The sequence below is a fragment of the Neorhizobium sp. SHOUNA12A genome (genome assembly GCF_023006505.1).
GTDB lineage: Bacteria > Pseudomonadota > Alphaproteobacteria > Rhizobiales > Rhizobiaceae > Neorhizobium.
This window is the reverse complement of the sequence record NZ_JALBGV010000054.1, coordinates 1-42,570: the sequence shown is the minus strand read 5'-3', so window position 1 is coordinate 42,570 and position 42,570 is coordinate 1. Positions and strand designations below refer to the sequence as shown.

Annotated in this window: 42 protein-coding genes and 1 tRNA gene; 7 read left to right on the top strand and 36 right to left on the bottom strand. The window is 60.2% G+C overall.

Features of this window, described 5'->3' with window-relative positions; translation table 11 throughout:
- Positions 1-187: 187 nt before the first annotated feature.
- Entirely contained in the window at positions 188-865 is a 678-nt protein-coding gene (locus MOV63_RS21700) for an aspartate/glutamate racemase family protein (protein ID WP_247036719.1), read from the top strand.
- A gap of 104 nt (positions 866-969) precedes the next feature.
- The gene (locus MOV63_RS21695; protein WP_040124587.1) at positions 970-1,809 is read left to right on the top strand and encodes a MurR/RpiR family transcriptional regulator; all 840 of its coding nucleotides are present in this window, start codon (positions 970-972) and stop codon (positions 1,807-1,809) included.
- Positions 1,810-1,851: 42 nt separating this feature from the next.
- Here the strand turns inward: MOV63_RS21695 and MOV63_RS21690 are convergent, their stop codons facing one another.
- The 4 genes from MOV63_RS21690 to MOV63_RS21675 all read right to left on the bottom strand — a co-directional run bounded on the left by MOV63_RS21690 (position 1,852) and on the right by MOV63_RS21675 (position 6,279).
- Positions 1,852-2,910: an ABC transporter ATP-binding protein gene (locus MOV63_RS21690; RefSeq protein WP_247036718.1), complete on the bottom strand. Its 1,059-nt coding sequence runs from the start codon at positions 2,908-2,910 to the stop codon at positions 1,852-1,854.
- A 91-nt stretch (positions 2,911-3,001) separates the two neighbouring features.
- On the bottom strand, positions 3,002-3,892 hold the full coding sequence (locus tag MOV63_RS21685) for a carbohydrate ABC transporter permease (protein ID WP_247036716.1): 891 nt from the start codon (positions 3,890-3,892) through the stop codon (positions 3,002-3,004).
- A gap of 2 nt (positions 3,893-3,894) precedes the next feature.
- Positions 3,895-4,863 carry a carbohydrate ABC transporter permease gene (locus MOV63_RS21680; RefSeq protein WP_247036713.1) on the bottom strand — a complete coding sequence of 323 codons (969 nt, stop codon included), beginning with the start codon at positions 4,861-4,863 and terminating at the stop codon, positions 3,895-3,897.
- 60 nt (positions 4,864-4,923) lie between these two features.
- A complete protein-coding gene (locus tag MOV63_RS21675) occupies positions 4,924-6,279 on the bottom strand; it encodes an ABC transporter substrate-binding protein (protein ID WP_247036712.1) in 1,356 nt (451 codons plus the stop codon).
- A 404-nt stretch (positions 6,280-6,683) separates the two neighbouring features.
- Here MOV63_RS21675 and MOV63_RS21670 point away from each other — a divergent pair, with 404 nt between their 5' ends.
- From MOV63_RS21670 to MOV63_RS21655, 4 genes are all read left to right on the top strand, one after another.
- Positions 6,684-7,616: a LysR family transcriptional regulator gene (locus MOV63_RS21670; protein WP_247036711.1), complete on the top strand. Its 933-nt coding sequence runs from the start codon at positions 6,684-6,686 to the stop codon at positions 7,614-7,616.
- Between the two features lie 226 nt (positions 7,617-7,842).
- On the top strand, positions 7,843-8,754 hold the full coding sequence (locus MOV63_RS21665; RefSeq protein WP_247036710.1) for a sugar phosphate isomerase/epimerase: 912 nt from the start codon (positions 7,843-7,845) through the stop codon (positions 8,752-8,754).
- Positions 8,755-8,859: 105 nt separating this feature from the next.
- Complete coding sequence (locus MOV63_RS21660) at positions 8,860-10,533, top strand: GMC oxidoreductase (protein WP_247036709.1); 1,674 nt, start codon at positions 8,860-8,862, stop codon at positions 10,531-10,533.
- A 167-nt stretch (positions 10,534-10,700) separates the two neighbouring features.
- Positions 10,701-11,552, top strand: coding sequence for an NADPH-dependent oxidoreductase (locus MOV63_RS21655; protein ID WP_247036708.1), 852 nt, complete (start codon positions 10,701-10,703; stop codon positions 11,550-11,552).
- Between the two features lie 184 nt (positions 11,553-11,736).
- Here MOV63_RS21655 and MOV63_RS21650 read toward each other — a convergent pair whose 3' ends face one another.
- The 20 genes from MOV63_RS21650 to MOV63_RS21555 all read right to left on the bottom strand — a co-directional run bounded on the left by MOV63_RS21650 (position 11,737) and on the right by MOV63_RS21555 (position 32,666).
- On the bottom strand, positions 11,737-12,003 hold the full coding sequence (locus tag MOV63_RS21650) for a hypothetical protein (protein ID WP_247036707.1): 267 nt from the start codon (positions 12,001-12,003) through the stop codon (positions 11,737-11,739).
- Between the two features lie 92 nt (positions 12,004-12,095).
- Positions 12,096-12,332: a hypothetical protein gene (locus MOV63_RS21645; RefSeq protein ID WP_247036704.1), complete on the bottom strand. Its 237-nt coding sequence runs from the start codon at positions 12,330-12,332 to the stop codon at positions 12,096-12,098.
- A gap of 660 nt (positions 12,333-12,992) precedes the next feature.
- A complete protein-coding gene (locus MOV63_RS21640) occupies positions 12,993-13,904 on the bottom strand; it encodes a bifunctional 2-polyprenyl-6-hydroxyphenol methylase/3-demethylubiquinol 3-O-methyltransferase UbiG (RefSeq protein WP_247036701.1) in 912 nt (303 codons plus the stop codon).
- A complete protein-coding gene (locus MOV63_RS21635) occupies positions 13,901-14,617 on the bottom strand; it encodes a ThiF family adenylyltransferase (RefSeq protein ID WP_247036699.1) in 717 nt (238 codons plus the stop codon). The genes MOV63_RS21640 and MOV63_RS21635 overlap by 4 nt, the downstream gene beginning before the upstream one ends.
- Before the next feature lie 60 nt (positions 14,618-14,677).
- A complete protein-coding gene (locus MOV63_RS21630; protein ID WP_247036697.1) occupies positions 14,678-16,042 on the bottom strand; it encodes an aKG-HExxH-type peptide beta-hydroxylase in 1,365 nt (454 codons plus the stop codon).
- A gap of 354 nt (positions 16,043-16,396) precedes the next feature.
- A complete protein-coding gene (locus MOV63_RS21625) occupies positions 16,397-18,094 on the bottom strand; it encodes a S8 family serine peptidase (protein WP_247036695.1) in 1,698 nt (565 codons plus the stop codon).
- 34 nt (positions 18,095-18,128) lie between these two features.
- Positions 18,129-19,139, bottom strand: a complete 1,011-nt coding sequence (locus MOV63_RS21620; protein ID WP_247036693.1) for a phosphatase PAP2 family protein — start codon at positions 19,137-19,139, stop codon at positions 18,129-18,131.
- Positions 19,140-19,178: 39 nt separating this feature from the next.
- Entirely contained in the window at positions 19,179-20,969 is a 1,791-nt protein-coding gene (locus MOV63_RS21615) for an SARP family transcriptional regulator (RefSeq protein ID WP_405029363.1), read from the bottom strand.
- Positions 20,970-21,571: 602 nt separating this feature from the next.
- Positions 21,572-22,486, bottom strand: coding sequence for a DUF6282 family protein (locus MOV63_RS21610; RefSeq protein ID WP_247036691.1), 915 nt, complete (start codon positions 22,484-22,486; stop codon positions 21,572-21,574).
- Positions 22,487-22,518: 32 nt separating this feature from the next.
- A complete protein-coding gene (locus MOV63_RS21605; protein ID WP_247036689.1) occupies positions 22,519-23,433 on the bottom strand; it encodes a hypothetical protein in 915 nt (304 codons plus the stop codon).
- Positions 23,434-23,456: 23 nt separating this feature from the next.
- The gene (locus MOV63_RS21600) at positions 23,457-24,224 is read right to left on the bottom strand and encodes an HpcH/HpaI aldolase/citrate lyase family protein (RefSeq protein ID WP_247036687.1); all 768 of its coding nucleotides are present in this window, start codon (positions 24,222-24,224) and stop codon (positions 23,457-23,459) included.
- Positions 24,225-24,337: 113 nt separating this feature from the next.
- Complete coding sequence (locus MOV63_RS21595; RefSeq protein WP_247036685.1) at positions 24,338-24,802, bottom strand: PaaI family thioesterase; 465 nt, start codon at positions 24,800-24,802, stop codon at positions 24,338-24,340.
- On the bottom strand, positions 24,802-25,683 hold the full coding sequence (locus MOV63_RS21590) for a 3-keto-5-aminohexanoate cleavage protein (protein ID WP_247036683.1): 882 nt from the start codon (positions 25,681-25,683) through the stop codon (positions 24,802-24,804). Before MOV63_RS21590 ends, MOV63_RS21595 begins: the two co-directional genes overlap by 1 nt.
- A gap of 86 nt (positions 25,684-25,769) precedes the next feature.
- Positions 25,770-26,654, bottom strand: coding sequence for a helix-turn-helix domain-containing protein (locus MOV63_RS21585; RefSeq protein ID WP_080719327.1), 885 nt, complete (start codon positions 26,652-26,654; stop codon positions 25,770-25,772).
- A gap of 126 nt (positions 26,655-26,780) precedes the next feature.
- The gene (locus MOV63_RS21580) at positions 26,781-28,004 is read right to left on the bottom strand and encodes an MFS transporter (RefSeq protein ID WP_258719260.1); all 1,224 of its coding nucleotides are present in this window, start codon (positions 28,002-28,004) and stop codon (positions 26,781-26,783) included.
- A gap of 226 nt (positions 28,005-28,230) precedes the next feature.
- Positions 28,231-29,742 carry a tripartite tricarboxylate transporter permease gene (locus MOV63_RS21575; RefSeq protein WP_247036678.1) on the bottom strand — a complete coding sequence of 504 codons (1,512 nt, stop codon included), beginning with the start codon at positions 29,740-29,742 and terminating at the stop codon, positions 28,231-28,233.
- A gap of 7 nt (positions 29,743-29,749) precedes the next feature.
- On the bottom strand, positions 29,750-30,229 hold the full coding sequence (locus MOV63_RS21570) for a tripartite tricarboxylate transporter TctB family protein (RefSeq protein ID WP_247036676.1): 480 nt from the start codon (positions 30,227-30,229) through the stop codon (positions 29,750-29,752).
- Between the two features lie 44 nt (positions 30,230-30,273).
- Positions 30,274-30,771: a nuclear transport factor 2 family protein gene (locus tag MOV63_RS21565; protein WP_247036674.1), complete on the bottom strand. Its 498-nt coding sequence runs from the start codon at positions 30,769-30,771 to the stop codon at positions 30,274-30,276.
- 15 nt (positions 30,772-30,786) lie between these two features.
- Entirely contained in the window at positions 30,787-31,620 is an 834-nt protein-coding gene (locus MOV63_RS21560; protein WP_247036671.1) for an amidohydrolase, read from the bottom strand.
- A 65-nt stretch (positions 31,621-31,685) separates the two neighbouring features.
- Positions 31,686-32,666 carry a tripartite tricarboxylate transporter substrate binding protein gene (locus tag MOV63_RS21555; RefSeq protein ID WP_040124553.1) on the bottom strand — a complete coding sequence of 327 codons (981 nt, stop codon included), beginning with the start codon at positions 32,664-32,666 and terminating at the stop codon, positions 31,686-31,688.
- 33 nt (positions 32,667-32,699) lie between these two features.
- Between MOV63_RS21555 and MOV63_RS21550 the strand changes: the two genes are divergently transcribed.
- The gene (locus tag MOV63_RS21550; protein ID WP_247036669.1) at positions 32,700-33,092 is read left to right on the top strand and encodes a hypothetical protein; all 393 of its coding nucleotides are present in this window, start codon (positions 32,700-32,702) and stop codon (positions 33,090-33,092) included.
- Between the two features lie 525 nt (positions 33,093-33,617).
- On the opposite strand, the gene MOV63_RS21545 is transcribed toward MOV63_RS21550, so the two are convergent.
- The 12 genes from MOV63_RS21545 to MOV63_RS21490 form a co-directional block, all read right to left on the bottom strand.
- Entirely contained in the window at positions 33,618-33,758 is a 141-nt protein-coding gene (locus MOV63_RS21545) for a hypothetical protein (RefSeq protein WP_247036667.1), read from the bottom strand.
- Positions 33,759-33,987: 229 nt separating this feature from the next.
- Positions 33,988-34,938, bottom strand: a complete 951-nt coding sequence (locus MOV63_RS21540; protein WP_247036665.1) for a methyltransferase domain-containing protein — start codon at positions 34,936-34,938, stop codon at positions 33,988-33,990.
- Positions 34,939-34,961: 23 nt separating this feature from the next.
- Entirely contained in the window at positions 34,962-35,570 is a 609-nt protein-coding gene (locus MOV63_RS21535; protein ID WP_247036662.1) for a class I SAM-dependent methyltransferase, read from the bottom strand.
- Complete coding sequence (locus MOV63_RS21530) at positions 35,563-36,540, bottom strand: lysylphosphatidylglycerol synthase transmembrane domain-containing protein (RefSeq protein ID WP_247036660.1); 978 nt, start codon at positions 36,538-36,540, stop codon at positions 35,563-35,565. The genes MOV63_RS21535 and MOV63_RS21530 overlap by 8 nt, the downstream gene beginning before the upstream one ends.
- A gap of 548 nt (positions 36,541-37,088) precedes the next feature.
- Positions 37,089-39,140: a thiol-disulfide oxidoreductase DCC family protein gene (locus tag MOV63_RS21525; protein ID WP_247036658.1), complete on the bottom strand. Its 2,052-nt coding sequence runs from the start codon at positions 39,138-39,140 to the stop codon at positions 37,089-37,091.
- Positions 39,141-39,531: 391 nt separating this feature from the next.
- Positions 39,532-39,607: transfer RNA gene (locus tag MOV63_RS21520), tRNA-Phe, on the bottom strand.
- A gap of 165 nt (positions 39,608-39,772) precedes the next feature.
- Positions 39,773-39,982 carry a DNA gyrase inhibitor YacG gene (yacG, locus tag MOV63_RS21515; RefSeq protein WP_046607348.1) on the bottom strand — a complete coding sequence of 70 codons (210 nt, stop codon included), beginning with the start codon at positions 39,980-39,982 and terminating at the stop codon, positions 39,773-39,775.
- 129 nt (positions 39,983-40,111) lie between these two features.
- Positions 40,112-40,732, bottom strand: a complete 621-nt coding sequence (locus MOV63_RS21510; protein ID WP_247036656.1) for a Maf-like protein — start codon at positions 40,730-40,732, stop codon at positions 40,112-40,114.
- Between the two features lie 25 nt (positions 40,733-40,757).
- Positions 40,758-40,976 (bottom strand): translation initiation factor IF-1, encoded by a 219-nt coding sequence (infA, locus tag MOV63_RS21505; RefSeq protein WP_004435948.1) that lies wholly within the window; start codon positions 40,974-40,976, stop codon positions 40,758-40,760.
- A 152-nt stretch (positions 40,977-41,128) separates the two neighbouring features.
- A complete protein-coding gene (locus MOV63_RS21500; protein ID WP_040124542.1) occupies positions 41,129-41,608 on the bottom strand; it encodes a low molecular weight phosphatase family protein in 480 nt (159 codons plus the stop codon).
- 2 nt (positions 41,609-41,610) lie between these two features.
- A complete protein-coding gene (locus MOV63_RS21495; RefSeq protein WP_040124541.1) occupies positions 41,611-42,084 on the bottom strand; it encodes a UPF0262 family protein in 474 nt (157 codons plus the stop codon).
- A gap of 3 nt (positions 42,085-42,087) precedes the next feature.
- On the bottom strand, positions 42,088-42,570 hold a 483-nt coding region (locus MOV63_RS21490; protein WP_247036654.1), incomplete at its 5' end, for a histidinol dehydrogenase.

The window sequence follows — 42,570 nt, the reverse complement described above, 5'->3', positions numbered from 1 at the left end:
GCCCGGTTGCGCCTTCGCGCCGCGCTGCGCCCAGGTTTCCGATCTCTGCCGCGCGGAGGTACCGGCCTTGATGCCGATCGGCGGGGCCGGCAGCGTCGCTTGTGTGCAATATGCCTGAACACCAAAGATGACGAGAGACGATAACAAGGCAGGGAGGGCGTCCGTGCAATCGCGCGCGGAACGGGACATGACGCATATCACATTGATCAATCCGAACACGTCCCAGGCGACGACGGTTATGATGACCGAGATCGCCCGGAAATACCTGCCGGAAAAATTCTCGGTGGAGGGGGTCACCGCCACGAGAGGAGTATCGATGATCCTGAATGGCGAGGAGCTTGCTGCAGCGGCCGGCGGCGTCGTCGAAATGGGATTGGCCGCGGCGGGAATGAGCGACGGGTTGATCGTCAGTGCATTCGGTGATCCGGGACTCGAACGCCTGAAAGCCCTGTCCGGCCTGCCGGTCGTCGGCATCTGCGAGGCGAGCATGCACGAGGCCTCCGCCGGAGGCCGGCGTTTCGGCATCGCGACCGTCACTCCCGACCTCGTGGCGAGTTTCGCCGCCAAGGCTGAAACGCTGGGCCTTGCCCACCTCTTTGCCGGGACACGGCTGACCAGCGGCGATCCGCTGGTTCTTGCATCCGACCCCGCGCGTTTACACGCGGCTCTTGAGATCGCGGTTCGGGAATGTTTCGAAAGGGACGGCGCTGAAGCCGTCATTATCGGCGGCGGCCCGCTGGGCCAGGCGGCGGACGATCTTCAGCAGGCTCTCTCGTCACCGGTGATTGCGCCGATCCGCTCCGCTGTCGAACTGTTGCTTTCCCGGATCGCCCATCCTCCCGAAGCCGGAGCGAGGGCGAAATGATCAGGGCGTCTCCTGAACAACGCCATGGAGGTGCCGTTTTTTCTGTTGCAAGTCGCGGCGCCCCGCCGGAAGGTCCGCCCGCTGATGTCTTGGCGGAGTTTCCTATGCCGAAGGATAAATCATTCCTGTATCGGGTCAGGCAAGCCCTGCCCGAACTGCGGCCCGCCGAAAAGCGCGTGGGAGAATTCGTCTGTGATTTTCCCGGCGAGCTTGCCAGCTATTCGGCGCAGGAGCTTGCAGCGCTGGCGCATGTCTCCAAGGCCACGGTGACACGTTTCATCCAGCGCCTCGGTTACGAAAACTACGAGGAAGCCCGCCGGCATGCCCGGGCCGAAAAACAGACCGGCTCCCGGCTCTTCCTGACGACCGCTGCCGACGCCGCGGCGGCCCAATCGATGCAGGCGCATGTCGCCCAGGGGGTCGCCAATCTTGAAGCAACGTTCCTTTCCATTTCCGAGGGCCAGATCGAGGCTGTGACGGACGCAATGATTGCGGCCAGGAAGGTCTGGGTGCTTGGTTTCCGGAGCAGCCACCCCTTTGCCTCCTACCTGCAATGGCAGTTGACGCAGGTCATCGAGGATATCGTCGCAATCCCCGGCGCGGGGCAGACGCTTGGAGAACACCTTGTCAGTTTGCGCGAAGACGACGTCGTGGTGTTCTTTGCCATGCGCCGGAGGATCGCGCAGGTGGACGCCATTCTGGCCCAGCTTCGGCGGTCTAAAGCGAAGCTCCTCTATATCACCGACGAGGGCGCCGCGTTCGAGACGTCGGCAACCTGGCATTTCCAATGCCAAACCCTGGCGCCCGGCCCGCTCTTCAACCATACGGCAGTCATGGCCCTCTGCCATCTGCTCATCACCCGGTGCCTGGAAAAGGCAGGCGTCGAGGGAAGAAAGCGCCTCCGCCACATCGAGACGCTGAATGAAGGGCTCGACGAACTCTGACGGGATCGACGCCGACGCTATTGGGCGCCGGCCGACCCACCGTCAGTTTATGCGCTGCTCGCTCTGCGGGTCGAAGAGATGCACCTTTCGGGAATCAAACTCCACGCGAAGAACATCCCCCGGCCGCGTCGTGACCCGCTCGCGGAATACCCCGATGACCCGCTGGCCGGCGACCTGGCCGACGACATGCGTTTCGGCGCCGGTTGGCTCGACGACCTCGACGATGAGGGGCTGGCCAGCTTCGCCGCCCATGCTCAGATTCTCCGGACGGATGCCGTAGACCACATGGCGCCCCTCGTTTTCCGACGACGGAGGCCCGGCGACCGGAAGCGCAATATCGCCGATCCAGACCCTCCCCTGCGCATAACGGCCGGACAGGAAATTCATGCCAGGCGAACCGATGAAGCCTGCCACGAAGAGGTTGGCGGGACGATCGTAGAGAGCCAGAGGCGAGCCGACCTGCTCGACGAAACCATCCCGCATAACGACGATCTTGTCGGCCATGGTCATGGCTTCGATCTGGTCATGTGTCACATAGATCATTGTGCTTCCGAGCCGCTGGTGCAGCGCCTTGATCTCGCCGCGCATGGTGACGCGCAACTTGGCATCCAGGTTGGACAAAGGCTCGTCGAACAGGAACACCTGCGGGTTACGCACGATTGCCCGTCCCATCGCGACACGCTGCCGCTGGCCGCCCGACAACTGCCGCGGATAACGCTCCAGCAGGGCCTCGAGATTAAGGATCTTTGCCGCCTTTTCGACCTTGGCGCGAATTTCCGGCTTTGCATCGCCGCGCAGCTGCAGGGAAAAGCCCATGTTCTGGGCGACCGTCATGTGCGGGTAAAGCGCATAACTCTGAAAGACCATGGCGATATCCCGGTCCTTCGGAGACATTTCGTTGACGACGGTCGAGCCGATATGGACCTGGCCGTCGCTGATTTCCTCCAGCCCGGCGATCATGCGCAGCAAAGTCGATTTCCCGCATCCGGACGGCCCGACCAGAACCACGAACTCGCCGTCGTCGATATCGACATTCACGCCGTGGATGACCTGGGTCTGGTTATAGACTTTTCTGACATCGCGCAGATTTACGTTTGCCATGTTTCCATTCCTCGTCTTGGGCGCCGGACCTTCCGGTCGAACGCTCCGATATTCGTCTTGCGCACCGGGCGGATCGCAAGACCATTGACGGTCATCCTTTGACGGCGCCGCCGAGCACGCCGCGCACGAAATATTTCTGCAGGCTGACGATCAGCACCAGCGGTACGATCACCGAGATGAAGGTCGCCGCGGTGAGCGTATTGAGGCCGCCCGCATTGGTCTGGGCAAGGCTCGCGACCTGCACCGTGAGTGGCGAGAGCGAACCGGATCCCAGGAAGATCAGCGGGATCAGCAGGTGGTTCCAGGCGATCATGAATTGCAGGATTGCCAGCGACGCGAGAACGGCACCCGACAGCGGCAGGATGATCTGGAAGAAGATACGCGGTTCGGAGGCGCCGTCGATGCGCGCCGCCTCCACGAGATCCGAGGGGATGCTGGAGAAGAAGCCGTAGAGGAGAAAGATCCCGAACGGCACCGTCAGGCCCATTTCGATGACCCAGACCGGTATGAACGTCCCCGTAAGGCCAACCGCGAGGAAGAACTTCAGCATCGGCACCAGGACGAGTTGGGGCGGCAATACCTGGAAACCGACCATGGCAAGAAACAGCGCGATACGCCCGCGAAACCGCATGCGCGCCAGGGCAAAAGCGCCAATTGCCGAGAAGAGCACGGTCCCGAGCACGGTCGGAACCGTCAAGACGATCGAATTGACGACGCTGCGACCGACGCCGGTCAGGTACATCGCCTCGACATAGTTCGACAGCACCGGCCGCCATTCGACGAAGGCGTGCCACCAGCCCGTCTGGGAGGAGTCGCTTTCCGAGCGGAATGTCGTCACGAAGAGCGACAGGACGGGCGTGAACCAGACCACACAGAGAAGAAGGACAGCGCCATGGAGCGCGATCCGCTTCAACCGGCTTGCGAGCTTGGAGGTCGGCCGCACGGAAACGAGCGTGGCCCTGCGGCTTTCGATTGCGGACATCGTCACTCTCCTCCCTCCGACCTGATCTGCTTGATGTTCATGAAGATCACGGGAGACGCGAGGATGAGGAGCAGGATGGCGATGGCGCTGGCCGTTCCGAGATTCTGCTTCACGAAGAGCTCCGAATACATCTTGTTGGCGATCACGTCGGTACCGAAGGACCCGTTGGTCATGACGTAGACGATGTCGAAGACCTTGAGGGAGAAGATCGCCTGGGTTGTCAGGACCACGAGGATCGTCGGCCAGAGCGAGGGAAGCGTCACGAAGCGGAAGACCGCCCACTCCCCAGCCCCGTCGATCTTGGCGGCCTCGACCAGTTCGCGCGGGATGTTCTTGACGCCCGCCGACAGAATGAGCGTCGCAACACCGATGCTCATCCACACGGCGACGAAGATCAGCGCATAGTTGTTGACGTTGCGGTCGATCAGCCAGGCGATCGGCATATTACCCGTGACAGCCGTCCAGATGGCGTTGAGCGTACCCGTCTGCGGCTGCATCGGCGGCTCATAAGTATACATCATCTTCCAGATGACGGCGCCGGCGACGAAGGACATCGCAGTTGGCAGGATCAGGAAGGTTCTCGCGACCCGCTCGTACTTGACCCGGTCCAGCATGATTGCGGCGGTCAGGGCAAGCACCGCCGTCAGCAGAGGAAAGACAACGATCCAGAGGACATTGTTGAACAGAACTGGGCGCATGGCGGTCCCGAATGCCCAGACGAAGTTTCTAAATCCGACCCAGTTGCTGCCGGTCGCGTCACGGAAACTGTAAACGATCGAAGCGACGAGGGGATAGGCTATGACCAGACCCACCAGAGCCAGGACCGGCGAGAGCCAAATCCACGGGCGGATGCTGCTCTGCGTCTTTTGCGGAAACCTCCTGATAGCCAGTTCGCCCGGCAGAATGATGACCAGAGCCACTGCGGGCAAGGAAAGGAGCCCCAGGATAAGTTGCAGAATCTGACTACTCATGGCGTTTATTCCATCCTGTGCCAGGAGCAGCCCGGCTGCTCCTGGAAATGATCGTCCGGCTTATCTCGCAGCGTCGATCGCCTGCAGCACGTTATCCAGGCTGTCGGGATCGAGCACGTATTGCACGACACCCTTCCACAACGCCTGGATTACCGGCGGATCGACAACCTGGGTCGGCTGGGCAACAAGCGTGACACCCGGCTTGAGCAGCGTCTCGCGAGCCCGCTTGAGCACGGGATTGGAATAGTCGCTCGGCTGAACCGCCTGGCTGGCAACGGTCCAGTTGCCGGCGGACGCCACGAGCTTCTGGGCTTCGTCCGATACGAGGTAAGACAAGAATGCCTTGACCTGCGGCGTGTCCCTGAATGCCAGGTAAAGCGTTCCGCCGAACGTCTCATAGGCCGCATTTTCCGGTTTGCCCGGCACCGGCATGAAATCCATATCTTCGATCGGCTTGACCTTGGGATAGATCAGATTGGTGAGGCTGCCGGCATATGTTCCCCAGAGAAGAACCGAACACTGCGGGGGATCGTAGAAAAGCCCCGCCCCGACTTTGACCGCAGGCGTCGACATGGCCGCGACCGGGCCACCGGGAACCATCTTGGGATCGTGGGCAATTTTACCGAACGCCTCGAACGCGGCCTTCACTTCCGGAGCGGTCCAGGAAATCGAGCCATCGCCAAGACCCTTGAGGGTTTTCTGGCCGGAGTTCTTCAGGATGTAGGCCTGGATCCAATTGCCGGCAAGCGCCCCCGAGGAAGCGCCCCGTTCGTCGGTATAGCACCAGGGCGTCTTGCCGGCGTTGGCGCGCTTGACGGCCCAGGCATCGAACTGCTCCCAGGTGGGGGCATCTTTCGGGCCGTCGTAGGTGTGGACATTGTACCAGACCATGAAGTTGTTGAGTTCGGTCCAAACCCCGTAGATCTTGCCGTTCAGGCTCGCGGCGTCGACGAGCCCGGGATCGAACTTCCCCTTGATGGCAGTTTCGCCGACCATCGCGCCGACATCCTTCAGAGCACCTTGCTTCGCATGGCGCACGAGGTTGTTGATGTTGGTAGACCCCGCGAGATCCGGTGGGTCACCTGCCTGGACGCGGGTCTGCAGCACTGCGGCAAAGTCGGTCGTTCCCGTATAATCGACGGCAATCCCGGTCGCCGCCTGGAAGGGAGCCCAGGCTGCCTTCAGCATCTCGAGTTCGCGACCGCCATTGACGCCGAGGATGGAGACCTTCCCTCCGATCTTCTGCCCACCCGTCAGTTTGGATGCATAGGCCTGGGCCGCGTCGATCAGAGGTTTGGGAAGTTCAACCGCCTGGGCATGCGCCAGTCTGTCGGGGGATGCCAGCGCCAGCGCCGTCACGAGACACGTGGACAGCAGTGTCGGCGCGCGCGCCTTTTCGATTTTTCGGGACACCATAATTCGTTTACCTCCTGTTTGAACGGTCCGTTCGTGGATTCTTACGTCTGGGCGCACGGCTGCTCTCCGCATCATTCCGGATGCTGAGAGAATTCGGTGGCGTGTTCAAATCTCCAGGGTGGCTCCAGCCGCCGTCTCACGTCTTCCGTGACTATGACGCTGCGCCTCTTGGCCTTGGAATATTCAGCGTAATCATCCTGTTCCCCTGTCGTGACCGCCACTTCCACCATGCGTATCGCCCCAGCAGGTTGATCCCGCTGCGAGATGCAAAGGCAATGTTCGGCCCGGCATTTATGACACCACACTCTGTTCAGCGGGGGCTCGAAGTCAAACAACTAACATTGCCCGAGGTATAACCTTTGGTCATACTGGGACCATAGCTGCCTCTCCCGCGACCGGACACGATGAACAAAAATCTGCACCGACTGGACCTTCGACAGCTCCGGCACTTCATAGCCGTCGTGCACACGGGTAGCTTCAGCATGGCGGCCGAGAACCTGCGGCTCACCCAGCCCGCCCTCAGCAAAAGCATTCGCAGCCTGGAGCAGGCGCTCGGCGTCCGGTTGCTCGACCGAGGCCCGACGGGAGTTCAGGTTACGCTGTTCGGGCAGCGACTTATCGGCTACAGCGAATTGCTGCTGTCTTTGGCCAACGAGGCCGTCGACGAAATAGACGCACTGCGGGGCGCACGTCGAGGTTCGCTTCGGATCGGAAGCATGGCGGCGGCTCTCAGACAAGTTATTCCCGATGCGTTGATCCGCTTTTCGGCCGCCCGTCCTGATGTTGCCCTCATGGTGCACGAAGGCACCAACGAAGTCCTCCTCCCCCAACTCTTCGCGGCCAAACTCGACGTCGTGTTGACGGTCAAGCCGAGTGATATCCTGAACGAGGATTTCGAGTGGAAGCTGGTTGCGAGGGAGCCGGTAAAAATCGTTGCGCATCAATCGCATCCGCTTGCACAACGCAAGAACCTGTCGGTCTCCGATCTTGCGGAATACAGCTGGGTTCTACCACCGTTGCCCGAGACCGACCGGCTACTGCTCGAATCGCTTTTTCGCAGCTCCGGCCTGCCGAAGCCTGTCGTGGCCGTGGAAACGACGTCGATCAATTTTCTGACGTCGATGATCTCTCGCACCCATCATCTGGCGTATTTGACGCGAGCGAACCTTCAGGGAAGCGGATTGGGATTGGTCGCTCTCGACTTCAACGAGATTTCCCTCACACGCGATATCTACGCGGTCTTTCGCCGCAAAGGGGAAGTCCGCCCGACCGTTTCGGTGCTTCTGAGAGAAATTGAACGGGCCAGCGGCATCGGTGAAACCCCTCCTGTGGCATAGCTGCCCTATGAAGATCAGTTATACCTACGCCAGCCGAAGTTATTTTATTCGTTGAACGCGCTCATGTACCTCTTGGGATGCTCGCCGCCAGCACATCTTGAGCGGCGAACCAACACCAAACATGCCGCAGGGCATCTCGCGTCGTTCGGGCAACCGTTCGGCCGCGGCGATGGCATGCCCCAAACCGAGCGGCGTGCGGCGCGTTCAAACGGAGCGACCCCTATCCATGACCGATTTTCTCTCCACGCCCGGCGGCTACAGATTTGCTCTCAATCCTATCCAGTGGTTCGCCACGGCGGACGGCTGGCTCGATCCGACCAAGGGACCGACACCACAGGAGCTGCTGAAGGAAATCTCGCGGTCCGGCTTTGATGCAGTGCATGCGCAGGTTCCAGCCGGATGGACGATCGGGGAATACAGGAGCGCCTTGCAGAATGCAGGCCTGAAGCCGGCCCCGGGTTACCTGTCGATGGCGCTGCCGGAACACGGCGTCGAGATAGAAGCGGCGCTGGAGACGGCCCGCACGAGCGCCGCTCAACAGGCCGAGCTCGGCCTGACCGACATGTTCATCGCTACCCGGATGACCAAGGATGCGCCGCGGGTCATGCGTCCCGGCGTCGGTGCGGAATTCGACGAAGCCAGGTTCGCGATGATATTCGATCTCGTCGATCGGGCCTCGGCTATCCTGAGCGAAGAAGGCGTCAAGGCGGCGCTCCACCCGCATATCGGCACCTGGATCGAGACAGAAACCGAAACCCGCCGCCTCCTCGACAATATCAGCGCGAAGCAGCTCGGCTTCGGTCCCGATACGGGCCATCTCTCATGGGCAGGCGCCGATGTCATCGGCCTTATCAGGGATTATCGGGACCGGACCCGGGTTATGCACGTCAAGGACTGCCGGCTGCAGGTGCGTGATGCTGCCAAGGCCGCCGGCAAGACCTATCAGGAGACGGTGGTTTCCGGTCTCTGGGCTGAACCCGGTTCGGGTGAACTCGATCTTGGCGGCATGCTTGCAGCCCTTGGCAGTGACTTCGACGGCTGGCTGATCGCCGAGGTCGATTTCCCGACACTGCCGCCCTTCGAATGCGCGAAGGCGAGCGCCGAATGGCTCTCGAAATTGCGGCGGCCCTCGCATTAGGGACCACGCCCGGCGGCAAACGAAGCTTTCGAGACCCATCAGGGCCCGAACACCTTAACGCCGCCTTCCAGGACACTTATTTGCCGCGCAGGATACCGAGAAGCGATGTCTCAAGCCACTTATGATGCACTGGTCGTCGGGTCCGGCGCGGCCGGGTCTTTTGCGGCCAAAGAACTCACCGCCCAAGGCCTGTCCGTCCTTATTCTCGAGGCGGGGCCCGCGGTCGGCCCAAAGGACTTCGACCCGGCGCGCAAGACGGCGGTTCAAAAGGACATCAAAATCTGGGATCGGGCAATGGCCACCGCCAACGGGCAGGCCGTCCAGGCGCGGGCCGTCTTCTTCAAGGAGTGGATGAGCCACCTCTTTGTCAACGATCGCAAAAACCCCTACACGACGCCGGCGGATGCGCCGTTCCTGTGGATCCGAGGGCGCCAGGCCGGCGGCAGGCTGCACACGTTCGGCCGGGTTCTGGTGCGCTGGAGCGACGATGATTTCAGGCTGCACACCCGCACCGGCGAAGGCGTCGACTGGCCCCTGTCATACGATGAGATCGCCCCCTTTTATTCCGAGGTCGAATCCTATCTCGGTCTCTATGGCCAGGAGGATCGTGTTTCGACGATGCCCGATGGCGTCTATGCCAATCGCTCCAACCTGACGCCGGCGGAAGAAGCGTTCAAGGCCTCCGTCGAAGGACGCTGGCCCAAGCGGCGCATCGTCTCCTGGCGTTATGTCGCTCCGGAAGCGAAGCGTGTTCCCCGCGCCCTTCGGGATGCGCAGGCAAGCGGCCGGCTGACCATTCGCTACAACGCGGTAGTTCGCCGTATCACCACGGACGACAAAACCGGCTTGGCGACCGGCGCGGAGGTGACGGACGGCGTGACCGGCAAAACCGAGAAGGTGCACGCCTCCAACGTCATCGTCTGCGCCTCGCCGATCGAAAGCATCAGGCTGCTCTTGAATTCCGCGTCAGCCGGACATCCCGCCGGTCTCGGCAACAGTTCGGGGACGTTGGGCCGCTACTTCATGGATCAACTGCCGTGTTTGGCTGTCGGAGCCTTCCCCCCGGTTCCAGGCTGGACGAAGGACGAGTCTGCTCCGCCGGATCCATTCTATGCCGCATCCGGCGGCATCTTCATCCCGCGCTTCGAAGGCTTCGACAGCGGCGAGAAGAGAAGCGACTTCGCCTATCAGGGGACCGTCGGCAGAGGACCTGTCGCCGGCGGTATTCCCGGCCGCATGGCGTTCTTCGGCTATGGGCAGATGCTGCCGCATGCCGACAATCGCGTTACACTTGCCCCGAACAAGACGGACGCGTGGAAAATACCGGTTCCCCATATCCGATGCGTCATGGGTTCAGGGGAGCGTGACCTGCTCAGGCGGCAGGAACACACACTGATCGAGATCGTCGAGCAGGCCGGTGGCGAGCTGGAATTCATCGGCTCCCCCCTCGGCCTCAAGGAAATGGGCAAAGGCGCCTATCCCAACGCCGATGCCCTTAGCCGCTTTCTCTTCCGAAGGATGTTCCACAGAAGCATGTCGATGGGCGCCGCCATCCATGAAAGCGGCGGCGTGCGTATGGGAACATCAGCTGAAACATCGGTTCTGAATTCCTGGAACCAGAGCTGGGACGTTCCCAACCTGTTCGTCACCGATGCCAGCGCCTTCCCCACGAGCGGGGTCGCCGGTACGACGCTGACGGTGATGGCGCTGTCGGTCCGCGCCTGCCGACGACTTGCACAACAGGCTTCGGTCCGGCCTCCGCGAAAATCGCCGGGATGAGAGGAGACCTTCCACAGAGCTGTCTGCGCGTTGCGCTGTGGTCCACCGAGACGAAATAAAATCCCATTTTCCGCAGGTTATTTAAGATGCGGCCGGCATGCCGCGTCCAGGACAAAGTGCTAGGCTGGCGACGACCGAAGTTCCAAACCCATGAACAAGGACACGCTATGTCGGCCGACCCCCTCGCCACTCCTCCACAGCGCAAAACAGCAACCGATTTCCTGCGCCGCCGTTACGGGAAAGACCAGCCGGCAAAGACTGTGGAATGGAACGACGCTCTTGAGGCTATTCTTTCGCACCGCTCCGTCCGCAACTACCTGCCAAAGCCTGTGCCGGAAGGCATTCTGCAATTGGCTGTCGCCGCAGCGCAATCGGCCCCGACATCCTCCAGTTTGCAAGCGTGGAGTGTTGTCGCGGTCGAGGAGCCGGAACGCCGGGCAAGGCTTGCCGAACTTGCTTCCCCCAACCCGCAGATTCTCTCCGCGCCGCTTTTCCTCGTCTGGTTAGCCGACCTGTCTCGGCTCCGGAAAATCGCCGCCGAGCACGGCAAGACTGGCGAAGGCCTCGACTATATGGAAAGTTTCCTGCTGGGCGCGATTGACGCGTCGCTCGCCGCTCAGAATGCACTCACGGCGCTGGAATCGCTCGGTCTTGGGACCTGCTATATTGGCGGCATCCGCAATCACCCCGCCGAAGTGGGTGAAGTCCTTGGTCTTCCGCCGGAGGTCTTTGCGGTATTTGGCATGACGGTCGGATACCCCGATCCCGCCGTCCAGACCGACGTTAAGCCGCGTCTGCCGCAATCACTGGTCCTGCACCGCGAGCATTATCAGGCGAGACCTTCCGACGCGGATCTCACTGCCTATGACGATACGATGCGCACCTTCCAAACCAGGCAAGCCATGGCTGTCCGAGGCTGGACGACTGTCATCGCCAACCGCATCGCCGACGCCGCGGCGCTGAAGGGTCGGCATGCGCTTCTCGACGTCGTGCGGCACATGGGGTTCAAGGTGAAGTAACAAAAAGGCGGCAGGCGCGATATAAAATGCCGCTTGTCATTTGCGCCACTGGTTGAAACACTGGTCATCAGCCTCTTGGTTCCAAGAAGGATGATCGTTCAGGTTTCGACTATCTTGGACGAGCCATCGGCTACAGAAGGAGAGCGCCGGAAAATCCCGGCGCTCGAGTTTCAATCCTGGCTGTTTATCGACCGCGCACCGCGCCATCGTAATAGTCGCCGCTGTCGATCATGGGAGACGCAGGATCATTGAGACGCTGATCACGCTTCAACAGCGGGTAGCCGTAACGGGTGACCGAGGGGATGCCCGGTGAATCCGTCGTGACCGCCAGATTGTCGCGGTCGCGAGAGGCGCCCTCGTAATAATCGCCTTCCTGCGCAAAGGCATTGCCGCCTGCAAAAGTGGATACCACCAGGGTGGCGAGGACGGTGGAGATGACAGAGTTTTTCATGATCGTTGTTCCTTGTTTAGCCTGATCGGCTTCTGGTGCGACCCAGCCGATCGATGTCTTGAATGAACTGTCTGGATGCTTGCTTCCGGAGTCTACTGCCGTTCGTCGCCGGCAAGCCGGTTGTCGCGACGGGTTGGGGCGCGGACCTGCGCCACGTCGCGTGCGACATCGGCTTTTGTCTCGGCTTTGGCGGCATCCACCGGAGTGGCGAACGAAACCTCGTTTCCGGAAGCGGACTGATGGCCGTCATAGGCCAGGACATGTCCGGCAAACGAAGCCATGCAGGCCGCGGCGACGAGGAAGGCAATCTTCTCTATAGGCACAGTCATTTCTCACTCCATTATTTGGCGAAACCCGCTTCTGCGGACGTCGTGTTTGATTTTAAGTCTGGCGAGACAGCAGTCGCCGTCATCGATTTTCCGAATGACTGGAGGATCTCCTCTCGGCCCGCTGAACGGTATTGCCGAAGCTCTCCTTGAGCTCTTCATCCTTCGGAAACGAAAGCAGGCATGAGGATCTGCCCACCGGCTTGAAGCGTTTGTGAGCGTGGGCCTCTGCCTATCGGTCGAGTGCTGCCGGGAACGGGCAATCTCGGCCAGCCGGACTGTGTCTCCACCGTCTTTCGTGATGAGACTTTCTCTCGAACCCGTCATCGCCTCGCCAGCGCGGCGTTAAATTTCCGTAAAAAATCGCGGTGAACAGGAAAACAATGAAGAGAATCTCAATACTTCGAATCTCTCGCCCTAACGAAGGTACAAAAGCCAACAGAATCGAATATCGCGACGAGCAAACAGCCAGCCTTGCGAAGACTGACCGGGGAAATCTCAACATCTGAGCGTTTGGGGGAGAATCTGATCTGGCTGAAATCGCGAATTTCATCGCAGCATTCAGGCCCGTAAAAGCCTGGCTCGGCAGCAAACGTTTATCTGAACGAGGCCTGCGGTTTTGATTAATCCACGAGACAATCTGAGTTGATGTCGGTCCCGGTTTTACGGATATGCGCTATGCAGGCTAATCGCCCTTGCTGCCTCCCGCCAAAAGCTGCGCCGGACGACAATCGGGCGGCGCGCGGAAACATGACGATTGGACGTGATCGCGTCGAACGCCATCGGGACTTCCGTGCGTTCGCGTTGCGTCACGCCTTCGGCAACGGTCTGTTCGCCGGTGCGCGCTATCAGCAGATAGGGATGTCGGTGATGCGCCAGCTTGCTGATCAGCCGCCGGCGTTTCGCCATCGCCTCCGCCAATTCCTGCATCTTCGGAACCGTGTGCAGGATATGGCGCGCCACCCGGGCTGCAGCACTGTCTTCAAAATGGAACCGAGGCAGCCGCTTGATCTTTCCGACGCTGAATCCTGCGTCTTCGTGGACGGACACGATGTCGTTCAGTCCGTCAGGCATCCACCCCAGGCCGAACATTTCCTTCTCCTCCTGGCGAAGAAAAGGAGGCACGTCGGCGTCGTAGACATAGTGGCAATCCATCAGGAGTCCGCCGGGCCTCAGGCATCGCGCCACCATCCGGTAGAGATCCAGCGGCCGGTCGAAAAAGGCGGCGCTTCCTCCGCATATGATGACGTCCGCCTCCGAGATGAGGTCGGGAAGCGCGACCGTGTCGGTGCGGGAAAATACCGCTGTCGAATCCTCCAGCCGCGCCACCTCGCGCGCGACCTCGATTATCGCCGGATTTTCGTCCACGCCGATCACTTCGACTTGCGGAAAAGCCAGTGCAACCCTCCGGCTGATCCAGCCGGTATTGCAGCCGAAGTCGACGATCTTGCGCGAACCGCTGGGGATGGCGGCAAGTATCGCCTCCATCATTGCTTCGCCGCCAGGCGGCACGTTCTTCTGCTTCAGCGCTGCGACGATCGAGAAATAGTAGTCCTGGGAAGAGAGGGTCTTCATGGTTGACACACCTTGCAATCGTGGCTCTTGGAAACGGGATGCAGCGAGGCGTGGCCCGTGGCTGGAGCAAAGAGCCAGCGATGGCCGCGCAATGAACTGCGGTGGGTAAGGCGTTCGATGGCGATCTGCGAAACCGCAAAGCAGGCAATCAGCGCGTTGTCGGCCGGCGACGGCGGCGCTACGACCCCCGTGTCGACCGATGCCGGCAATGTCGAGCAACAGAAGGGGCAGGCGTCATCCGGCAGCGCCACCAGCGGCCCGGCGACACAAAACGGGCCGAGTTGGCCGACATGCAGGTAAGGTGGAGGCACTGGCGCCGTCGCGTGATATTCCGCCAGGAACTGGCGGGCCAGGGAAACATCGTCCTCTGCAAGTATCAGGAACGGTTTACGCGTACGGGCCAAGGTAAGCCGGGCAGCTTCCGCTCCATCGGCGAACTGGGTCATGATCGCGACGGCGGCAGAAAAGCGGGAGGCGAGATAGGTTGCCAACCGGTCGCTCTTTAGTCGACCGGTATCCTCCGCTGTCGCCCGGCTTCTTCGGTTTTGGCTGCTCTCTTCGATGCGGTCGCCATCCACGAGGAAGAAATTGCGAGCCCCGAGTGCCGCAAGCTGGGAGGCGATCTGGGAGCCGAGGCCTCCACATCCGACAATTACGAAATCCGTGTCGTGAATGACAACAAAGAGATCGGCATGATATTCGAAGGCTTTCATGATCGTTTACCTTTGATCCAGTCGAGGACTGCTGCGAATTCACAGAACGGCGCTCACCCGTCACGCATGCGCCATCACGGTCGAACCTGACGTTCCCGCCAGCACGACATCTTTAATGGAAAGCGCATCGGGGGGTCGGATGGTGGCTTTGCGGATCGTATGGAGCCGGCCATCATACCAGAGGCTGAGACCATCGCCGCTGCTCTGCAGCATCGGCCGGCCCATCCTTGGGTCGATCGGCTGCTCTCCCCGCAGAATCACCTGCCCGAGATCCCAGGCCTGACGATCCACGACGCACCGGCGCTGGGCGTAATAAGCCTGGCGCCGGGCCACCGGCTCCCGTTCCAGGAGCCGGTCGACGAGCGCCAAGATTGCGGCGCCCCAGGAAGGAATGACGGCGATGTCCCGGAGGTCGAGAAGAACATCGCCGCCCAGACGCTCGATCCCCTCGCGGGCGATATCGATGAGCGGTATCAGGCGGGCAGCATACGCAATAACAAAAGCTGCTTCCCGCGCGCGGTGCTCAGGCGGTGCTCTGAAAGGCAAGCATGCGATGCGAACGGCACACTCCCAGGGAATGGCGTAGGCCATATGCAGGATGCTTTCGAGCGTCTGTAAACTATGTGTGCATGGCGAGACGTAGTGGAGCTCGGCGGGCAGCGATAACGGCGCAGCCGCAGTGTATAGCCGCAGCAGGACATGCCCCGCTTCGCGCAGAAGCTCCGCGGCGGTGGCGGGATAGTCTTCGGCGTCCAGTCTTTCCTGCGACAGGACCACGACGGCACTCCCCGGCAGATCCCCGGAGCTGGAGACCGAGCTTATCGCACCGCGCCGGGTGCCGATATAAAGGGTATGAAGGCCTGCAGTCAGCCGTTGGTAGCTGCCGGGATCGACGGTCGAGATCAAGGTAATGGCCTCGGCGAGATGATCGGCGATCCGGTCGATATCGCGGTCGCTCGTCTGGGCATGTTCGAGGCCGGAATCGGCCGGCAGGCAACGGGCGATGCGCTTGCCCAGGGTGCGGCTCGCTTCCTGACTGTCGATCAGAACAAGACCGATACCGCAGGCAAGTCGGCGCACCGGATGGCGCTCGAGCGCAAGGTCCTCGGCCACAAGACGAGGCTGCAGGTTGTCGTCCACAACCTCGGAACTGGCGCCATCAACGTAGCTTTCCAGCGCCCGCTGAAGCTCATCCATCCAGGCAGCCAGAGCCGGAGACCGGTAAGGATCGCTTCGCACAGGCAGGAAGGCTGGAGTGGGTAGGAAAGCGTCGGCATCATGATATCCGCCATCGGACAGGCCCGGGAAATAGGCGGCCAGGGCCTCTACTCTTTCAACGCTCTCCGGCAGTTCGGAAGCGGCCGCAAGAATTCGGGCATAACGAGGTCGCTGTTTCAGCATATTGCCCGTTGCAGCCGCATTCACGAAACCGGACCTCGAAAAGAGCGGATTACGCTGGAGCAAGGCTCTGGCCTGATCCGCCAACTGCTCGATTTGATAAGCAGACATCTTAAGCTCTCCTCACCCCGGACGCTTTCAAACCTCGTCATGAGGCGCGCCACTCCAGGGAAGATCAGTTGCCGCCGGAACCGGCCGCATCGACGGCCATCCGGCTTGAAACCACGATCTCGTCTGGTCTTTCGATAAGAGGAGCTTCTTGCCGACCCGTCATCGGCACGCCAGCACTGCGTTAAACTTCCGTTAAAAGGACGTTTCGCCGACAAAAAAGCCCCCATTTCAGGGGGCTTCAATTCTGGTGATCCTTGCCGAGAGCCGGTGTCAGGGAGCCAAGACGGCGGCGATCGCTGCGGGTACGTCGGGCAGGCCGAACCCGAAGAAGTAGCTCATCTCGAGAGTATCTTCGCCATCGGCGTTCATGCAATCGGGAGTAAGAGCGCGCATTCCGGGCGCTACGGTCGCATCCAGGCGGGAAGTGGCCTGAAGGATCGACTTGACTGCGGGGCCTGAGAGCCGCGCATCGCCATCATTCTGGCTTTTATGTGCCCGCTGGATCAAGGCGCAGATGCCCCCCACCTGTGCGGAGGCTCCGGACGTGCCGCCGAACGTCGTGTAATAGCCTCCGCCAATTCCGGGATTGGCTCCGAATGGCACAATCGACGACCATGGATCGGCGCCCCGGTTGTAGCCGAATGCGCCGGCAAGATCGGTCGTCAGCAACGAGAAGTGCGAATACTGATATTCCCGCAGTCCGAATGCCTGATAGTCATGCTGCGCGGCGAAAGGAGAGAGACGATCGATACGCAACTGATGACGATTGAAAACTTCGCCGTCATCGGATGGCGAGACGACTGTAAGCCCCTCGCCGTAATTGCTGTATCCTGAACGGTAGCCCTCGACCGTCACCGCGCCGACTGCGATGACCCCGTTGTCATCGGCAGCCAGACTGGCAGGATAGATCAACTGGCTTTCACCGCTGTTTCCCGCCGCGCAAACGATCGGAATATGGTGGCTGATAGCGACGATGAGCCTCTTGAGGATGTGCCACGCCCGATCAGGGTTTGATCCCTTTTGCGCAGCTTTCGGCTCCAGTTCGGCACCACCATGTTCGGCCAGCGAAATACGGGCGAACAGATCGGCAGCGACCTGATTTTTCCAGCGTTCGAGATCGGCCTTCAATTCGTTCTTCGGAATAACCCGGCTGCGTTTCGGGTCCGGCAGGCCGCGTGGCATGACGATGACGTCGACGCGCTGATGGTACGCGTAGAGAAACGCGGCGATGAACTGCAGGACATCGTCCTCGAAAGACGTCCTGATCGAGATCACCCGCGAGAAGGGATCGACACCGAAATAGGGAAGAACATTGCGATTGGCGCTCGGGCATGGCGTGCCGCCATCACCGTAGAATATGCCTTCGGGGAGAGCCGGCGGGACCTCGTCCTGCGTCGCCGCGGCCGGTTCGCCGACGATCAGCCCGGCGCAGCAGGTGCCATGGGAAGCAAAAAGCGACTCCGGCCGGAACAGCCGGCGGACGACGCCCTGCGACGCCGCATATTCCGCGACGATATCGTCGATATATTCCCGATCATCGTTGGACAGGCCGAGATTTCCGAGCGGAGTGATATCAAGCCCGGCGAAGAACGACTGCTTTTCTTCACGATCGAAGGAGGTGGTCGTATCGAGGATTTCGGCAACGCGCGAGCCGTAACGATGGGTCGTGAGGTCGATCGAGGCCTCCCGGTCAAGCCGCGTCGCCAAATTCGGATGATCGGGCGCTATTCCGACATCGATCAGCGCGACGCGGGCGGGATGGATAGGACCGGCAGCCGCAATCGTATCCCAGACACTTCCCGCGATCTCCGGGTCAGGGACTGGGGACGCGGCGGTCTCGTTTTCGGCCGGCGGTACGATCGGCGGCGAACCGTAATCGGCATCGATGACGCCCAAGGCCGTCAGATGCCAGAGATAGTAGTAGTCCATCGGTACAGCTTGCAGCGCTTCCATGTCGGCGGACGTCATGACCTTCGTTCTCCCCAAAGAATAAAAACCGGCCTCAAACCCATTCGTCGTGGACCGCCTGGAAAAGCGACCCGAACGCATCATGAAGGTATGGGGCGAAGCGACGCGCCAGATCCCGGCCAGCTTGCGTATCGCTCGGATAATGCAATCCGGCCCATTCGCGATTTTCAGCGACGTTCTGCGCGATACGGGCAAGGTCGTCCGTTGCAGGATGTTCAGGCAGGATCGTCGAGAAAGCGAATACGATCGAAAAGCACTGGAAGGCATGGTTGCTGGGATAGGACTCGTGCACCGGCACGGGCAGAAGCGGCCGCAACAGGGATTCGAACTGGTTCGGCCGAAGCCTGTTGAACTGGCTTTTGTAGAGAAGCCCGACATATTCGCAGGCGGTCAGGATCGCCTGAAACAATCCCTCGGTCTGTTCGAACCCGCCGATGTCCTCGATATGCAAGGCGCGGGTGAATTCCGACACGGAAATTGTCGCCTCAGCCTGGATGTCGGGCAATCGCCTCGCTCGCTCACGATCGCGCCGCTGCATGGAAAGCAGCACCGCTGCTTCCAGTCTGGTGTAGTCCGGGCCGGGTGGCGGCAGGATGTCGAGCATTTCCCAGGTAAAGCGCCGCGCGGCCGTAAACGCGTTGCGCGACGGCTGTTGGTGCAATCGACGCAATTCAAACGCCGGAATGAGCTGCGATACGCCGAGGCTTGCGCCATCCATCGTCGACTTGTTTTTGTTCTTATTTTTGTTTTTATTCTTGTTCTTATTGAGCGCGGCCTTGTTGAGCACCGACTTGTTCGCAACGCTCTTGTTGAGGACCGAGGCAGCTGCCATTGTCGCCATCATCAACGGAGGTTCGTCTATGGGGGGACCTTCCTCAGGCAAAGGAGCCGGCGCAGCGGGCGGCGGTGCTAGCGCCTCCGGAAGGGGGGCAGCGACAGGCCTCGGCTCGCATGGGAGAACCGTGTCCGGTTCAACTTTAAATTTATATGAATTCATAAACTGCGCAATCTTTGATTGCGCATCGAAAATTGCTTCCCCTACCATGCCCCAGCCCCCTCAAATAAGACCATCATGAACGTTGCCTTAGCGAATTCTGGCGCCGGCCTTGATCAAGCCGTCGAGCAGCAGCTTTCCGCCGCCGGTGCTGAGCAATGGATAGCCCGTGCCGCGAAACGACGTTATGGAAAACCCGTTTTCAACCTTATCGAGCCGTTCCACATATTGGTTCGCGACCTCCAAATTGCCCGCGTGGGCATGGCTGGAGGCGAGATAGCGCAACAGGCTATTGAAGTTCGGCCGGGAATGCAGCGCATCCTCGCCTGCCGCGATCGCTGCCGCGTGGTCTCCTGCCAACCCGGCGCTGATGCATTTCGTGGTATCGAAGTAATATTTATGGGCGCTGTAGACGCCAAGCTCCTGAACCCACCGTGCCATTGCACTGGCCTTCTCCGGCTGCCCCGCATAGCAGTGCAGCATGGCATAGAGATCCCATCCCAGTGGCAAGGCCGGGTTGAGGCGGATCGACTTCTCGAACAGACCGGCGGCGTAGTCGTATTCCCGGAATAGGAACGAATGAACGTGTCCGACCAGCGCCAAAGAGACGGAATTGTTCGGATCGAGTTCAAGGGCCTTTCGCGCATAGGCCTGGGCCTCTTCGATCAGATGCGCATCCAGCACGCTGAAGCGCTGGCCGACCTGGAATGTGCGGATGAAGGACAACCAGGCGAAGGCAGAGGCTCGCGGCTGATATTGAATCTGCTCCTGCAGCTGCCTTTCCGCTTTTTCGAGATCGCCTCTCGAAAGCCGAAAAATCGCGTTGACCGCATCGATGAAGAGACCATCGCGGCCGAGGCGACCGTCGCCGGCGCTCAGCTCCTGAAACAGCGACAGCTGGTCGACCGCCTGGCTGATCAGCGCCGCGGCGATCCCGTATTCGGACCGCTCCATCTGGGTGCGTCCGATCATACGGCTGCCAAGCCATATGATCCTGTTGTCCAGCAGATGCTTGATCGCCAGCTCTACCAACACCTGACTGCCATCGTACGTCAGCCGCAGTTGAAGACACAGTGGCAGGCCCATTTTTCGATCCGGTTGGCCAAGGTGCGGATCGAAGGAGAGATCGGTAATGCCGAGCCCCAATCCATCGAAGATCGCCTTGGCGAGCAGGTTCTGAAACTGCAAAGCCGCAATCTGTCCGCCATCTCCGGCACCAACAACAATCGGCGGCTGGAGAGCGATGGTCCACTGAATATTGTCCGGGGACGGCGGCTTGTCCGGATCATTGCCTGCAGTGGCCGGGGGAATATCGGTGGGGCGCTGGTCGGGCAAGCCTGTCAAAGGCAGCAGTGCCGATAGCGTGCTGACGTCGCGGCGCGGTTGCTGGCGAGGTTCGAACACGTCGTCGACGCGCCCTTCTTCGATGCGTCGGTACCAGTTCTGCCTCTCGACGGTCAGCCAGTCTTCGAATTCAGGATCGCGGATATCCATGCCTTCGAGCAGTTCATCGGTGATCTGATCCGCCAGGCGCTCGCTGCGGAGCATGTCATCGGTGTCGAGCGCGATGCTGTCCATATCCAGCCACACCGTGTTCTTGTCGGCGATGATGAGATCGCGACACGAACCCAGGGCTTTATGAATATCCAGCAGGGCCTGTCTCAGGCTGGCAGCCGCCTGATCCTCGGAGCGGTCGCTCCACAATTTGTCTCTCAGCCAAACCCGCGAACGTGATCCCCGCGCAGACAGAGCAAGCATTGCAAGGATTGCCTGGGCCTTCTGGGACTTGGGTGTGGCGGATTTCCCTTTGCTGTCGACAAGACTGAATGGGCCAAGCAGGTACATCCGGAACACTGCATGTTTTTCATCCATGCGATCCATCGGTCCAACTCGTGTTGTGCCCCTTTCGATGAAATCATCGAACCCAGGCCGCCCGTCCGACAGGCAGTCTGACACAAAAGCGTCCCTTGACAAGAGCGCGACAGGCGCACTTGTGCTTCGGTAATGCATGCCAGCGTTGTGGCCATCAACGTATTGAAGCATGAAGAGCATCCCAGGAAACCGTGGAATTGCCCTAGCGCGCCGCTGTCAAAGCAGCGTCAAAACAGCGTTAAAAAACGAGGCTTGACGAGTTGCACTGAAGCCGAGCCTTTACATTTTCTCGGATTGGAGGACCGTCGCGTTGATCCGAAACGTCCGGTTTCCCCGAGAGTGCAACCACCCCTCTGACAGCTCAACCATGGTCGAAAGACATCTGCCTGCCCTTCTCAGCGCAGCGGCGGCAACGTGTCGTTTCCTGGAAATGAGGAGCGGCTGATCCCATGGCCAGTTGACCTATAATACAAGGGATCCCTTGGCCATTCATCCTATCCGTTCTCCGTGACAAGCCCCCTAATATTGGTAGGGGTCATCCGCCATTTTGGGTAGGCACGTTCACGGTTTGCAGATCGCTTGCGGCACGTGCTTCTTGGGGTAAGTGCCTTTCAAAGCAGCTCCACCGCATTGCCGCCCACCAGTTTGCGAATATCGGACCTGGGCACCTGCAGGTCGAGCAGGTCGTTGACGATGGCGCGGTATCCTTCGACCGGACGTGGCATCTTCACGAGGCCGAGGTCGGAGCCGAATATCGTCATCTCCACGCCCGCCAGATCCACGAGGCGGCGCAATTCAGTGGCGTCCCACCTGGCTGGACCGCGCTCGTTGGGGATGAACATGCAGATGGAATGTTCCATATAGACGCCAAGCCGGCTCAGTTCCCGGATATCGTCGTCCGAGCAACCGATGACATAGGTGGGATGATTGATCATCATCTTCTTCACCCCGCGCCGCTTGGCTTCCGGATAGAGCACTTTCAGCTCGTCCACCGAGAGATGCCCGCTCGAAAGAATGATGTCGCCGGCAGCGATCACGTCGAGAACTTCATTGGTTTCCTTGGTAAGCTTGCCGTTCTCGTCGAGCACGCTCAGCGGAATGGGCGGCAGCATCGGGTCGGCGCTCTTTGGATAGTTCTTGGTCTCGTTGGCGCTCTTGTCGATATGGTTCGCCGCCGCGAATGTCGGCATCCAGACGATCTTGCCGCCGAGCTTGACCGCGTGATCGACCGCATGCGGATTGATACCGCCGCTCGCATTGTTGAGCGCGACACCGGAATAGAGGCGCACGCCCGCATCCGGATAGAGCGTCTCAAGCAGCTTGGCATGCGCCATGCCAGGGTAGAAATGATCCTTGTAGACCAGGGCGGAAAAGCCGGCTGCGGAGGCCTCGACCATGGCTTCGTAGTGATCCAGCAGCCGCGGGAAGACCGCCGGCCCGCTATGGCAGTGGAGATCGACCGCGCCGACAAGAAGATCGGCGATCTCGGCATTTCGGTCAGTGGTGGCGGCGGACGCTTCGGTCATGCAAAGTACTCCCTTAAGGGCTGATAATCGGATCAGCGTGCGGTGTTGCCTGGCGCGGGATATTCGTTGGCATTCAGCACCCAGCCGGGTTTGGCGGAAAAATCGGCGCGTGGCGGGCTGAAGATGTCGACCAGGACGTTCTTCACCGGGTCCATCGACCGGGACGTGTGGATGGCCGGGGGCGGAATGACGGCGACGGAGGGCGCTGCGCAAAGCTCCGCGTCGTCCGGCCTCCAGGCATTGAGATCGCTGATCCAGGGCCAGCGCAGGTAATGGATGTAGGCGCCCGCGACGCAGAGCGAATACTGTTCGAAATCGTCGTGGAAGTGCGGCGACATCCTGGTGATGTCGCGCGGCCCACTGCCGGGCAGGAAGTTCACCATGATCGTCGAGCAGCGGAAGATGATGCCGAAGCGGCCGGGTTCCGGCGGTACGTCAAGGCTGTATTGACGCAGCTTGTGGCCGCCGACCGGGTCGGGCCAGGGCTCGAACGGCGGGACGTTCGGGTCTGGGCTCAGATAGGAGTCCGCGTTCGAGCATTTGGCGACGAGATCGTCGGCGCGGGTGGTGATCAGCCGGATCACCTCGCCGTCGCCTTTCAGATGCACCTCGCTGTCTCCGGGCGGAACGACGACGAGACAATAGCCGCCAACTACAATGCTCTGACCGTTCCAGAGGACCTCGACCGGCGTATCCTTGTTGGGAAGCAGAACCACATATTCGTCGACCTGGTTGGTCCTGGAAAGCACGAGGCCGGCTTTGCCCCTGGTGTGCGCGACCACAAGGTTCTGGCCCCGCGCATAATAGGTCTCGCTGCCGCCCGTCACCTCCTGCGGCGGGGCATCATAGAAGCGGGCATATTCCGCGCCCTTGTAGGCGGCAGGAGCGGGATTGCTGCGGGCCGTTGCAGTATTGAGCGCCGCCCGTGGGTCGTTTGCTGCGTACATGTCCAATTCCTGACGTGATCGTTTCAGTTGACGGCCGCGCTGAACTCGGCGCGGATCCGGTTGGCGCTGGCGCGCAAAAGGGCCTGGTCGGAGGAAACGATGAAGGCGCTTGCGCCGTCCGCACGGAACGGCGCGACCTCATCCACCGAGCCGACCATGATGCAGATGGGTTTGCCGGCATTGCGGGCAGCCGCCATGATGCGCGCAACAGCATTCTTGACCACCGGCTCGCTCGCCGACTTGGCGCCCAGCGAAACCGTCAGGTCACCGCGACCGATGAATATTCCGTCAAGCCCGTCGACGGCCACGATGGCCTCGATGACATCGATCGCTTCGCGATCCTCGATCATCGCCAGTACGGCGATATCGCGGTCCTGCGCCTCGATATGCGCCCACATGCCGGTCGCGCCGTAACCGCCGGCCCGCGGCGAATTGGAAAAACCGCGGGCCCCGCCGCGATATCGGCTAGCGGCCACCGCGGCGCGGGCGATCTCGACCGAGGCTACATGCGGGACCAGCACACCGCTGGCGCCGCAATCGAGCACCGACTGGATGGCGCTCGGGGCCGACGAGGGCACCCGGACGAGGCCGGCGATATCGTTCGCCCGGCATCCCAGCAGGATCTGGTCGGTCGTGAAACGATCGATCGGCGCGTGCTCTTCGTCAATGACCACGAAATCGAACCCCGCGCCGCCGAAGATTTCCGAGGCATGGCTGGTGGGTGTCTTGACGAATGTGCCAAGCAGTTGCTGAGACGCCTTCAAACGCGCCGTAAACTCCGTCCGTGGCATGCTTTTCCTCCCCGAGGCCGCTTTGTTTCTGTGACTCTGCGGCGTTTGGCGGCATTCGGCGAGGGTCGGCGTGGGGACATTTCAATGACTGAAATACAAACCGACGGACCTGTTCAGCCGATCAGCTTGACCAGCTTGAACACCGCCTGCAGCGACGCGACAGCCTCGTTGCCCACTTCCACAAGCCCGTCCAGGAACACCAGCGTGCGCGTTTTTCGGGTGACGCGACAGCGGGCGATCACGAAATCGAACGGCCGCACGGCCGCGAGGAACTGCACGTTGAGCTGGACCGTGACGGACCGCACCGGCGGTGCATCAGGTTCCTGAGCGCGCGACAAGGTTTCATGGAGCGTGCCGCCCAATGCCTGATCGCAGAAGGTTGCGAGCGCCCCTCCATGCATCACGCGCGCGTTGTTCAGAGTCTGCGGCGTGCAGAGTAGTCCGAAGAGGACCTGGCCATCCTCCTGCTTCTGCCAGAAGGGCCCGACCACATCGGAGAAAGGGTTGGACCGGCGCTTCGTCCAGCCTGCCGCGGCAGGATCGAAGACGGTCTCGGAAACCGGCTCGAGACCATTCATCAGGCGGCCATCCTTGCCGCTTCGAGCGACAGGATCTCGCGGGCTTCCGCCGGCGTCGCGGGCTCTGCCCCAAGTGCCCTGATAATCTCGATCGCGCGTTTGACCAGCGGCGCATTGCCTTCGGACAGAACACCGTGTTCCAGGTAAAGGTTGTCTTCCAACCCGACGCGGCAATGGCCGCCGAGGATGACCGACTGGGCGACCATGGGCATCTGAAAGCGGGAAATGCCGAAGGCAGACCAGATGGCGCCCGGCGGTATCAGCGAGCGCATCAGAAGCATCGCCTCGGTCGTCGCCGGAGCGCCGCCCGGAATGCCAAGGCAGAACTGGAAGAATGGCGGTTGCGGCAGATGCCCGGCCTCGAGCAACCGCACCGCGACGCCCACATGGCCGACATCGAAAACTTCAAGCTCCGGCTTCACACCGGCCGCCTGGATGGATTTCGCCATGGCGATCAGATGCGGCGGCGTGTTGACGATCGCCCGATCGCCGAAATTCATGGTCGCCACATCCAGCGTGCAGATATCGGGGCGCAAGCGCGAAACATGGTCGGTGCGAACGGTGGGAGACAGGACAGGCGGCACGGCAGTCTCGTCCAGTGTCGGCGCGTAGCCAGCACCCGGACCGGCGGTCAGATTGACGATCACGTCCACTCCGGAGCGTCCGATACGCTGCATCACCTCCTCATAAAGTTCGAATTTCATCGAGGGGGCGCCCGTCTGCGGATTGCGGACATGGATATGCACCGAGGCAGCACCGGCCCTTGCGGCTGCAATCGCCTCATTGGCGATCTGCTCCGGCGTAATCGGTACATATTGGCTGTTCCTGGATAATGCACTGCCGCCCGTGACGGCACATGTCAGCACAACCTTACGCTTCATTGGATCCCTCTTTGGGTTGGTCACGATTGGACACAGCGAGGCCTGCCCCGATCGAGCACGCCCAGCGGATCAGTGTTGATTGTGGCTCAGTAGCCGGCGCTATTGAGGTTGCGCATATCCACTTTTATGGCGGATGCGGTCTCGAGCATGGGCTGGATTACGCTCTCCACGATGCGATCGGACGGAACTGCGGTGCGATAGAAGCCGACCCCCATGCAGGCAGAGCAACGCTGACCGTCGAGGATCGGGACAGCCACGAAATCGAAAACCCGCCGCGGTCCGCCGACACGGGCATAACCGCGCTTGCGGGTTGCCCTGAGGTCCCTCAGCACCCGCGCGGCATCGAACGGCTTGCCCTGCCCGCGGCGCTGCTGGGTCAGTGCGTTCAAAAGCAGCGCACGCTCCTCGTCATCGCAGAACGCCAGGTAACACTGCCCCATCGCGGTCAGTTCCAGATCCAGGAACCGGTGCAGCACGGGAAACGGATAGGACCAGGGACTGATCGGCGCCGTGGTAAAACTGACCAGGATGTGGCCGTCGCGCAGCGTTCCGAGGCTCACGGGCCACTTGATATCATTGGTCAACGCCACCGCCCGCGACCGCGCCGCCTCGATCAGCAACGGAGCGCCGCTGAACCCGGACGCAAGCGAGACGACCTTGGAGGTCACGCTATAGCCGCCGACGAAATTGTCGCGGACGACGTATCCTTCGCTGATCAAGGTTTCGAGCATTCTGACGATCGTCGACTTGGAAAGGCCCGTCACCTGATGCAGCGAGCCGATGGTGGCGATACGCTGGGCATTGAGCGCCTGCAGCAGCAGCAGAACCCGGCGGGCGGATTCGACGGGAGCATAGGACGCCTTGTGTTCGTCGACGCTGCCACGCAATGAGTTAGCCCTGCAATGAAGATCGTTATATTTCGGCAGCTGCGGAGATCTGGCCGGTCTCTCCTTAAGCTCGCTATCCAGCATCCAGAACTCCTCCCAGAATTCCCTCTGCACCGGTCTCCCAACCAATGCCTAAGCAAACGGTAGTCCCCGCCGGGCGATGAGGCCAGAGGCTTCTTTTTTTCATTTCAGCAGATGAAATGAAAACGGTCACGATTGCTGCCGGCGGAAGGCCAGCGCGATGGCGCCGGAATAACAGGCGGCAAGCGCCGCGACGCCGACGATGGGAATGACCATGCCGACAAACGTCGCCGCGGTTCCGATGACGAAACTACCGACCGCGGGACCGCCACGGATGATCATGCTGTAGATTCCCATCACGCGGCCCAGTTTGCCGGGCTCACTCTCCAGCTGCAGCAAGGCTTGTCCGGCGATCCCCGCATACATGTTGGCGAACGACATGCAGAAGATCGCAATCAGCGCGAGGTGAAAGCTCGGCGTCAACGCGAGCACCGCAAGGGCGGCGGTGGCGCAAATCGCGGCAAACGCGATACCAAGCAGGCCCCGCGCACTCGGCGGCCGCAGCAGGGTTATCGTGCCTGAGACCACCGAGCCGAAGGCAGAAGCCGCCATCAGCTCCACGAACCCGTCTATGCCTTTCGCGAACAGGGCATCGGAGATTGCCGGAAGCATCTGCAATATCCCATTGACGCTGATCCCGGTCATTCCCAGCAGCCCCAGCGTCGCCAGAAGGCTTTTGTGGCGACGCACGTAACGAAAGCCATCGGCGGTGCCCGATCGCTGAACAGCGTCTGAGGGTCGATCGATACCCTTCTGGACCCGGATCATAGCCAGTGCATAAGAGAAGAAGGCAATTGCCACGGCACTCGCCGCGAAGGTGACGCCGACATTGACTTTACTGATCAACAGCCCGGCGATGATCGGGCCAACGAACCGGGCGAGGTTGAAACTCAGCGCATTGACCGCCACTGCCGCATGCAGATAGTCCGCAGGCACGATTTCCCGAATGAGCGACAACCGCGCCGGCTGTTCGAGACTGCTGGAAATTCCAAGGATCAGGGTGAGCCCGAGCAGCACTTCGACGGTGGTGAGCCCCAGCCACGAGAGCAGGGCCAGCGCCGCGGACTGCAGGATGGCGACCGATTGCGCCGAACGCAGCACCTTGATCTTGTCATGCGCGTCGGCGAGCGAGCCGGCAAAGCTGCTGAGGAAGATCGACGGCAGCATGTCGGCGGCGGCAATCAACCCGAGCCAGAATGGCGACTTGCTCAGCTCCCATGCCAGCCATGCGACGCCGATCTTCTGCATCCACATGCCGAGGACGGAGACGATGCTCCCGATGGCGAAACGGCGGTAATGCGGGTCCTTCAGGGCAAGCAGAGGGTTGTAGCGTCCGACCTTGTCAGCGCTCATCAGCACAGCCGGAAAAATGGAAACTCAGCAGATATTGCAAGTTTCACCTGTGAATATCGGGGTTGGTTGATGGGTGGGAAACGCTGTCCGGCTGTTTGCCGGATTTCGATGAGTTACAACCCGGACGGTCGAGGGGTCCACCTTCGCCGCGCGGCGATTTCACGACATGAAACACGATCGCGCCATAACACGTGGTAAAATCCGCCCGGCAACGATGGAGAAGCTCTCAATCCTCTTCCGCAAAAACGACCCTGCGGCGGTTGCGGATCGCCGGAAAGAGCACCGCAAAGAGTGTCACTGCCGCGACAAACAGCAGGCCGGCGGTGAGCGGCCGCTGGAAAAACACCAGCGGATTGCCGTCCGCCAGCAGCATGGCGCGCCGCAGGTATTCTTCCAGCAACGGTCCGAGCACAAAGCCCAGCAGCAGGGGCGCGGGTTCGCAATCGAGCTTGGTAAGGCCGTAGCCGATAACTCCGAAAATCGCCATCACGACCAGATCGAACGGATTGTTGCCGACACTGTAGACGCCAATCGCCGAGAAACCGATGATCGCCGGAAAAAGGTAGTGGTTGCGCACCGAGAGCAGCTTTACCCACAGCCCGACAAGCGGCAGGTTGAGGATCACCAGCATCAGATTGCCGATCCACATCGAGACGATCACACCCCAGAACAGAACCGGCTTCTCATTGACGAGATTGGGGCCCGGCGCCACGCCTTGCAGCATCAGCGCGCCGATCATCAGCGCCATGATCGCGTTCGAGGGGATACCGAGCGTCAGCATCGGGATGAAGGAGCTCTGGGCGCCGGCATTGTTGGCCGATTCCGGACCGGCAACACCGGCGATCGCGCCGTGGCCGAACCGTTCGGGATGGCGGGAAATCTTCTTTTCCAGCGCATAAGACGTGAAGGACGACAGCATCGCGCCACCACCCGGCAGGATTCCGAGAATGCAACCGAGCCCCGTCCCCCGCAGGATAGGCCAGGCTGACTCCTTGATATCCGCCCAGGTGGGCATGAGGCCGGTGACGCGCGTGGTCAGCACATCCCGCTCCTGCTCCTTTTCATCCTCGAGACCACGCAGGATTTCGGCGATCGCATAGACGCCGGAACCGAAGGCGATAATCGGAATGCCATCCGCAAGGTCAAGCGTGCCGAGCGTCAGGCGCATGCTGCCGGTATAGACATCGGTCCCGACGCAGCCGAGCAGCAGGCCCAGCACGATCATGACAAGTCCCTTCAGTACCGAACCGTGCGCCAGCGCAATCGAGGCCACCACCCCCAGCACCATTAGCGCAAAATAGTCCGAGGGACCGAAGCTGAGAGCAAGCGAGGTCAGCGGCAGCGCGAACAGCGCGATGACAAGCGTCGCGACGCAGCCGGCGAAGAACGAGCCGAGCGCGGCGATGGCAAGTGCTGCCCCTGCCCTGCCCTGGCGCGCCATCTGGTAACCGTCGATGGCGGTCACCGCCGATGTCGCCTCGCCAGGCAGGTTGATGAGGATCGCGGTGGTGGAGCCGCCATATTGGGCGCCGTAATAGATGCCGGCCAGCATGATCATCGAGGCCTCCGGCGCAAAGCCGAACGTCACCGGCAGCAGGATGGCGATCGTACCGAGTGGACCGATGCCCGGCAGCACACCGACGGCCGTGCCGAGCAGGCAGCCGATGAAGCAGAACATCAGATTGGAAGGCTCAAGAACCGCCCCGAAGCCGAGCGCGAGATTGGCAAAGATATCCATGGCGTTTCTAACCCGTGATCAGGTCGCCCCAGAGGGCGATTGGCAGGTTCAGGAGATAATGGAATACCGCCACGCAAAAGACGGTGAAACCGACGGACAGCAGAAGGGATTGGCGCAGGGTGGCAAACCGGCTGGCAAAACTGGAAAAGAAGATCGTCAACGCCACTGCAGCCACCAGACCCAGCGACTGGATGGACGCCGCAAAGATCAGGGGGGACCCCATGATCAGAATGGACGCCTTGACCGGGGCGAACCGCAACGGCTGGGCGCCCTGAGGGATCGGCGTGAAAGCCACGGCCAGGGACAGGAACCCGAGCACGATCGAGAGCATGACGGGAAAGAACCCGGCCCCCATCTCGGCCGCCGTGCCGATCTTCAACGTTTCATAAGCGTAGATGCCGACAGCCACGCTGAAACCTACGAAAATGGCGGCGAAAGTGACATTTCGGCGACTGAGCGGGCGGTGCTGTCGCGTTGCGATGGCCATGCTGTTTTCCTCCTCAACGGCATTCGATCGGTACGATATGGAAATTAGCTCTGAGCCTGCGAGCTGCCCTCCGGCAGCAGGGCCTCCCGCAGATCTGCCGGCATCGTCGTCGTCGGCTCCAGCCCCTTGAACAAATGGGTAAACACCTTCGACTGGATCTTCCAACCATCCGGCCAATCGCGCACGACGACTTCGAGAACGTCCGAAATGCTGTTTGGCCCATTGATGGGCTGGACCGGCAAGCCATCGACCGCATAGATGGTCATGATATATCGGATCGTCGCCCGATCTCGGCTCTCGATCGAAACGATCGGGTTGTTGATCAGATGGCGCGCAACGCGTTCGCCCCGGCTGCGGCGCCAGTCGTAAAACGCCTTTATCTGCCCCCTCCCGACAAAAGCGGAAGGGCCTGACCCGAACACGCCATCTTCGGTGAACATCATATGCGCACCGGCACCCCAATTGGTGTCGACATCGTTCCAGTATTCGGTGACGAGGGACAGGATTTCGGCCTTGGCAGTCAATTCCGCGAGTGCATCCATTTCCGGTTCCAGCTTTTACATGAAGTAGAGTTCGAGGGCATTTCGACCGCCGATGCGTTGCCGCATGACCGGGTCAGGCACCCATTCGGAAAGCGCCGCCACGGTCTCTCCGTAGGTCACGTTGTTTTCGTAGGCGGCAAAGGGCCAGTCGCTCGCCCAGACCAGCCGCTCCCCGCCCGTCCGCTTCACCAACTCCCGGGCGCAATCCACGGCGGTCGAGAGCGGCTTGAACCGGTAACCCGCCGAAAGCTTGACCCAGGTATTGCCACGATCGATCGCGTTGAGGACGAGGCGAAATCCGGGATCGTCCACACCCTTGCCGGCTTCCGGCATGCCCATATGATCGATCACCACGCGCGCGCCTGCTGCCTCGATCTCCTGCATCATCTTCGGCAGTCGATCCGCCCTTTCGATCAGGTGCACGTGCCAGCCGAGATCGGCGACCCGCCGCAACAGCCGGCGATAGTCCGGCGAGGTGATATCCGGCGCCTCCGCAAGCGTTCTCCACATCAGCCGGATGCCGACGAAGCCGTCGTCGCGCATCCGCTCCAGCTCGTAGATGCCGATGGACGGAGAGACGATTGCCGTTGCCCGCAGGCGGCGATATCTGCGCAAAGCATCACGAACGTAGTCGTTGTATTCGCCATGCAAGCTGGCGGCAGCCACGACCCCGAGCGAGATGCCATGGTCGTCGAGCAGCTTGATCAGCCGCTCGGTGCCTGCATCTTCCGGCGGTCGGTGCCAGGCGTCAGGCGCCAGCGGCAGGTCCGCCGTATAGATGTGAAAATGCGCATCCACCAGCGGCGCGTCGGCGGGCCGATGTGACCGGACAAGGGTATCACTCGACATCGGATGCGCTCCCGGATTTCGTCAATCTGCCGGCCGTCGCTCTCTGTTTCGGAGAGACCGAAGGACTATTCGCTCCGGATCTTGTATTTGGTGATGATGTTCCGCCACAGCGCTTCTTCATCGACGACGATCCTGTGGAACTCCTCTGGCGTGGTCGGCGCCGGGACCTGGCCCGCAACGGCGAATTTCCGGATGGCGTCGTCCGACTTCAGATATTCCGTGAGCACGTCGTTGATCTTCTTGACGACCGCCGGGGGCGTACCCTTGGGCGCCATGATGCCTCCCCACGGCACGGCAACGAGATCGAGCCCCGCCTCCTTCAGGGTCGGAACGTTCGGCAGTATCTTGACCCGGTTGGCGGAGATCACCGCGAGCGGCTTTAGAGTGCCCGCCTCGATGTGTTTGATATAGGCATCACCGAGATAATCCACGGAGAGATCCAGGCTCGCCGACAGCATGTCGGTCACGATCGGCGGGCTGCCCTTATAACTGACAAGCTTGATGTCGATCCCGGCCATATCCATGATCGCGGTCTCGATCATGTGACCGTAGGAGCCGATGCCGTTGTTGCCGGCGCTCACCTGCGAGGGGTGCTCCTTCACATAGGTGATCAACTCGCTGAAATTGTTGGCCGGAAAATCCTTGCGGGCCACCAGCACCATGTCGCCGACGGAAAACTGGATGATGTGCTCGAAATCCTGCAGCGGCTTATAGGCCAGCCCGGGCATGGTGTTGGTGAAATTGGCCGCCGGTCCCGGATAGGCGGTGACCAGGGTATAGCCGTCCGGCTTCTGGCGAGCCACGTAGCCCGTGCCGATCGCGCCGCCAGCCCCCGGCTTGTTTTCGACAATGACCGTTTGCCCGATGCCCTTTTCCAGCGCCGCGGCCACCAGCCGCGCCAGATAATCGCTGCCTGCCGAAAACGCGTGAACCAGAGTGACCGGCTTGTCCTTCGGCCATTCCGCCGCCAGCCCGGCACTGCTCGCTGCGTTCACACCCGCGAACGCCAGCAAGGCAAGACCGATGGATGTCAGTATCCTGCGCATTGTCTCTCCTCCCTCAACCCGGATCGGCGCTTCATGCTTCTTGTTCCGGTGGAGATGGATCATAGACGAAAGCAGAGCCTCGGCTATTGCAGTGAGGCATCTGTTTCAAAGGTTGAAATAGGGGTCTGCAACCCGTGGGGGCAGAGCTGCGAATTTCACAATGTCTCGGATAAGGATTTCGGTAAAGCTCATGCCGCCCTGCGGCCTCATTCACCCCAGAGCAAGGCCGGATTCCTGCCGAACGATTTGCATCCTAACCTCGTCCGGCAAGCGCCGGTGAAGTCACGTGCGGACTTCCCGGCCAAGAGAACCACCACTGTAATCTTCATGAAGAAGCGCCCGTTGCTCGTCCAGGGAAAGCTGACCACAGATCAAGGCGGGCGGGATTACGGGCGCATCGGCAACAGTTGGTCAGACAAACGCTAAGTTATTGAGGTAATTTAACTTCTTGTCTCGCTGGAATGCATCAATTTCATACATCGGCATTAAACCCGCAGCTTCCGATAGAGCCTCCTTTATCCGGGGTTGGCGGCCCTTGCCCTCGTCCATATATGTGGCTTGCCTCGTGAGCTCTTTGACGAATGTGCCCTAGGAACATGACGGGGTGCAGCTTGGCCATACGATGCCGCCGTAAAACGATCTCCAGCCTTCAATAGACGGATCAACGGTCGCGTGTGATTACGGTGATATCCAACCCGTGATAAGATATCAAACTAGCAAATATCCAGACCTTCTATTTTCGATGCGGGCTCAGACGCTTTCCCTGCTCTGGACCACGGCGAGCGTCGTCGCCATCGCTCGCGAGGCTACCTCCACAAGCGGAGAGACCACATATTCCAGGATGCGACGGGAGCCCGTTTTGATTTCCACCGTGACCGCCATACCTGGCGTAAGCCCGACCACCACGCCGTCCGCTTCGATGACGTCCCTGCCTGGCCGGAGAGCGCAGTACTAGGCTGATGGCGTCTCGTCGAGCACGCTCAGCGGAATGGGCGGCAGCATCATCTCAAGCAGCTTGGTATGCGCTATGCCGGGATAGAAATGGTCCTTGTAGACGAACGCGGAAAAGCCGGCTGCAGACGCCTCAACCACGGCTTCTTAATGATTCAGCAGCGGCGGAGACCGCCGGCGCGCTATGGCAGTGGAGATCGCGTCAATCGGCTTCGGCTCTCCCTCCGACGATCTACGAGATTTGAAAAGCTAAAGCATCATATTCCAGGAGGCGCACCAGTCAATCTACCGGTTTCTTTGCTCACTGTAATCCGGCTTCGGTTGCGCGACTATTTCTTAATCCGGTACACGACTGGAATCCAACGGCTGTTTAGCTCCGGATAGCAACAACGATCCGCGATCCGCCCACTGGGTACTGCATCCCCGCCAGGATCGTGGAGACCTCGAAGCTCAGGATCGAGCGTAGGATGGCGTTGATAAGACGAGGCGGCTTTGCCTCTAGATCCGGCATCGTCGGCTCACCAACACTCTTCTTGCGTCTCCGTTCCAGAACACGGCTGATGATCATCATCGGTAGGAGCATTGCGCAATAGGATGTGGAATAGGCCACGACGAAACCGTTTCTGGCCAATTTCGCTTCCAGTTCGCCGCGCTTATAACGGCGTTGGTGATACGCAATCTCATCGGCCGTACTCCATAGCCATGGATGCTGCGGGACAGCGATGACCAGGCCGCCCCCCGCGCGCAACGCACGATGCGCGGAGCGTAAGACCGCTTCGTCCTCGGCGATATGTTCGATCACGTCGAAAGCGCCGATGACGTCGAACGCATTTTCCGCCATAATGTGGCGCGCGTCCATCTGCACCAATTCGGCATTCTTTCCCATGCGCTGCGCCGCAACGACAAGCCCCGACGGATGTAGTTCTGAGCCCACCAAATGCTGCTTGGCGCCCTTTCTGGCGAGCGCTGTCAGCACGACCCCGTTTCCGCAGCCGACTTCGAGAACATTTCGCGCCGTTGGAAAGTACTTTTCAATCAGTCCCACAAGCATTCTATTTCGTGGTACGAACCAGAAATGCTCATCCTCGATCTCGGCCAGCATCTCAAAGGACTTCGGATCGAAACCCGAGATCGTATCCGCGAGATCGGGTGCGTACAGTGGTACTCCATCACAGACCGTTGGCGCGTGGCCGCAGTTGAGACAAGCGAAGTTAATGGGCCAAATCGGTTGATTGTCGTCGACGACTGCCGCAGCTCCGCACTTGGGGCAAAGCCTGCGTGGCACGGTTGCCATCGCGTCATAGTCCATCAAAGTAGTCACTGGAAACTCCCGGTAAAGATACTCTAGCGCGCCGTCATTATCCAAAAGGTATAAGGGGGGAAACGCTGCCGGATGAGGTCGCCGGTCACGTCCGAAAATGAGGCCGCGGCAAGCGATGTATAGGCGTTTGGATGGCGAGCATGCTGGCCTCGATCAAGCGACACAAGAAGGCGGGCCAAAGGGTTCTGACGCTCAATATAGGCGCAATCGAGGCTCACCACGCGTCCGCCCGGCTTCACTACCTTGCGCAAAAGTGCATAGAGATGACGAGCCTGCTCATCATCAAGGTGATGCAGAACGGCGCCGACAATGGCGATGTCCACAGGTGGCAGCGTTGATGCCTCGGCTTCACCGAAATAGCCTACGTTGAAGCCGCCGCGGGTGCCATACTTCTTTTTCGCTGTTTCGATATACGCGGGGTTGGGTTCCCAGCCGATATAATCGACGTTCGGAAGATGCTCCAGCAGGTTTGCTGGTCCGCAGCCTATGTCCAACACGCGGTCGCCGGGATTTGCGCGGACATAGGTGTCGGCAAACCATTTGCGATTTCGTTCGGCTTGGAAGATCTGCTGGACGACCTCGTATACGACCGGATGGCGCAAGATGGAAAAGATACCCTGTTTCTCAGACATTGCTTTTTGTTCGCCCCGTAGAGTTGGATATTCGATAGAGGAAAGGCAAATGGGCAAGACCGAGGACGACCATAACCGGCGTGAACAACCTGAGAACGATGGCCGCCGCCTCGGCATGACTCGGCTCGACATTCATTCCGACGAGGATCGCTCGCACCGAAACCTCTTGAACGCCAAGTCCACCCGGAATCATAGACAAGATAGATATCGCCGTGACCGAGCCGACCAGTAGCGATCCTTGCCCAATGGTCAGGTTTACATCGACGGCGCTGAGGATGAGCAACCAGGCTGCCAAAGTCAGCCCCCACTTAAGAATGGTCGTGACCCCAAAGATCGCAAGGCGATATATGGGGATCGGTCGCCCCGAAAAGACTTTCATGCGCCGTCCGAACGACGTGTCAGCTAGTCGGCGAACATAGGCCTGCAGGACCAGCGGAATGGCGAGCCCGACAAAAAACATGAGTATCAGCGCGAGCAGCGACAGAAATGTAGATCCGGAGCGGACGTAAATCAGGCCAGATACCCCCATGGCGGCAATGGTCGCTAGGTCGAGGATGCGCTCAAGCGCGACGTTGAAGGTCGAGTTGCCTATGTTGATGCCGGATTCATGCGCAAACTTCACTTTCAGCAGCTCTCCCAGCTGCAGGGGCGTGACAATCGATGCCCCGATCACGAAAGCGACGTAGCAATAGACGGGGCCGATCACCGCCGAGATCCAGGGGAGCTGGCTGATGGCGATCCAGCGGGCGGCGCAAACTGCAAATACCAAGATCGTCACTATGGACATCATGCAGAGAAGCCAGCCAACGGGTACCGCAGGCAAGATAACCGCCATTTTGCGCCAATCGAATTGGTAAAGGGCAAAGCTGCAGGCAGCAACGGCGATAGCGACTGGCCAAGAGCGTCTAAAAACTCGTCCGATCATGCCAGCCCAACCGACGCGATTTGCGCAGTTCTTTGGTTCAGGCATGGCTTGTCAATCTTATACATTCGATGCGTCACGTATGGATCCGTCAGAATGCTAAAATAGCATTGCCAATTACAAGACACTCCTACCAAGCGGTGTTAGCCGGAGAGCGCGACACCTGAGGGCCGATTCGATACTTCAGCCTATGTTGTGCGACGGCAACGATCGTTATATCGGAACGCGCATCCATGCCAGACCATTTTTTTCGAAGCCCAGTCCCATATTCACCTTTTGACCTTTGTTTATTTCGAACGAGAGGTCTCAGTTCACCTCTGTGGGCGTTCCCAAGTAATTGATATCGCAGACGTCAGTCAGCGTGGGATCGGTGCGGTACAGATGTTGACGGAGCGAGGCGAAACACGGAACTGCGGAGCCGCTTCTCGATGACTGGAGCCGCATTCATAAAACATGGGGAAATCGCAGCGCTTCTCCAAGAGGCCGTCTTCCCGGGCCTTTGTAAAGGCCAGTTGGTTATGGGTGAAGCAAAACGAAAAAAGCCCTTCCGAGGGGGCCTTCATGGTAGGCTTTTAAGCTCAGTAGCGCGGAATCTGTCAAAACGTTACTTCGCAGACAAGTCGTCTCTCGCTCGCCATATATTGGCCCCGCAATACCAAATCTACGCTGGGTAGCGGCTCCAGGTACTGGCGATAAATGAGTATGTCACCGTTCAGGTGTTCGTTTTCGACCAGATAGCTGACCTTCTCGCGAAACGCATCGAATTGGCAGCCTTCTTTGCCGATCACCCCACGCCTAAACCTTACCGTGTGCCCATAATAGACCCGGTCAGACCTGTGAGCTGCTAGTCGCTTCCCGTCCTCGGTGAATATAGGAAGAAGCTGTTCGAGGCCATCCTTTGTCTTCCTGCTGAGGGTAAACCAGTTCTCAGCCATGCGAAGATCGGTTGAATTAAACACGTTGATTGGACCGACTCCGTAGATTCCGACTGCGTCCGTCGGCGCCGCAACGGATTTCTGGATTTCCCGCAAGACCTTCGGAGGGTTTGTCACCACGTACGGCAGAGGAAGCGAAATTACATAGCATGCAAGCAGGATCATTACATGAGAGAAGACAGTGGAGATAGGATCACCAGGGACGATATCCTTGTGGACTATCTGACCTGTTTGCAACAGCGTATGCTCTGGCTTTGGCGTGGGGATTTGGCATACGCCGAACATCCTCGTCCGGCGCTCGGCAACGAACCTGTAGATTGCGGGGCCGCCCAAGTACCTACCAATTATGAGCAACGGATGGAGCGGCAGCAAAAGGAACACGTGCTGCGACAAAAGCACGTAGAACTCGTAACCTTTGACTGCCTTCCCGTTGCTGGCATCCACCGCGTAGAGATCCTTTTGAGCATCATCAGGGTCGATACCGACTTCGAGAAGCCACGGAATGTTTTTGGACAGCGGCTTAAGTTGGACCCGTCTAAATAGATCGACGGCCTTTACGAACGTTACCGTTCTATCGCACAGATTGCATCGGTCATCGTACGCGACCTGCAGCCTGTCTACACCACTGATGAACGTCTTGGTCCAAAACAAGGCTGCCAGGAACAGGAACTCGAATTGAGCCAGCCACCCGAGCTGTAGGACGAACAGGCTAAGCCCGAAGAACAGCAAGGCCCATACAATTACATACTTGCGAAACACTCCGCCTACAAGCACAAACGGCAGCAGCAGAAGATACCACGGCAACATCGCCCAGAGTGATACCCGCGCCAGGAAAACCGGGATCGGGCCTTGCGAAAGCAACCAACTAAACTCAGCAGAATATCTGGACATGAAGTTGTTGGTGAGCAGCATTGGACCCGCCCAGCCTGTCATCCATGCTGGCTCGGCCAGGTGAATCGAAAGCGAGTACAAGCACACGCACCAGTAACAGGCGAGCGTCATCAGCTTCGCGAGCTGCAGTCCGGATTCACTTGGCAGTCGGTTGTCATAGTAGAACGCCGAGATGGCCTTTCCCGCGAAGGTGCCTCTTTTCATCAGCACTCGATCGAGCGAAAAGTTCGCACCGGCGTTTGCAAAGATCAGGAGCACTGAAAGCATCGCTGCGATATAGTTCCCCAGTGTGTACGTGCTGAGCAGGGCGTCTCCCATCTGCCATTGGAAAACGATCAGGTACACGAGCGCGGATTGCGTGCAGAGGCCGAATGTCACCAAGACAGCGCACAACAATCCCGTCATGGAAGTCAACCAAACAGTTGGCTGCCCCCAATCTGAGGGCTCAAGATAGGCTAATATCCAGAAGGCCCGCTCGGTCATGAAGAGTCCAAATGCGATGCGTATGAGCGCGAACTTCGGTGCTTCTTGCTCTGGGTTTGACGCGAAGGCCCCACGTTTAGTGAGCCAGTGCGCGAGGCCACTAAGCACGGCCGCAGCCTTCACCCTGATAACTGGGTGTATGCCGAGGACAAACAATCCGATCAGTGTCGAGAAGAATCCCAAAGAACGCTTCCCGAACGCGTCCCAGGTTCCAGTAGACACGACCAAGGAAAGAGCAATGATAAATACAAGGCTCGTTACGACGGTCCCTTTGCTGCGGTGCACGTGCAAAAGGGATTTCATCCCCGCTGACATTTCCGTCGCATCAACCATGCCCATCCGTCGCCTTCAGTTTCTTCGCAAAGTCTCAACTGGGGCTTATTTAAAGGTGCCAAAGGGACTGCGAAACCGCTTGCTTCTATGACTGCTGTACAGGCGAACGCTTACTTTAAAATCTTACGAAGCTCAAGGTGAGACGGCGAGAGCCCACAGGCGGTTTGTCACCATTACGGCCAGTAATCCTGGTTTGTGGCGAAGTCGGCGGGGAAGGGCCCACATCCTTCAGCGCCAGAGCGGCCGGAACGACGACAACTGAATTCGCGGCTCCCAAGCGGTCCGCGCTGGCTCCACGGGCGCCGATTCCAATGAAGGCAAGGATCGGATCTGTCAAGCCGGAATCATCAAAAACGGATTATATAATGGAAGCGGCAATAGCACCAATGGCTTATAATGGTGCCCGGAGGCGGATTTGAACCACCGACACGCGGATTTTCAATCCGCTGCTCTACCAACTGAGCTATCCGGGCATCGAGGCCTGCGGCCTTCCGGCCGAGGCCGGCGGGGGTCGTTTCCCCCGGAGCGAGCGGGGTTATAACATCTTGTTCGGCCATGTCCAGCGCCAGAACCCACTTTTTTGACAGGTTTGCGAAAATCGCTAATTCCTGAACAAAAACAGGCGCTACCTAACCGGCTCAGTCGTCCGAACCGTCGGCCTTGGTCTCGTCGTCCGAGACCGGAATGGCGTAGGAACCCGTCAGCCAGCGCGACAGGTCCAGCGTGCGGCAGCGGTCGGAGCAGAAGGGATAATGGTCGCGCGCCGACGGCTTGCCGCATTCCGGGCAGGGCCTCGTCTTCCTGAGCGGCTCGACCTTGCCGCCGGTCTTGATCGGTTCGGATGTCATCTTTGAATACTCCTTTCTACAGGGGGGCGTGGCGCTTCGGCAGCTTTTGATTGCCGAAGACACCCTGCAGGCGCAGCCGGAGCACCTTTCGGCTTGCTCTATTGGCCTGCGCCGTCCGAACCAGCCTTTTCAGCCTTCCGGCCAGGCTGCCGCCACGTCGAAGCCTTCGCCGGTCAAAAGCCCGGTCACCTCGAAAAGCGGCAAGCCGACGACATTGGTGTAGGAGCCGACGAGTTTCTGGACGAACGATCCGGCAATACCCTGGATCGCGTAGGCGCCCGCCTTGCCGCGCCATTGCCCGGACGCGATATAGTTGTCGATCTCGCGGGTGGAAAGCCGCTTGAAGCGCACCTTGGTCTGCACCACCTTCTGGCGGAACTGGCCGCCAGGGGTGATCAGGCAGATGCCGGTATAGACCCAGTGGCCGCGCCCGGAGAGCAGGTGCAGGGCAGACGAGGCCTGCTCCGTATATTCGGTCTTTTCGAGAATGCGGCGACCGACGGCGACCACCGTGTCGGCCGACAGGATATAGCTGTGCCGCCAGGCCGGATCGTTGCGGATGGCGCCGAGCGCCGCTTCGGCCTTTTCCGTCGAAAGCCGGCGGGCGAGCGAGCGCGGATGTTCGGATTTCTTCGGCGTCTCGTCGATATCCATCGGCATCAGCCGCGCCGGCGCAATGCCGGCCTGGTTGAGGAGGTCGAGACGGCGCGGAGAACCGGAGGCCAGTATCAGCTTTTGTTCCAGCGCCATGAGAGCCCGCCGCGAATGAAGGGATTTACTTGAAGCGGTAGGTGATACGGCCCTTGGTCAGGTCGTAGGGCGTCATTTCGACAAGCACCTTGTCACCGGCGAGAACGCGGATACGGTTCTTGCGCATGCGGCCGGCGGTATGGGCGATGATCTCGTGTTCGTTTTCGAGCTTCACGCGGAACGTCGCGTTGGGCAGGAGTTCGGTCACGACGCCCGGGAATTCGAGGACTTCTTCTTTAGCCATCTATAGTTTTTCTTCCTGTGTTGGGTTGGGCCGGCAACGCTTTTCGCGCCCGCCCGGAAATTTGCGCGGAAACTACACAATCGTGTCCGCTTTGTGAACCTCGCTTGCGCGCTATTCTCAATGTCGTTTCAAGTCACATCCGGCAGGCCGTTTCAGGCGGTCTCGGCGGGGTGCCGACTGATGCCGGAAAGCCGCTCGTCGATCAGCCGCCAGAGGTGGTCTCGAACCTCCCGATAGGCATCGAGCATCTGGTCGCGGGTGCCGGTCGCAGCGGTCGGATCCATGGTCGGCCAATAGACCACGTCGACGGCATTGGCCCGGGTCAGTTCCAGCGCAGCATGGTGGGCTTCCGGCGTCAGCGTGACGATCAGGTCGAAAAAATCGTCCTCGAGCTCTTCGAGCGTACGCGGCTGGTGGCGGCCGATCGAAAGACCGACCTCCTCCAGCACCGCATCCACGAAGGGATCGCGCTCACCGGAGCGCACGCCCGCCGACTGGACGTAGATATCGGGTGGCAGCAGCCGCTTTGCAATGGCCTCCGCCATCGGCGAACGGATGATGTTGAAGCCGCACATAAAAAGGATGGCGCCCGGTCTTTTGGTTTTGGTCTCCGGCGCGAGCACTGCCTCCATGCTCAACCGCGCCAGTAAAGCACGCAGACCAGCGTGAAAAGCCGGCGGGCCGTGTTGAAATCGACGCGGATCTTGCCGTCCAGCCGGTCCATCAGCGTCTGCGAGCCTTCGTTGTGGACGCCACGCCGACCCATGTCGATCGCCTCGATGCGGCTCGGGGTCGAGGAACGGATCGCCTCATAATAGCTTTCGCAGATCATGAAGTAGTCCTTGATGATCCGCCGGAAGGGCGTCAGCGACAGGATATGGGTTGCGACCTCGTCGCCCCTGTCGGTGGTGATGCCGAGCACCAGCTTGGCGTCGACGAGCGAGAGCTTCAGCTTGTAGGGGCCGCCGGCATGGCCGAACGGCTCGAAAGAGTTTTCCTCGACCAGGTCGAAGATGGCGACCGCCCGCTCGTGCTCCACATCGGGCGTCGAACGCCCGATCGAGTCGTCCAGGACGACATCGTAAAGCCGGAAGTCGCCCCGCCCCATCCGTCAGCCCTCGTCGTCGAGGGGCAGGCCGTTCAGGCGGATTGCGACGGAACGGGCGTGCGCATCGAGCCCTTCGGAATGCGCAAGCGTGATCGCCGCCGGCGCCAGCTGGCGGAGCTGATCCGGCCCAAGCCGCAGGATGGAGGTGCGCTTGACGAAATCCAGCACCGAAAGGCCGGAGGAAAAACGGGCGGAACGGGCGGTCGGCAGCACGTGATTGGAGCCGCCGACATAATCGCCGATCACTTCCGGCGTATGGCGGCCGATGAAGATCGCACCGGCATTGCGGATGCCGGGCAACAGCGCGTCGGGATCGGCAACGGCGAGTTCCAGGTGCTCGGCGGCAATCCGGTTGGCGAGCGGCAGCGCGGCCTTGAGGTCCGGCACCAGGATAACGGCGCCGAAATCGCGCCAGCTCGCCGCGGCGGTCTGCGAACGCGACAGGGTTTTCAGCTGGCGCTCGACGGCCGCCTCCACCGCCTTGCC

What these genes read in the sequence shown, in the direction of transcription:
- MOV63_RS21690 (WP_247036718.1), bottom strand. Translation starts at nt 2,910, where the DNA reads ATGGCAAACGTAAATCTGCGCGATGTCAGAAAAGTCTATAACCAGACC.
- MOV63_RS21695 (WP_040124587.1), top strand. Translation starts at nt 970, where the DNA reads ATGCCGAAGGATAAATCATTCCTGTATCGGGTCAGGCAAGCCCTGCCC.
- MOV63_RS21645 (WP_247036704.1), bottom strand. Translation starts at nt 12,332, where the DNA reads ATGACTGTGCCTATAGAGAAGATTGCCTTCCTCGTCGCCGCGGCCTGC.
- MOV63_RS21550 (WP_247036669.1), top strand. Translation starts at nt 32,700, where the DNA reads ATGCTTCTTGTTCCGGTGGAGATGGATCATAGACGAAAGCAGAGCCTC.
- MOV63_RS21625 (WP_247036695.1), bottom strand. Translation starts at nt 18,094, where the DNA reads ATGACGTCCGCCGACATGGAAGCGCTGCAAGCTGTACCGATGGACTAC.
- MOV63_RS21620 (WP_247036693.1), bottom strand. Translation starts at nt 19,139, where the DNA reads ATGGTAGGGGAAGCAATTTTCGATGCGCAATCAAAGATTGCGCAGTTT.
- MOV63_RS21575 (WP_247036678.1), bottom strand. Translation starts at nt 29,742, where the DNA reads ATGGATATCTTTGCCAATCTCGCGCTCGGCTTCGGGGCGGTTCTTGAG.
- MOV63_RS21670 (WP_247036711.1), top strand. Translation starts at nt 6,684, where the DNA reads ATGAACAAAAATCTGCACCGACTGGACCTTCGACAGCTCCGGCACTTC.
- MOV63_RS21525 (WP_247036658.1), bottom strand. Translation starts at nt 39,140, where the DNA reads ATGGGCATGGTTGATGCGACGGAAATGTCAGCGGGGATGAAATCCCTT.
- MOV63_RS21600 (WP_247036687.1), bottom strand. Translation starts at nt 24,224, where the DNA reads ATGCCACGGACGGAGTTTACGGCGCGTTTGAAGGCGTCTCAGCAACTG.
- MOV63_RS21570 (WP_247036676.1), bottom strand. Translation starts at nt 30,229, where the DNA reads ATGGCCATCGCAACGCGACAGCACCGCCCGCTCAGTCGCCGAAATGTC.
- MOV63_RS21500 (WP_040124542.1), bottom strand. Translation starts at nt 41,608, where the DNA reads ATGGAGGCAGTGCTCGCGCCGGAGACCAAAACCAAAAGACCGGGCGCC.
- MOV63_RS21635 (WP_247036699.1), bottom strand. Translation starts at nt 14,617, where the DNA reads ATGAAAGCCTTCGAATATCATGCCGATCTCTTTGTTGTCATTCACGAC.
- MOV63_RS21555 (WP_040124553.1), bottom strand. Translation starts at nt 32,666, where the DNA reads ATGCGCAGGATACTGACATCCATCGGTCTTGCCTTGCTGGCGTTCGCG.
- MOV63_RS21675 (WP_247036712.1), bottom strand. Translation starts at nt 6,279, where the DNA reads ATGGTGTCCCGAAAAATCGAAAAGGCGCGCGCGCCGACACTGCTGTCC.
- MOV63_RS21685 (WP_247036716.1), bottom strand. Translation starts at nt 3,892, where the DNA reads ATGTCCGCAATCGAAAGCCGCAGGGCCACGCTCGTTTCCGTGCGGCCG.
- MOV63_RS21595 (WP_247036685.1), bottom strand. Translation starts at nt 24,802, where the DNA reads ATGAATGGTCTCGAGCCGGTTTCCGAGACCGTCTTCGATCCTGCCGCG.
- MOV63_RS21665 (WP_247036710.1), top strand. Translation starts at nt 7,843, where the DNA reads ATGACCGATTTTCTCTCCACGCCCGGCGGCTACAGATTTGCTCTCAAT.
- MOV63_RS21680 (WP_247036713.1), bottom strand. Translation starts at nt 4,863, where the DNA reads ATGAGTAGTCAGATTCTGCAACTTATCCTGGGGCTCCTTTCCTTGCCC.
- MOV63_RS21560 (WP_247036671.1), bottom strand. Translation starts at nt 31,620, where the DNA reads ATGTCGAGTGATACCCTTGTCCGGTCACATCGGCCCGCCGACGCGCCG.
- MOV63_RS21640 (WP_247036701.1), bottom strand. Translation starts at nt 13,904, where the DNA reads ATGAAGACCCTCTCTTCCCAGGACTACTATTTCTCGATCGTCGCAGCG.
- MOV63_RS21590 (WP_247036683.1), bottom strand. Translation starts at nt 25,683, where the DNA reads ATGAAGCGTAAGGTTGTGCTGACATGTGCCGTCACGGGCGGCAGTGCA.
- MOV63_RS21615 (WP_405029363.1), bottom strand. Translation starts at nt 20,969, where the DNA reads ATGGATCGCATGGATGAAAAACATGCAGTGTTCCGGATGTACCTGCTT.
- MOV63_RS21660 (WP_247036709.1), top strand. Translation starts at nt 8,860, where the DNA reads ATGTCTCAAGCCACTTATGATGCACTGGTCGTCGGGTCCGGCGCGGCC.
- MOV63_RS21650 (WP_247036707.1), bottom strand. Translation starts at nt 12,003, where the DNA reads ATGAAAAACTCTGTCATCTCCACCGTCCTCGCCACCCTGGTGGTATCC.
- yacG (WP_046607348.1), bottom strand. Translation starts at nt 39,982, where the DNA reads ATGACATCCGAACCGATCAAGACCGGCGGCAAGGTCGAGCCGCTCAGG.
- MOV63_RS21530 (WP_247036660.1), bottom strand. Translation starts at nt 36,540, where the DNA reads ATGCCTGAACCAAAGAACTGCGCAAATCGCGTCGGTTGGGCTGGCATG.
- MOV63_RS21655 (WP_247036708.1), top strand. Translation starts at nt 10,701, where the DNA reads ATGTCGGCCGACCCCCTCGCCACTCCTCCACAGCGCAAAACAGCAACC.
- MOV63_RS21605 (WP_247036689.1), bottom strand. Translation starts at nt 23,433, where the DNA reads ATGTACGCAGCAAACGACCCACGGGCGGCGCTCAATACTGCAACGGCC.
- MOV63_RS21580 (WP_258719260.1), bottom strand. Translation starts at nt 28,004, where the DNA reads ATGAGCGCTGACAAGGTCGGACGCTACAACCCTCTGCTTGCCCTGAAG.
- MOV63_RS21535 (WP_247036662.1), bottom strand. Translation starts at nt 35,570, where the DNA reads ATGTCTGAGAAACAGGGTATCTTTTCCATCTTGCGCCATCCGGTCGTA.
- MOV63_RS21585 (WP_080719327.1), bottom strand. Translation starts at nt 26,654, where the DNA reads ATGCTGGATAGCGAGCTTAAGGAGAGACCGGCCAGATCTCCGCAGCTG.
- infA (WP_004435948.1), bottom strand. Translation starts at nt 40,976, where the DNA reads ATGGCTAAAGAAGAAGTCCTCGAATTCCCGGGCGTCGTGACCGAACTC.
- MOV63_RS21565 (WP_247036674.1), bottom strand. Translation starts at nt 30,771, where the DNA reads ATGGATGCACTCGCGGAATTGACTGCCAAGGCCGAAATCCTGTCCCTC.
- MOV63_RS21495 (WP_040124541.1), bottom strand. Translation starts at nt 42,084, where the DNA reads ATGGGGCGGGGCGACTTCCGGCTTTACGATGTCGTCCTGGACGACTCG.
- MOV63_RS21700 (WP_247036719.1), top strand. Translation starts at nt 188, where the DNA reads ATGACGCATATCACATTGATCAATCCGAACACGTCCCAGGCGACGACG.
- MOV63_RS21510 (WP_247036656.1), bottom strand. Translation starts at nt 40,732, where the DNA reads ATGGCGCTGGAACAAAAGCTGATACTGGCCTCCGGTTCTCCGCGCCGT.
- MOV63_RS21610 (WP_247036691.1), bottom strand. Translation starts at nt 22,486, where the DNA reads ATGACCGAAGCGTCCGCCGCCACCACTGACCGAAATGCCGAGATCGCC.